This is a genomic window from Streptomyces sp. XM4193 (genome assembly GCF_023072595.1).
In the GTDB taxonomy this organism is placed as follows: Bacteria; Actinomycetota; Actinomycetes; order Streptomycetales; family Streptomycetaceae; genus Streptomyces.
This window is the reverse complement of record NZ_JALLGK010000008.1, coordinates 1-56,843: the sequence shown is the minus strand read 5'-3', so window position 1 is coordinate 56,843 and position 56,843 is coordinate 1. Positions and strand designations below refer to the sequence as shown.

General features: G+C 71.7%; 50 protein-coding genes, 1 pseudogene and 1 riboswitch. Of the genes and pseudogenes, 24 read left to right on the top strand and 27 right to left on the bottom strand.

Going from position 1 to position 56,843, the window contains the following annotated elements; genetic code table 11:
• Positions 1-179 precede the first annotated feature (179 nt).
• Positions 180-353, bottom strand: coding sequence for a hypothetical protein (locus MTQ01_RS19815; protein ID WP_247492039.1), 174 nt, complete (start codon positions 351-353; stop codon positions 180-182).
• Between the two features lie 105 nt (positions 354-458).
• Here MTQ01_RS19815 and MTQ01_RS19810 point away from each other — a divergent pair, with 105 nt between their 5' ends.
• On the top strand, positions 459-1,427 hold the full coding sequence (locus tag MTQ01_RS19810; protein WP_247492038.1) for a hypothetical protein: 969 nt from the start codon (positions 459-461) through the stop codon (positions 1,425-1,427).
• A 179-nt stretch (positions 1,428-1,606) separates the two neighbouring features.
• Positions 1,607-1,906, top strand: a complete 300-nt coding sequence (locus MTQ01_RS19805) for a hypothetical protein (RefSeq protein ID WP_247492290.1) — start codon at positions 1,607-1,609, stop codon at positions 1,904-1,906.
• Between the two features lie 258 nt (positions 1,907-2,164).
• Here MTQ01_RS19805 and MTQ01_RS19800 read toward each other — a convergent pair whose 3' ends face one another.
• On the bottom strand, positions 2,165-2,536 hold the full coding sequence (locus MTQ01_RS19800) for a metal-sensitive transcriptional regulator (RefSeq protein ID WP_247492037.1): 372 nt from the start codon (positions 2,534-2,536) through the stop codon (positions 2,165-2,167).
• 203 nt (positions 2,537-2,739) lie between these two features.
• On the opposite strand from MTQ01_RS19800, the gene MTQ01_RS19795 reads away from it, so the two are divergent.
• Both MTQ01_RS19795 and MTQ01_RS19790 read left to right on the top strand, forming a co-directional pair.
• Positions 2,740-3,360, top strand: a complete 621-nt coding sequence (locus tag MTQ01_RS19795) for a DUF47 family protein (protein WP_211040017.1) — start codon at positions 2,740-2,742, stop codon at positions 3,358-3,360.
• Between the two features lie 6 nt (positions 3,361-3,366).
• Positions 3,367-4,365 carry an inorganic phosphate transporter gene (locus MTQ01_RS19790; protein ID WP_247492036.1) on the top strand — a complete coding sequence of 333 codons (999 nt, stop codon included), beginning with the start codon at positions 3,367-3,369 and terminating at the stop codon, positions 4,363-4,365.
• Between the two features lie 180 nt (positions 4,366-4,545).
• On the opposite strand, the gene pstB is transcribed toward MTQ01_RS19790, so the two are convergent.
• The 4 genes from pstB to pstS all read right to left on the bottom strand — a co-directional run bounded on the left by pstB (position 4,546) and on the right by pstS (position 8,737).
• The gene (pstB, locus tag MTQ01_RS19785) at positions 4,546-5,322 is read right to left on the bottom strand and encodes a phosphate ABC transporter ATP-binding protein PstB (protein WP_247492034.1); all 777 of its coding nucleotides are present in this window, start codon (positions 5,320-5,322) and stop codon (positions 4,546-4,548) included.
• A 33-nt stretch (positions 5,323-5,355) separates the two neighbouring features.
• Positions 5,356-6,432, bottom strand: a complete 1,077-nt coding sequence (pstA, locus tag MTQ01_RS19780) for a phosphate ABC transporter permease PstA (protein ID WP_247492032.1) — start codon at positions 6,430-6,432, stop codon at positions 5,356-5,358.
• Entirely contained in the window at positions 6,429-7,427 is a 999-nt protein-coding gene (gene pstC, locus MTQ01_RS19775; RefSeq protein ID WP_211040021.1) for a phosphate ABC transporter permease subunit PstC, read from the bottom strand. Before pstC ends, pstA begins: the two co-directional genes overlap by 4 nt.
• Positions 7,428-7,603: 176 nt before the next feature.
• Positions 7,604-8,737: a phosphate ABC transporter substrate-binding protein PstS gene (pstS, locus tag MTQ01_RS19770; RefSeq protein WP_247492030.1), complete on the bottom strand. Its 1,134-nt coding sequence runs from the start codon at positions 8,735-8,737 to the stop codon at positions 7,604-7,606.
• Between the two features lie 396 nt (positions 8,738-9,133).
• On the opposite strand from pstS, the gene MTQ01_RS19765 reads away from it, so the two are divergent.
• Positions 9,134-10,291 (top strand): C40 family peptidase, encoded by a 1,158-nt coding sequence (locus tag MTQ01_RS19765; protein WP_247492029.1) that lies wholly within the window; start codon positions 9,134-9,136, stop codon positions 10,289-10,291.
• Between the two features lie 441 nt (positions 10,292-10,732).
• Complete coding sequence (locus MTQ01_RS19760) at positions 10,733-12,172, top strand: SpoIIE family protein phosphatase (protein ID WP_308294418.1); 1,440 nt, start codon at positions 10,733-10,735, stop codon at positions 12,170-12,172.
• Between the two features lie 161 nt (positions 12,173-12,333).
• On the opposite strand, the gene MTQ01_RS19755 is transcribed toward MTQ01_RS19760, so the two are convergent.
• The 5 genes from MTQ01_RS19755 to helR form a co-directional block, all read right to left on the bottom strand.
• Positions 12,334-12,672 carry a DUF2516 family protein gene (locus MTQ01_RS19755; RefSeq protein ID WP_247492268.1) on the bottom strand — a complete coding sequence of 113 codons (339 nt, stop codon included), beginning with the start codon at positions 12,670-12,672 and terminating at the stop codon, positions 12,334-12,336.
• A gap of 131 nt (positions 12,673-12,803) precedes the next feature.
• Positions 12,804-13,454 carry a hypothetical protein gene (locus MTQ01_RS19750; RefSeq protein WP_247492027.1) on the bottom strand — a complete coding sequence of 217 codons (651 nt, stop codon included), beginning with the start codon at positions 13,452-13,454 and terminating at the stop codon, positions 12,804-12,806.
• Positions 13,455-13,785: 331 nt separating this feature from the next.
• On the bottom strand, positions 13,786-14,235 hold the full coding sequence (locus MTQ01_RS19745; RefSeq protein ID WP_247492026.1) for a helix-turn-helix domain-containing protein: 450 nt from the start codon (positions 14,233-14,235) through the stop codon (positions 13,786-13,788).
• Between the two features lie 188 nt (positions 14,236-14,423).
• Positions 14,424-15,305, bottom strand: a complete 882-nt coding sequence (locus tag MTQ01_RS19740; RefSeq protein ID WP_247492025.1) for a hypothetical protein — start codon at positions 15,303-15,305, stop codon at positions 14,424-14,426.
• A gap of 401 nt (positions 15,306-15,706) precedes the next feature.
• Entirely contained in the window at positions 15,707-17,869 is a 2,163-nt protein-coding gene (gene helR, locus MTQ01_RS19735) for an RNA polymerase recycling motor ATPase HelR (RefSeq protein ID WP_247492024.1), read from the bottom strand.
• A gap of 543 nt (positions 17,870-18,412) precedes the next feature.
• Here helR and MTQ01_RS19730 point away from each other — a divergent pair.
• The 6 genes from MTQ01_RS19730 (at position 18,413) to MTQ01_RS19705 (ending at position 24,848) form a co-directional block, all read left to right on the top strand.
• Positions 18,413-18,856 (top strand): helix-turn-helix transcriptional regulator, encoded by a 444-nt coding sequence (locus MTQ01_RS19730; RefSeq protein WP_247492023.1) that lies wholly within the window; start codon positions 18,413-18,415, stop codon positions 18,854-18,856.
• Positions 18,857-18,866: 10 nt separating this feature from the next.
• Positions 18,867-19,277 carry a VOC family protein gene (locus MTQ01_RS19725; protein WP_247492022.1) on the top strand — a complete coding sequence of 137 codons (411 nt, stop codon included), beginning with the start codon at positions 18,867-18,869 and terminating at the stop codon, positions 19,275-19,277.
• A gap of 107 nt (positions 19,278-19,384) precedes the next feature.
• Positions 19,385-21,775, top strand: coding sequence for an excinuclease ABC subunit UvrA (locus MTQ01_RS19720; RefSeq protein ID WP_247492021.1), 2,391 nt, complete (start codon positions 19,385-19,387; stop codon positions 21,773-21,775).
• A gap of 130 nt (positions 21,776-21,905) precedes the next feature.
• Positions 21,906-22,562: a DUF2867 domain-containing protein gene (locus MTQ01_RS19715; RefSeq protein WP_247492020.1), complete on the top strand. Its 657-nt coding sequence runs from the start codon at positions 21,906-21,908 to the stop codon at positions 22,560-22,562.
• A gap of 176 nt (positions 22,563-22,738) precedes the next feature.
• Positions 22,739-23,092: a YciI family protein gene (locus tag MTQ01_RS19710; protein ID WP_247492018.1), complete on the top strand. Its 354-nt coding sequence runs from the start codon at positions 22,739-22,741 to the stop codon at positions 23,090-23,092.
• Between the two features lie 268 nt (positions 23,093-23,360).
• On the top strand, positions 23,361-24,848 hold the full coding sequence (locus tag MTQ01_RS19705; RefSeq protein WP_308294417.1) for a sigma-70 family RNA polymerase sigma factor: 1,488 nt from the start codon (positions 23,361-23,363) through the stop codon (positions 24,846-24,848).
• 285 nt (positions 24,849-25,133) lie between these two features.
• On the opposite strand, the gene MTQ01_RS19700 is transcribed toward MTQ01_RS19705, so the two are convergent.
• Both MTQ01_RS19700 and MTQ01_RS19695 read right to left on the bottom strand, forming a co-directional pair.
• The gene (locus tag MTQ01_RS19700; RefSeq protein WP_247492016.1) at positions 25,134-25,580 is read right to left on the bottom strand and encodes an RNHCP domain-containing protein; all 447 of its coding nucleotides are present in this window, start codon (positions 25,578-25,580) and stop codon (positions 25,134-25,136) included.
• A gap of 14 nt (positions 25,581-25,594) precedes the next feature.
• Entirely contained in the window at positions 25,595-25,969 is a 375-nt protein-coding gene (locus MTQ01_RS19695) for an RNHCP domain-containing protein (protein WP_247492015.1), read from the bottom strand.
• A 503-nt stretch (positions 25,970-26,472) separates the two neighbouring features.
• Here MTQ01_RS19695 and MTQ01_RS19690 point away from each other — a divergent pair.
• The gene (locus MTQ01_RS19690) at positions 26,473-28,209 is read left to right on the top strand and encodes an MFS transporter (protein WP_247492014.1); all 1,737 of its coding nucleotides are present in this window, start codon (positions 26,473-26,475) and stop codon (positions 28,207-28,209) included.
• 182 nt (positions 28,210-28,391) lie between these two features.
• On the opposite strand, the gene MTQ01_RS19685 is transcribed toward MTQ01_RS19690, so the two are convergent.
• The 5 genes from MTQ01_RS19685 to MTQ01_RS19665 all read right to left on the bottom strand — a co-directional run bounded on the left by MTQ01_RS19685 (position 28,392) and on the right by MTQ01_RS19665 (position 33,252).
• Positions 28,392-28,790, bottom strand: a complete 399-nt coding sequence (locus tag MTQ01_RS19685) for an ankyrin repeat domain-containing protein (protein WP_211042520.1) — start codon at positions 28,788-28,790, stop codon at positions 28,392-28,394.
• A 109-nt stretch (positions 28,791-28,899) separates the two neighbouring features.
• The gene (locus tag MTQ01_RS19680; RefSeq protein ID WP_247492013.1) at positions 28,900-29,634 is read right to left on the bottom strand and encodes an HAD family hydrolase; all 735 of its coding nucleotides are present in this window, start codon (positions 29,632-29,634) and stop codon (positions 28,900-28,902) included.
• 399 nt (positions 29,635-30,033) lie between these two features.
• A complete protein-coding gene (locus MTQ01_RS19675) occupies positions 30,034-31,293 on the bottom strand; it encodes a GNAT family N-acetyltransferase (protein ID WP_247492012.1) in 1,260 nt (419 codons plus the stop codon).
• A 166-nt stretch (positions 31,294-31,459) separates the two neighbouring features.
• Positions 31,460-32,476: an asparaginase gene (locus MTQ01_RS19670; protein ID WP_247492011.1), complete on the bottom strand. Its 1,017-nt coding sequence runs from the start codon at positions 32,474-32,476 to the stop codon at positions 31,460-31,462.
• 50 nt (positions 32,477-32,526) lie between these two features.
• Complete coding sequence (locus MTQ01_RS19665) at positions 32,527-33,252, bottom strand: hypothetical protein (protein WP_247492010.1); 726 nt, start codon at positions 33,250-33,252, stop codon at positions 32,527-32,529.
• 135 nt (positions 33,253-33,387) lie between these two features.
• Between MTQ01_RS19665 and dtd the strand changes: the two genes are divergently transcribed.
• The gene (dtd, locus tag MTQ01_RS19660; RefSeq protein WP_247492009.1) at positions 33,388-33,813 is read left to right on the top strand and encodes a D-aminoacyl-tRNA deacylase; all 426 of its coding nucleotides are present in this window, start codon (positions 33,388-33,390) and stop codon (positions 33,811-33,813) included.
• An 81-nt stretch (positions 33,814-33,894) separates the two neighbouring features.
• Here dtd and MTQ01_RS19655 read toward each other — a convergent pair whose 3' ends face one another.
• The 5 genes from MTQ01_RS19655 to MTQ01_RS19635 form a co-directional block, all read right to left on the bottom strand.
• Positions 33,895-34,833, bottom strand: a complete 939-nt coding sequence (locus MTQ01_RS19655; protein WP_247492008.1) for a carbohydrate ABC transporter permease — start codon at positions 34,831-34,833, stop codon at positions 33,895-33,897.
• Entirely contained in the window at positions 34,830-36,170 is a 1,341-nt protein-coding gene (locus tag MTQ01_RS19650; RefSeq protein WP_247492006.1) for an ABC transporter permease subunit, read from the bottom strand. Before MTQ01_RS19650 ends, MTQ01_RS19655 begins: the two co-directional genes overlap by 4 nt.
• A gap of 37 nt (positions 36,171-36,207) precedes the next feature.
• Positions 36,208-37,494, bottom strand: a complete 1,287-nt coding sequence (locus MTQ01_RS19645) for an ABC transporter substrate-binding protein (protein ID WP_247492266.1) — start codon at positions 37,492-37,494, stop codon at positions 36,208-36,210.
• Between the two features lie 231 nt (positions 37,495-37,725).
• Positions 37,726-39,396, bottom strand: coding sequence for a glycoside hydrolase family 13 protein (locus MTQ01_RS19640; protein WP_247492004.1), 1,671 nt, complete (start codon positions 39,394-39,396; stop codon positions 37,726-37,728).
• A gap of 477 nt (positions 39,397-39,873) precedes the next feature.
• The gene (locus tag MTQ01_RS19635; protein ID WP_247492002.1) at positions 39,874-41,136 is read right to left on the bottom strand and encodes an ABC transporter substrate-binding protein; all 1,263 of its coding nucleotides are present in this window, start codon (positions 41,134-41,136) and stop codon (positions 39,874-39,876) included.
• Between the two features lie 286 nt (positions 41,137-41,422).
• Between MTQ01_RS19635 and MTQ01_RS19630 the strand changes: the two genes are divergently transcribed.
• From MTQ01_RS19630 to MTQ01_RS19615, 3 genes and pseudogenes are all read left to right on the top strand, one after another.
• The gene (locus MTQ01_RS19630; RefSeq protein WP_247492001.1) at positions 41,423-41,929 is read left to right on the top strand and encodes a PadR family transcriptional regulator; all 507 of its coding nucleotides are present in this window, start codon (positions 41,423-41,425) and stop codon (positions 41,927-41,929) included.
• Between the two features lie 191 nt (positions 41,930-42,120).
• Positions 42,121-42,795 (top strand): annotated as a pseudogene (locus tag MTQ01_RS19625) (ABC transporter ATP-binding protein); the annotation flags it as partial.
• A 232-nt stretch (positions 42,796-43,027) separates the two neighbouring features.
• A complete protein-coding gene (locus MTQ01_RS19615) occupies positions 43,028-45,343 on the top strand; it encodes an FtsX-like permease family protein (protein ID WP_247492000.1) in 2,316 nt (771 codons plus the stop codon).
• 87 nt (positions 45,344-45,430) lie between these two features.
• Here MTQ01_RS19615 and MTQ01_RS19610 read toward each other — a convergent pair whose 3' ends face one another.
• The 4 genes from MTQ01_RS19610 to MTQ01_RS19595 form a co-directional block, all read right to left on the bottom strand.
• Positions 45,431-46,411 carry a folate-binding protein YgfZ gene (locus tag MTQ01_RS19610; protein WP_247491999.1) on the bottom strand — a complete coding sequence of 327 codons (981 nt, stop codon included), beginning with the start codon at positions 46,409-46,411 and terminating at the stop codon, positions 45,431-45,433.
• Positions 46,412-46,497: 86 nt separating this feature from the next.
• On the bottom strand, positions 46,498-47,547 hold the full coding sequence (locus MTQ01_RS19605; protein WP_247491998.1) for an ABC transporter substrate-binding protein: 1,050 nt from the start codon (positions 47,545-47,547) through the stop codon (positions 46,498-46,500).
• Between the two features lie 12 nt (positions 47,548-47,559).
• Positions 47,560-48,513, bottom strand: coding sequence for an ABC transporter ATP-binding protein (locus MTQ01_RS19600; RefSeq protein WP_247491997.1), 954 nt, complete (start codon positions 48,511-48,513; stop codon positions 47,560-47,562).
• Entirely contained in the window at positions 48,510-49,619 is a 1,110-nt protein-coding gene (locus MTQ01_RS19595) for an iron ABC transporter permease (protein WP_247491996.1), read from the bottom strand. The genes MTQ01_RS19600 and MTQ01_RS19595 overlap by 4 nt, the downstream gene beginning before the upstream one ends.
• Before the next feature lie 112 nt (positions 49,620-49,731).
• A riboswitch (cobalamin riboswitch) is annotated at positions 49,732-49,804 on the bottom strand.
• Positions 49,805-50,003: 199 nt separating this feature from the next.
• On the opposite strand from MTQ01_RS19595, the gene MTQ01_RS19590 reads away from it, so the two are divergent.
• The 7 genes from MTQ01_RS19590 to proC all read left to right on the top strand — a co-directional run bounded on the left by MTQ01_RS19590 (position 50,004) and on the right by proC (position 56,644).
• Positions 50,004-50,537, top strand: coding sequence for a hypothetical protein (locus MTQ01_RS19590; protein WP_247491995.1), 534 nt, complete (start codon positions 50,004-50,006; stop codon positions 50,535-50,537).
• A gap of 244 nt (positions 50,538-50,781) precedes the next feature.
• The gene (locus MTQ01_RS19585; protein WP_374207805.1) at positions 50,782-51,336 is read left to right on the top strand and encodes an ArsR/SmtB family transcription factor; all 555 of its coding nucleotides are present in this window, start codon (positions 50,782-50,784) and stop codon (positions 51,334-51,336) included.
• Complete coding sequence (locus MTQ01_RS19580; protein WP_247491993.1) at positions 51,333-51,620, top strand: hypothetical protein; 288 nt, start codon at positions 51,333-51,335, stop codon at positions 51,618-51,620. Before MTQ01_RS19585 ends, MTQ01_RS19580 begins: the two co-directional genes overlap by 4 nt.
• Before the next feature lie 402 nt (positions 51,621-52,022).
• Positions 52,023-54,071 (top strand): MMPL family transporter, encoded by a 2,049-nt coding sequence (locus tag MTQ01_RS19575; RefSeq protein WP_247492264.1) that lies wholly within the window; start codon positions 52,023-52,025, stop codon positions 54,069-54,071.
• A 97-nt stretch (positions 54,072-54,168) separates the two neighbouring features.
• Positions 54,169-54,963, top strand: coding sequence for an ABC transporter ATP-binding protein (locus tag MTQ01_RS19570; protein WP_247491992.1), 795 nt, complete (start codon positions 54,169-54,171; stop codon positions 54,961-54,963).
• A complete protein-coding gene (locus MTQ01_RS19565; protein WP_247491991.1) occupies positions 54,960-55,751 on the top strand; it encodes an ABC transporter permease in 792 nt (263 codons plus the stop codon). The genes MTQ01_RS19570 and MTQ01_RS19565 overlap by 4 nt, the downstream gene beginning before the upstream one ends.
• 83 nt (positions 55,752-55,834) lie before the next feature.
• The gene (proC, locus tag MTQ01_RS19560) at positions 55,835-56,644 is read left to right on the top strand and encodes a pyrroline-5-carboxylate reductase (protein ID WP_247491990.1); all 810 of its coding nucleotides are present in this window, start codon (positions 55,835-55,837) and stop codon (positions 56,642-56,644) included.
• The last annotated feature ends 199 nt before the right edge of the window (positions 56,645-56,843 follow it).

Here is a 56,843-nt window from a genome sequence, read left to right as displayed (position 1 = left end):
CCCGGTCGAGACGCGCCGCCGGGCCGTCGCGCGGTGTCGAACCCGGGGAGGCCCGTGCTCCCGGACAGCGACGCGTGCCTTCCGTGCGCGAGGGAGTACCGGAACGTACCGGGGCCTGCGGCGGCGCGGTCGGGTGCGGCCGGCCGTGCGCGGCGGACCGACGGGAGGTGCGTGGCGGGTCAGACGGTGCCGACGTGCTCCTGTGCGTCGTCCCGGGCCTTGGACCGGGCGCGCCGGGCGGGGCCGCGCCAGCCGCAGCTGCAGCAGGCGTGGGTGAACGGGCCGTTCTCCGCGGTGGCGAGCTGATGCTCGGAGGGCACAGTCAACTCCGACCGGTCGGGCTCCTGGGGCACGTCACCACGGTACCGGGCGGCGCGTCGGCCGGAACGTGACGGTCCGCCCGACCCCTCGTTAGGCCGCTCGTGAGGTGCGTACGGTCGGCTGGGGGGACTTCTGAGATGGTCGGACGGGCTGATACGAGCCGGACGGCCGGCCCCCGGTCGCGCCCGTGGGCGGTCGCGACCGCCGTACCGGCCGCGGTGCTGGCCGCCGTGCTGACGGTGACGGCGTGCACCGCGCGGGACGGAGGGGGCCCGCGCGACGACGCGGCACCGGTCACCGCCCCGTCGCCGCAGCCGTCGGGCGGCACCGGCGCCTCGGGCGGCGCGGAGACCTCCGAGGCGACGGACGCGATCCGCTCCGCCGCGGACGTGCTCGTCCGCACCGGGAGTTCCAGGGCGCGTACGGCGATGGAGATGGACAGCGGCGGCACCCGGCTGACGATCCGCGCCACCGGCGGCTTCGACTACCGCGCCGGAGTGGGGGAGTTGACGGTCGTCCTGCCGGACGCGGGTCGCCTTCCGGTGACCGAGGTGATCAAGCCCGGTCTGCTGTACATGAAGAACCGCGGCGCCGGCGTTCCCTCCGACAAGTGGGTACGGGTGGACACCTCGGAGCTGAGCGACGGCAATCTGGTCACCGGCGGCGTCACCGATCCGCTGAGCGCCACCGAGCTGCTGCGCGGGGCCGGAGGGGTGAGCTATGTCGGAAGCCTGGATCTCGACGGCGTCGGAGTGCGGCACTACCGCGGCACCACGGACCTCGTCGCCGCGGCCAGGCGAGCGACCGCGCCGATGCGGGCCCAGCTCACCGCCGCGGCCAAGGGCTTCTCGACCACCCTCGTCCCCTTCGACGCCTATCTGGACAGCGAGGGGCGACCGAGGAAGGTCCGGCACGAGTTCGTCTTCGACAACAGCGAGGGGCGCGGGGTGCGGGTCGACTCGACCACCGTGCTGTACGGCTTCGGTTCGCCGGTGCGGGTGGACATGCCGCGCCGCGCGGACATCTACACCGGGCGGATCGTGGCCTCCGAGGCGGACGGACAGGCCGTCGAAACCGGACAGGGCGGGCAACGCGGGCGTCAATAACCCCGAAAGCCGTGCGGGCGGGTATCGGACCTTCCTACTCTGATGGTTGGGAAACCGGCATGCCTGCCAGGGGAGGCGTCGCTCGCGTCCCGGCGCCGCTCGTCGCGCCGCCCGGGGGCGTACGCCGGTGCACGGGACGTGTGCGGTTGCGCCGAGCGCAGAGGTCGAGGGGGTACAGGGTGGGACAACACGGGCCGCCGACAAGGGTGTTCACCCCCTTCGGGCCGGGTGCGCCGACCGGCCTCGCCGCCGCGGGGGAGGCGGCGGGAACGGAGGGGACTACCTCGTCGGCCGGGACGGCCGCCTCGACGTCGTCGGCCGAGGAGTACAACCCGTACGAGCACGAGGCGCTCGCCGAGATAGAGCTGTACGGGGAGTTGATCATCGCTGCCGCCGCCGAGCCGGAGGACCGGCTGAGCCGGGACCGGATAGACGAGGTGCTGCTCGCCGGGGAGCCCGCCGGCGGTGCCGACCGCTGACGCGGTCTCCCGCGGGCGGTCCCGAGGGGCGGTTTTCGGCCGACTTCGGGCTCGGTGGACGGAAGGTGCCCGGCACCCCTTCGCCTGTCCCCACCTCGGGTTCGCCGTGCCCGCGGTGGGCGGTGGCCACGGGGTTGGTGCGGGCTTGGGGTGAATGCCGGGTGGCCAGGATTCGGTGATTGTGTGCCCCAACTCACGCTCGACGACCCTCTGTTGGTGATCGCGTGCGGAGAGTTGCGAAACGGCCCCGGTGGGTGGTCAGGTGCGCAGGAGGCGGGCGATCGCCGCTGTGGCTTCCGCCACCTTGGCGTCCATCTCCTCGCCACCCTTGGTGGCCGCGTCGGCGACGCAGTGTCGCAGGTGCTCCTCCAGGAGTTGGAGCGCGAAGGACTGGAGCGCCTTGGTCGAGGCGGAGACCTGGGTCAGCACGTCGATGCAGTACTCGTCCTCGTCGACCATCCGCTGCAGGCCGCGGACCTGGCCCTCGATCCGGCGCAACCTCTTGAGGTGCGCGTCCTTGTTCGCGGTGTACCCATGTGGCCCTGCGGGGGCGGTGGTTGGGGCCTGGTGGCAGGCGGCCGGTGCGTCGCTCCCCGCGTTCGCGGCGCTCTCGGGCTCGGTGGTCGTCATGGGGTACTCCTGGAGTCAACTCCTGGGGATATACCCCAGCTGGGTATATGGTACCGATTCGCCGTCCGTCGCCGATCCGGTACGTCGGGGCCCGTGGTCCGCCGCGGATTCGATGGGTGACACTGGGGAACGCCACTTCGCAGTGGCTGGATGATGCGCCTAGCATCAACGAGACCAACGCCCATGCACCCCGAGGAAATCCAGTGCGCTTTCGTCTGACCCCCAGGGAGACGAGCTTCTACGACATGTTCGCGGCCTCCGCGGACAACATCGTGACAGGCTCCAAGCTCCTGATGGAACTGCTCGGGGCGGACGTCTCCGCGCGCGCCGAGATCGCCGAACGGATGCGGGCGGCGGAGCACGCGGGGGACGACGCGACCCACGCGATCTTCCACCAGCTCAACTCCTCCTTCATCACGCCCTTCGACCGCGAGGACATCTACCGGCTGGCCTCGTCGCTCGACGACATCATGGACTTCATGGAGGAGGCCGTCGACCTGGTCGTGCTGTACCAGATCGACAAGCTCCCTAAGGGAGTCGAGCAGCAGATCGAGGTGCTCTCCCGAGCCGCCGAGCTGACCGCGAACGCGATGCCGCAGCTGCGCACCATGGAGAACCTCACCGAGTACTGGATCGAGGTCAACCGCCTGGAGAACCAGGCCGACCAGATCCACCGCAAGCTGCTCGCGTACCTCTTCAACGGCAAGTACGACGCCATGGAGGTGCTGAAGCTCAAGCAGATCGTGGACGTCCTCGAGGAGGCCGCCGACGCGTTCGAGCACGTGGCGAACACGGTGGAGACCATCGCCGTCAAGGAGTCCTGACCCGCTGTGGACACCCTCGCTCTCGTCGTCGTCATCGGCGTCGCGCTCTTCTTCACGTACACCAACGGCTTTCACGACTCCGCGAACGCCATCGCCACCTCCATCTCCACCCGCGCCCTGACTCCCAGGGCGGCGCTGGCGATGGCCGCGGTGATGAACCTCGCGGGCGCGTTCATGGGCAGCGGCATCGCCAAGACGGTCAGTGAGGGCCTGATCGCGACGCCGACGGGTTCCACGGGCATGATGATCCTCTTCGCCGCGCTGGCGGGGGCGATCACCTGGAACATGATCACGTGGTACTTCGGCCTGCCGTCCTCCTCCTCGCACGCGCTCTTCGGCGGCATGGTCGGTGCGGCGCTGGCCGGTTCGAGCACCGTGTACTGGTCCGGCGTGCTGGAGAAGATCGTCATTCCGATGTTCCTCTCCCCGCTGGTCGGTCTGCTGATCGGCTATCTGGTGATGACGGCGATCATGTGGATCTTCCGTCGCGCCAACCCGCACAAGGCCCAGCGCGGATTCCGCATCGCCCAGACCGTCTCGGCCGCCGGCATGGCGCTGGGTCACGGTCTCCAGGACGCCCAGAAGACGATGGGCATCGTGGTGATGGCGCTGGTCATCGCCGGCGTCGAGGAGGAGGGCGACGCGATCCCGGTGTGGGTGAAGATCGCCTGCGCGCTGATGCTCTCGGCCGGTACGTACGCGGGCGGTTGGCGCATCATGCGCACCCTGGGCCGGCGGATCATCGAGCTGGACCCGCCGCAGGGCTTCGCCGCGGAGACGACGGCGGCCTCGGTGATGTACACCAGCGCCTTCATGTTCCACGCGCCCATCTCGACCACGCATGTGATCACTTCGGCGATCATGGGTGTCGGCGCCACGAAGCGGGTGAAGGCGGTCCGCTGGGGCGTCGCCAAGAACATCGTCGCCGGCTGGTTCATCACCATGCCCGCCGCCGCTGCGGTCGCCGCCGTCAGCTTCTGGATCGTCAACCTCGCCTTCGGCTGACGTAGCCTTCCGCGCACATCGCGTCTCGGGCACCGCGTCACGCCACACCACAGGCACCGCGCCGCGTGTCGGTGAACACGAGGGCCCGCCCCCGGATCGAACGGGGGCGGGCCCTCTGCCTGCGGTGGCACCGCCATGCAGCACCGCAGACGTGTGCGCGACCGGCGGTCGCGGAACCACTCAGCCGAAGCGGCCGGAGATGTAGTCCTCGGTGGCCTGGACGGACGGGTTGGAGAAGATCCGCTCCGTGTCGTCGATCTCGATCAGCTTGCCGGGCTGGCCGATGGCCGCGAGGTTGAAGAACGCCGTGCGGTCGGAGACACGCGCGGCCTGTTGCATGTTGTGCGTCACGATGACGATCGTGAACTGGTCCTTCAGCTCACCGATCAGGTCCTCGATCGCCAGGGTGGAGATCGGGTCGAGCGCCGAGCAGGGCTCGTCCATCAGCAGCACCTGCGGTTCGACCGCGATGGCGCGGGCGATGCACAGCCGCTGCTGCTGACCGCCGGAGAGACCCGAACCGGGCTTGTTGAGCCGGTCCTTGACCTCGTTCCAGAGGTTGGCGCCCTTGAGGGACTTCTCCACGACCGTGTCCAGCTCGGACTTCTTCGTCAGACCGTTGAGCTTCAGCCCGGCGGCGACGTTGTCGTAGATGGACATCGTGGGGAAGGGGTTCGGCCGCTGGAAGACCATGCCGATGGTGCGCCGCACGGCCACCGGGTCGACCCCGGGCCCGTAGAGGCTCTCGCCGTCCAGCATCACCTTGCCCTCGACGCGGCCGCCGGGGGTGACCTCGTGCATCCGGTTCAGGGTGCGCAGGTAGGTGGACTTGCCGCAGCCGGACGGGCCGATGAAGGCCGTCACGGAGCGGGGTTCGACGGTCATCGAGATGTCCTCGATGGCCTTGTGGCTGCCGTAGAAGGCGGTCAGGCCGCTGACGTCGATGCGCTTGGCCATGTCAATCACTCACTTCTGCTTCTTCGTGGCCGGTCAGCGGCCGGTCTTGGGTGCCTTCCAGCGGGCGATCCCGCGGGCGGCCAGGTTCAGGATCATCACCAGGGCGATCAGCACGAGAGCCGCACCCCAGGCGCGGTCGTAGCTGGGGTCGTTGCCCGCGCCCCACTGCTCGAAGATGAAGTACGGCAGCGAGGACTGCTCGCCCTCGAAGGGGTTGGTGTTGATCGACGGGGAGCCGAAGACCAGCAGCATGACCGGGGCGGTCTCACCGGCGATACGGGCCACCGCCAGCATCACACCCGTGGTGATGCCGCCGATCGCGGTCGGCAGCACGACCTTGAGGATGGTGCGCCACTTGGGCACACCGAGCGCGTACGACGCCTCGCGAAGCTCGTTCGGTACGAGCTTGAGCATCTCCTCGGTGGACCGCACGACGATCGGCATCATCAGGATCGACAGCGCCATCGCACCGGCGAACCCGCTGTAGCCGAAGTCCAGGATGATGATCCAGAAGCTGAGGACGAACAGACCGGCGACGATCGAGGGGATGCCCGTCATCACGTCGACGAAGAAGGTCACGGCCTTGGCGAGCTTGCCGGTGCCGTACTCGACCAGGTAGATCGCGGTCAGCAGACCGATCGGTGCCGAGATGACCGTGGCGATCCCGACCTGCTGGAGGGTGCCGACCAGGGCGTGGTAGATGCCGCCGCCCTCGGACATGTTCGGCACGCCGAACATGGAGTGGGTCAGGAAGTACCCGTCGACCACCTTGGAACCGCGGGCGACGGTCTCCCAGATCAGCGAGGCCAGCGGGACGATGGCGATGAGGAAGGACGTCCACACCAGGCTGGTGGCGAACCGGTCCTTGGCCTGCCGCTTGCCCTCGATGGTGGTGGTGAGGACGTAGGTGATCAGCAGGTAGAGCAGCGCGGCGATCAGGCCCCACTGCACCTGGCTCTCCCAGCCGGCCACCAGGCCGAGGCCCGTGCCCAGACCGAGCGAGACCAGCGCGATCCCGACGGGTGCCCAGCGCGGCAGCCTCGGCTGCTTGAGCGTGGTGGGCGGCAGCGACGAGTTCACGGGGGGCTTGTCCATAACGGTGTTGCTCATGCGTTGGCCCCCGAGTACTCCTTGCGGCGGGCGATGATCAGTCGGGCCGCGCCGTTGACCACCAGGGTGATGACGAACAGGACGAGGCCGGAGGCGATCAGGGCGTTGCGGCCCATGTCACCGGCCTCCTTGAACGCCGCGGCGATGTTCTGCGCGAAGGTGCCGCCGCCCGGGTCGAGCAGCGAGGCGTGGATGACGAAGCTCGGCGAGAGCACGGTGGCGACCGCCATCGTCTCGCCGAGCGCACGGCCCAGGCCGAGCATCGCGGCGCTGATGACGCCGGAGCGGCCGAAGGGCAGCACCGACATCCGGATGACCTCCCAGCGGGTGGCACCGAGTGCGAGCGCGGCCTCCTCGTGCATCTTGGGGGCCTGCTTGAAGACCTCGCGGGAGACGTTGGTGACGATCGGCAGAATCATGATCGCCAGCAGGATGCCCACGGTGAACAGCGAGCGCGGGGCGCCGCCGCCGTACTCGAAGATCCCGGTCCAGCCGAGGTAGTCGTCCAGCCACTCGTAGAGGCCGGCCAGGTGCGGGACCAGGAAGAGCGCGCCCCACAGGCCGTACACGATCGAGGGAACGGCGGCGAGCAGGTCGATCACGTACGCCAGCGGGCCGGCCAGCCTGCGCGGGGCGTAGTGCGAGATGAACAGGGCGATGCCGACGGCGACGGGTACGGCCAGGAGCATCGCGATGATCGAGCTCACGATGGTGCCGAAGGCCAGCACCGCGATGCCGAACACGGGCGGATCGCTGTTGGCGCTCCACTCGAAGGTGGTGAGGAAGTTGCCCTCGTTCTCGCCGAGGGCGATCACGGCGCGCCAGGTCAGGAAGACGGCGATCGCGGCCATGATCGCGAGCAGGACGATTCCGGATCCCTTGGACAGACCGAGGAAGATCCGGTCGCCGGGACGTTTGGCGGACTTGGGACCGCCCTCGGCCGCCGGATCCTGCGAGCCCGGCGGCGGGGTGGTCTTTGTGGAGCCAGTTTCCATGGTTTCTCCGGTCTGGTGCGAGCCTCGCCGACGGGGAAGTGCGGCGGACTCTGGCGGCGGTGCACCGGATGGGTGGTGGGGGTTGTGCGTGGCGGGCGCGGAGGCCGCGGGCTGCCGCGCGGCGTGGCGCGGGGGCCGTCAGCGGGCTGTGGGCTGACGGCCCCCGACCGGCCGGGTCAGGCCAGGCTGTCGACGGCCTTGCGGACCTGGGTGATGATCTCCTCCGGCATCGGCGCGTAGTCGATGTCGGCGAGGAGCTTCTGGCCGTCCTCGCTGGCCGCGTACTTCAGGAAGGACTTCGTGGCGGGCAGGGTCTCCGCCTTGTTGCCCTTGTCGCAGGCGATCTCGTAGGTGACCAGGATGATCGGGTACGCGCCCTCTTCCTTGGTCGCGTAGTCCAGCTCCATGGCGAGGTCGCCGTCCTTGCCGACGACCTTGCCGGCGGAGACGGCGGCGGAGGAGTTCTCCACCGTGGCCTCGACCGGGTCGCCGGCGCCGGTGTCCAGCTGGACGGCCGGGATGTTGTTGCCGGTGGCGTAGGAGAGCTCGAAGTAGCCGATGGCGCCTTCGGTCTGCTTGACGTTGCTGGCGACGCCGGCGGAACCGTCGGCGGACTGGCCGCCCTTGGCGGCCCACGCCTTGCCGGGCTCGTGCTTCCAGTCGCTCGACGCCGCGGCGGCGAGGTAGCTGGTGAAGTTGTCGGTGGTGCCCGACTCGTCCGAGCGGTGGAACGCCTGGATCTTGGTCGAGGGCAGGTCGGCGTCGGGGTTCAGCTTCTTGATGGCCGCGTCGTCCCACTTGGTGATCTTCGAGTCGAAGATCTTGGCGAGGGTCGAGGCGTCCAGGACGAGGTCGTCCACACCGGAGAGGTTGTAGCCGATGGCGACCGGTCCGGCCAGCAGCGGCAGGTTGACGGCCTTGCCGGACTTGCAGACCTTGGCCGACTGCGCGACCTCGTCCTCCTTGAGGACCGAGTCCGAACCGGCGAACGCGGTCTTGCCCTGGAGGAACTCCTGGATGCCCGCGCCGGATCCGGTGGCCTTGTAGTTGATCTTCGTGCCGGAGCACGCCTGCTGGTAGGCCTGGACCCAGGCGTCCACCGCGTTCTTCTGCGCGCTGGAGCCGGAGGCGATGAGGTTGCCGTCGCCGTCACACTTGATGTCCGCGGCCCCGGCGTCCTTCTGGCCGCCCTCGGAGCCGCCGCCCCCGGTGTTGTCGTCCGAACCGCAGGCGGACAGCACCAGGGCGCTGGTGACCGCGAGAGCGCTGACAGACAGGGCGCGAAGCCGGTTCTTGCGCTGGAGCTTCACTTGGTTCAGTTCCTTCCTGAGCCCGCCGAGTGGGGACGGCAAGCGGACGATATTGAGTGGGTTCGGACCTCGCGGTCCTGGGTGCTCATTCATCAGCTAGGGGGCGTGAACGTCGCTGAAAGCGCGAGACGCGCACTCCGTACTGCCGAAATTAGGCAGATCAAGTGAAGCCGCCGACCGTCGAGAGTGAACGCGAGGTGAACCTCGGCGGACGGTGCAGTTGCCTCGGTTGCGGTACTGCATCGGGCCTCCGGGCGGTGGTGTACGACGCTGCGTGCCTTTGTCCCGGAACTGTCGCGGTCCACGGCCGTCCCTGTCGGATTCTCCTGCGACATGACACGATCCGCGCGGGGGTTGTCGCGCCGTCGCCCCCGTCGCGGGGGAGGGGAGCCGTCGGTGATCCGCAAGGGGACAGTCCTGGTCTGCGCTCTGGCCGTACTGCTGGTTCCGGCGGGACCGTCGGGAGGGGTCGCACACGCGGAGCCCTCGCCGCCCCCCGGCACCCGCGACCCGAGCCCTCCGGCCGACGACCCGAAGAACGGCGCCGGAGAGTCCGGGCCCGGCTCCGACGCCGACGCCGACGACGCCGACGAACCGGTGGAGATCGACCCCGAGTTGGCGAAGCGGCTCCAGAAGGTCCGCAAGGAGATCGACAAGCTCCACGACCAGGCCGGCTCGGCGACCGACGCGTACAACGCCGCCGCGGTGAAGGTGAAGAAGCAGGAGAAGGCGATCGCCGATCTGGCCCGGAAGATCGAGAACAACGAGGGCCGACTGCAGAACCTCAGCAACCGTGCGGGCGCCATGGCCAGGGCCCAGTACCGCGGTGTCGGCCTGCCGGTGAGCAGCCGCTTCACCCTCGAACGCGACCCCGAGAAGTTCCTGCGCTCGGTCGGCCTGCTCTACAAGGGCCAGCAGGCGACCAAGGGCGTCATCAACCGGCTGGACAGCACCCAGAAGTCGCTCCGGGGCTCCGCGAAGAAGGCCGCAGAGCACTGGGAGAAGCTGGAGGCGGGACGCAAGAAGCGCGCCTCGGCGAAGAAGGAGATCCAGGCCAAGCTGAAGAAGGCCGAGAAGCTGGAGGCGGACCTCGCCGAGGAGGAGCGCGAGCTGCTGCTCGACCTGGAGGACGACGCGGCCCACCGTCGCCAGCTGGAGTGGCTGCGCAGCGGCGTGCTGGAGGAGATCACCGCCAAGGCGTCCAAGAAGGGCAAGCGGGCGCTGGCCTTCGCGCTCGACCAGATCGGCAAGGACTACAAGTGGGGGGCGACGGGCCCCGGGACCTTCGACTGCTCCGGTCTCACCCTGCGCGCCTGGGAGTCGGCGGGCCTGCGGATACCCCGCACCTCGCAGGCGCAGTGGGCCGGCCTGGACCGGGTGAAGCTGACCTCGATGCGGCCCGGCGACCTCATCATCTACAAGGGCGACGCCAGCCACGTCGGGATGTACGTCGGCGAGGGCACCATGGTGCACGCGCCCCGCACCGGCCGTCAGATACGCATAGAGGGCGTGGGGGTGCTGCCGATCAAGGGCGTCGTCCGACCCGACGCGTAACCCCGGCCCGCCTCGGCGGCCCGGTGGTTCGGGTTCGGTGACCCGGCTGTCGACGCCGGTTCGGTGACCAGTGGACGGTGGGCGGTCGCTGGTCGGTGGCCAGTGGGCGGCCGTCGACGGTCGGTGGTCGGGGCCCGAACGGGCAGTCGGGGCACGGGGGTTGCCGCAGGTGGTGCGCGGACCGGCCGTTCCCGCGCCGGGAGCCCGCAGCGGCGCCCCTCCCGGCCGGTACGTCCCCGAACGGTCGGGCCGGGCCTGTCGCCGCGGCTGCGGAACGACTCGGGGCGACCTGCCCGCATATGCCCCCGCTGTGTGCCGCAAACGATGCGCGCGACCGTTCCACCGGCGGCGCCCCGGCCGGTATGGTCCCCCAGGATGAACGAGGCACCCGCGACGAGCCGGGTGCCGGTGCCCCTCGGGGGAGGGAAAGAGGACAACGCGATGCCCCTGCCAGCGGGCGGCGACGTGCCGGGTGCCCACGGCACGCGCGAGGACCGGACCGCGCACACCGCGCCCGGCGGAGCCCCCGGCTCGGCCGCGGCGACGGACGCCGACGCCTCGGGTGCTCCCCGGGCGGACGGCGCTCCGGGCACGGCCACCGCTGCCCTCGTCCCCGCCCCCACCCGCGGCCGTACGCCCGGCCCGTGGCCCGACGGGGCCGAGGACCGGCCGGCGACCGCCTCCGGCCTGCTGCCCCGCCAGGCGGAGACGCTGCTGGTGATCGAGGGCGACCCCTCGGGCGCCGCCTCGCTGCCCGATCTGCTGCACACCGAGGGGGAGGGCGGCGGCCGGGTGCGGGTCCGTACCGCGCGCAACCTCACCGAGGCCGAACGCCTGCTCACCGACGACGTCCACTGCATCCTGCTCGACCTCGCCACCGGCGATCTCGACGTGCTGCGCGAGGTGTTGCGGATGGCGCCGCGACAGGCCGTACTCGTGCTGACCGGCGAGGACGACGCGGACCGCGCCGCCGAGGCGGTACGGATCGGGGCACAGGACCAGCTCTTCCGGCACGAGCTGGACGCCCGACTGCTCACCCGTGCCATCCGCTACGCCGTCGAACGCAAACGGGCCGACCTCGCCCAGCGCCAGCTCTCCGAGTCCCGGCTGCGGGCCCAGGAGAACGCGCGGCTCGAACGCGGGCTGCTGCCCACCCCGTTGCTGGACGGCAGCGGGCTGGACTTCGCCTCCCGCTACCGGCCGGGCCGCTCCAGGGCCCTGCTCGGCGGCGACTTCTACGACACCGTCCGCACCGCCGACGGCACGGTCCACGTGGTCATCGGCGACGTCTGCGGCCACGGCCCGGACGAGGCGGCGCTCGGCGTCGAACTCCGCATCGCCTGGCGCGCGTTGGTCTTCGCGGGCATCCTCGGGGCGGAGCTGCTCGGCACCCTCCAGCGGGTGCTGGAGCACGAGCGCGCCAGCGAGGAGATCTTCGCGACCCTGTGCATGGTCGACATCGCGCCGCAGGAAACGGAGGCCACCGTCTGGCTCGCCGGACACCCGGCGCCCGTACTCGCCAACGCCGAGGGCGGGCCGCGGCTGCTGCGCGAGGACCTCGCCGGACCGGCGCTCGGCCTGCTGCCGCAGGCGCAGTGGCCGCACACCCGGGTACGGCTCGGCGAGGGGTGGAGCCTGCTGCTCTACACCGACGGGCTGATCGAGGGCCGTACCGGGCCGGAGGGCGAACGCCTCGGCCAGGACGGGATGTTGGGGCTCGTCGGGCGGGGAGTCGCCGAGGGCCGGTGCGGTCAGGAACTCCTCGACGGACTGGTCGGCGACGTCTGCCGCCTCAACGGCGGGGAGCAGTCCGACGACCTCGCGGTACTGCTGCTGGGCCGTGCCCCCGCCCGTCGAACCGACGACGGCGCGACCGCCTGACCGGACCGGCCGACCGGCTGACTCGCTGACCGGACCGGCTGACGCGTTGACCGGCCGTAGCGCTCGGCGGTGCCGGGCGCTGAAACGCAGGGGCCCGGCTGCCGTGCGAGCTGCCGTCCCCGGCTGCCGCACGGGCCGGGCCCGGGCTCGGAACTGCCGTGTCAGCGACCGCCGTTGTACGGACCGTACGGGCCGTCGCTGCTGCTGCCCCTGCGCCCGCCGGCGGGGCCGCCGCCGACCTGGATGAGCGCGGGGCGCACGTCGACGATGTAGACGATGCTGGCGATCAGGCCGATGATCTTGAGGAAGAAGAACGGGATGAACAGGTGCACGGCCACCGTCACGCCCATGATGATCAGCCAGAAGCTCTTGGTCTTCTTGTCCGCGGCGACGAAGGCGTCATCCCGCCGCAGCAGGGCGTCCACCAGGCAGAAGATGGCCATGACCAGCATCGCCAGATAGACGAAAAACAACAGGTCGTTGAAACCCTGCAACAGCACTCCGGCCACCACCCTGCTCACAGAAACGTGCGTACGTTACGTCCACGCTACTCGCAGACGGGGCCGGGCAAACACCTGCTTGCCCGGCCCCGCTGCTGCTCTTCGGTTGTCGGCTTCGCGCCGCGGCTCCGTCAGGAGTCGGACTTCGGGGCCGCGGACTTGCGGGGTGCCGACTTCTTCGCGGTGGTCTTCCGGCTCCCGCCGGCGCCGGTCGCGGAGGTGCTCGCCGACACACCGTTCGAGGAGGTGGCGGAGGACGCGGCCGAGGTCTTGGCGGTGCTCTTCGGCGCGGCCTTCGAGGTGCTCTTGGCGGTGGTGCTCTTGGACGCGGTGCCGGCGGTGCTGCTCTTGGGCGCGGTCTTCGTCTCGCCGCGGTCCTGCGACGCGGTGCCCTTGTCGGCGACCGTGACCGGCTCGCGCTCGATGGTCGTCTCGTAGGTGACGGAGTCGGCGGTGCCGCCCTGGTCGCGCCAGTTCTCCACCGCGTTCTTGCCCTGCTCGGCGAGGGAGTCGTAGCCCTCCTTGGCCTTCACCGCGTACTCGGCGGCGTACCCGACGCCCTGGAGCGCGAAGTGCTGAGCCTGGTCGCGCAGCTTCCTGAGGTCGGCGTCCAGGTTGGCCAGAACGCCCTGGACGCGCTCCTGCACGGCCTTCGGGTCGGTCGCCCGCACCTGTGCGATGCGCTCGGGGGCCTCGGCGCGGACCTTCTCGATCACACCGGCGGCGAAGTAGAGCGGGGTCGGGTCGGTGAGGGTCTTGCGGAAGTCGGTGGTGCTGGGCATCTGTGGTTCCTCCCGGACAGCTCGCTGGCTGTGTTGCCGTGGTGTGCCGTGTGACCGTGTCTTGCCGTGCGCCGTGTGGTGCTCGGTCCTGCTGAAGTGCTCGGTCGTACCTGTCGTGCTCTGTTCCTGCCGACGTACCTGTCGTGCTCGGTCTGTCGACGTGCCTGCCGTGTCTGCCGTGCCTGCCGTGTCGACGTCTTCGGCAGCGCCGCCGGTGCGGTCGTACCGCCGTGGCCGCGCCGGCTCGGCCGGTTCGCCGCACGCCGTGTGCAGTTGTCCGCCCCGCGCCGCCCCGCGCCTGTGCCCGTGCCGCTGTCGTTCTCCGGCCGGGCTAGCCGGCGTCCGGCCCGGACGTCGGGCCGGAACCGCCCGCCGCGGTGGGCGACTTCGCGGCACGGTCCTGCGGCGCCGGCCCGTCGGCCGACTCCGCACCGCCGGCCTCGTTCTGTGCGCGGAACGAGGCGTAGATCTGGAGCAGCGCCTGCTTCTGCTGCTCGTTGATCGAGGGGTCGGCGAGGATCGCGGCCGTGACCTCGACCTCGTCCCGGTCGCGCTCGTCGAGCATCCCGGCCCTGATGTACAGGGTCTCGGCGGATATCCGCAGCGCCTTGGCGAGTTGCTGGAGGATGTCCGCGCTCGGCTTGCGCAGACCCCGCTCGATCTGACTGAGGTAGGGGTTCGACACCCCGGCCGCGTCGGCGAGCTGCCGCAGCGAGAGCTGGGCGTTGCGCCGCTGCTCCCGCAGGAACTCGCCGATGTCTCCGGGGTGAAGTGAAGCCATGTCCCTACCGTGCCCCAACCTTGCTAGCTTTTGCAAGCGCCTGCTTGCAAAAGTGTCCCCGCTCACGTCGAGGGCTCGTTGGGAGGCAGGGCTGGGTGATGGTTGGCGTGGTGGACCCTGCGGAAGGGGGTGCGTTCACGGGTGCGCCGGTTCGAGAAGCTGTACGACGGGCAACCTCGTCTCGCCGCCTACCAGGCGCAGAGCGACTTCGGCGCGCGCGGCCAGGTCGTCAGTACATCGGCGCCCCTGGCCGGCGGGGTGACGGGGGTCGGTCGTGGGTGTCCCGCTACCCAGATGTGCGGCAGGGGGAGGATGCCCCCACGATTCCGGCGCAGAAACGAGGATCGGGCGACCATGCGCTCGATCATCTGGCGAGCCTGCTCGGCGGCTCCATAGGCATCCAGTGCGGTGAACCGGTACAGGAATCCACCGCCGGACCGAATGCCGGCGGTGTCGTATCCGTGTTCGCGAAGCCAGGCGGTCACTTTCCCCTTCGGCATCCAGTTCGCCAATGGTTCAGCAAGATCTCGCTGTGGAACGCTGTGCAGGGCGACCAGGACGTTGAACGAGCGGGGCGAGGATCGCGCGAGGGCGGCGGCGCTTTCGGCGATGCCGACTGTGTCCGCTCGCTCTGCGTACAGACCTTGTGCCCACGTCAGTAGGTGACTCGCGCTGTACCCCAGGTCCAGTAGATGCGCGACAATGGTGCGTGAGAACCGCTCGGGTCCGGGGTGACTGCAGTCGGTGACGGCGGCGGTCCAGCGCTCCAGATAGCCAGCGCGCGAGTGGTCGACGATCTCCCGCAGGCGGCGTCTGGCTGGACTCGGGTCGGGCAGAGGGGCGCTCAGCAGCACGGTGATCTCCTTGCGGAGTTCACGCTCGCCCAGTCCTCGGTCCGGGCCGATGAGGGTGCGCAGTTCGGCACGCTGCCAGGCGCAGGCCGCAGGTGACAGAACGCCCTGGGCTTCCCAGGCGCCGGCTTCCCACAGTTCCTCCAGCGCCAACACTGACCCGATGTCCCACAATCTGCGGGCCCAAGGAGTGCCTTCGTCGGTGAAGTAGTCGATCATGCGTGCCAGCGTGTGCCGCGCATAGACACTGGATGCATGGTGTGATGATGCGTTCACGCCGAGTACCGTAGTGGAGCTCTCTGCCGGCGTGTTAATCTCCTGAAAGACTTAAAGGGGCACTCGCCAGTTCTGGCCACTGCCCCTTTCTTCTTGCCCTCCTTCGACGGGTCGCGTCGAGAGTCGAGCGTCACGGCTGCTGCCCCCCGCCGTGCCTTCGTGGCCCCAATCCCTGCATGTGCACGGGCCGAGTGAGGAATCCGGACGCCCTCCCGGGAGAGGGGGTCCGACTCCTTCTGGGAGAGGCGATTTCGGCACGGACTTTGCGCGCGGAACTCAAGAAGGTCCGGGCCGGGAGGGCAGGTTGCCGACTTCCCGCTCACGTCGAGGACGCTCGGGGGTTGTTACGGCTGGGGCTGGGGTGGGGTGGTGAGGAGGGCGAGGTGGTGGGTGGCGCGGGTCATGGCGACGTAGCGGTCCACGGCGCCCTCGGTGCCCGGGCCGAAGCGCTCCGGTGCGACCAGTACGACGAGGTCGAACTCCAGCCCCTTGGCGGACTCCGGTGTCAGCGACCGTACGCGTGGACTGTCCGGGTGGGTCGGATCGCCGATGACGCAGGCGGTGCCCTCTTCGTGCTCCGCGAGCCAGTTGGACACGATCGTGTGGAGTTCGTCGACCGTGCCGTGCCGCACGGGGACGCCGCCGGCGCGGACCGAGACCGGCACGTTGGCGTCCGGGAGGGCGGCGCGGATGACCGGTTCGGCCTCCGCCATGATCTCCTTCGGCGTGCGGTAGTTGATGGTCAGCGATGTCTGCCGCACCCGGTCGAGGCCGACGCGGCCCAGCCGTTCCTGCCAGGACTCGGTGAAGCCGCGCCGGGCCTGGGCGCGGTCGCCGACGACGGTGAGACTGCCCGAGGGGCAGCGCTGGAGCAGCATCTGCCACTGCGCGTCGGTGAGTTCCTGCGCCTCGTCCACCACGATGTGGGCGAACGGACCGGCGAGCGGGTCCCGTTCGGCGTCCGGGACGGCTGCGTCGTCGACCAGGGAGTCGCGCAGGTCCTGGCCGTGCAGCATCGTCACCGCGCCCTCCCCGTCGGCGTCGGCCTCGACGATGCTGTCGATCACCTCGGCCATCCGCGCCCGTTCGGCACCGGCCGCGGCCCGCTGTGCGCTTCGGCGCCGGGAGGCGGCCGGGTCGCCGAGGCGTCGGCGGGCCGCGTCCAGCAGCGGCAGGTCGGACTCCGTCCAGGCGTGGGCGTCCGGCCGCTGCAACTTCCGTACGTCTTCGGGCGAGAGGCCCGGAGCGCACATCCGGAGGTAGGCCGGCACGGTCCACAGGTCGCCGACCAGGTCGGTGTGGACGAGCAGCGGCCAGGCGCGGGCGAGCGCGCCGCGCAGTTCACGGTTGCGGGTCAGTGAGGCGCGCAGTGCCTCGGGCGGCGCGTCGCTCCCGTCCTTCTCGACGAGCAGCGCGACCAGTTCCTCGAGGATCGGCTCGCGCGCCTCGTTGTGCGGGACGCCCTGCCCGCCGGCCTCGAACGCCACCGCCCAGTCCGCTGGCTCGACCCACAGCTCGGACCATTCGGTCTCGATCTCCAGTCCCTCCTTCGGTGGCTCCTCGTAGAGGCGGACGGCGGGTTCGACGGCCCGCACCAGTTCCGCCGAGGACTTCAACCGGGCCACTTCCGGGTCGCGTTCGGGCGCCGCCGCGCCGCCCTCCGGCACCAGATCGCGCAGGGTGCAGACCTGCACGCCCTCCTCGCCGAGGCTCGGCAGCACATCGGCGACGTAGTCCAGATACGGCTGGTGCGGCCCCACGAACAGCACTCCGCCGCGCCGGTGTCCCAGCCGTGGGTCGGAGTACAGGAGGTAGGCGGCGCGGTGCAGCGCCACCACGGTCTTGCCGGTGCCGGGTCCGCCGTCGACGACCAGCGCGCCGCGCGAACCGGCGCGGATGACGGAGTCCTGGTCGGCCTGGATGGTGCCCAGCACATCGCGCATCCGCGGCGAACGCGCCTCGCCGAGGCTCGCGACGAAGGCGGACTGGTCGTCCAGGGCGGCGTGGCCCTCGAACCCGTCCGCGGCGAAGACCTCGTCCCAGTAGTCGCTGATCCGGCCGTGGGTCCAGCGGTAGCGGCGACGGCTGTGCAGGCCCATCGGCTGTGCGTGGGTGGCGCCGAAGAACGGTTCGGCTGCCGGCGACCGCCAGTCGACCAGCAGCCGGCGGCCGTCGCCGTCGGTCAGTCCGAGCCGTCCGACGTACACGGGTTCCTCGTCGTCCGCGCCGACCATCCGACCGAGGCAGAGATCGAGCCCGAAGCGTTGCAGCGTGCGCAGCCGGGCGGTCAGCCGGTACACCTCGATGTCGCGGTCCATCGCAGAACGGCCCGCGCCGCCCGGCGCCCGGCGGACGGTGTCCAGTTGTTCGTTCAACTCGGCGACGGAGCGCCGCAGCGTGGCCGCGACAGCCTCGAAGTGGCGTTCGTCCCCGCCGATCAGGGCGGGGTCGGACTTGGCGGCCCGGCGGGCCGGGAGGTCGAAAGCGCTGGTGGTGCGGGAGTTCACGGGGCGGTCTCCGGGAGTGGACGCGGCGGGCGGAACGGCGGTGTGGTGCAGGCGGCAGGCGGCAGGCGGCAGGCGGCAGGCGGCAGGAGGGGGAAGGGCGGGGAGAAGGAAGAGCAGGGGCGGGGGCGGGCAGGGCAGAGCAGGGGCAGGGGAGGAGTGGGGTGAACGGGATGAAGCGGAAGGAACGGCGTACCGCGGTGATTTCGCTCAGGTCGGCGATTTTGCGGCATGAGGGGGGTCTTGCCGCAAGCCCCCCTGTGCGCTATACGTTGAGAGTGGCAAGGAGGCGGTGAGCCCCTTGCCTCTTCGTTTTCCGGGGCCCGCGTTTTCCGGGGCCCGCGTGTGTGCTGGCCTGCGTGTGTCCGGGCCCGTTCTCGGTCTCCCCGTGCCGGTGCCGTGTGCGGCCGTCTGCCCGTACCGGCCCTTGTGTGCCCGGCCGCCGGTGATCTCCTCGCGTCCGTCTCCCCGGGGCCGTCCCGTCCCGCCCCGCAGCGTGGGCGGTGGGCGGTGGGCGGTGTCGGTGGTGGGTGGCACGATTTCCGGATGACTGCCTCACCCGCCGACGAAGCCCGGCTGCGCGAGCTGGTGCTGCTGCGGCGCGTGCGCGACCGGATGGACCGGGAGTACGCCCGCCCGTTGAACGTCGAGGCGTTGGCCCGGGGCGTGCACATGTCGTCCGGCCACCTCAGTCGCAGGTTCCGCGAGGCGTACGGGGAGTCGCCGTACTCGTATCTGATGACCCGCCGCATCGAGCGGGCGATGGCGCTGTTGCGGCGGGGGGATCGCAGTGTCACCGAGGTGTGCTTCGAGGTCGGGTGTTCCTCGCTCGGTACGTTCAGTACGCGCTTCACCGAGCTGGTCGGGATGTCGCCGAGCAGCTATCGGCGGGAGGCGGGCGGGGAGGCCGCGGGCATTCCGGCGTGCGTCGCGAAGCAGGTCACCAGACCGATCAGGAATCGAGAAGCGCGGCCGACGGAGCGCTCATAGCCTGACAGGCATGGACATCAACATTCATTCCTGCTTCATGCCGCACAACGACCCGGAGGCGGCGCTCGGCTTCTACCGCGACGTCCTCGGCTTCGAGGTGCGCAACGACGTCGGCTACGAGGGGATGCGCTGGATCACCGTCGGCCCCGTCGGGCGGCCCGAGATCAACGTCGTCCTCGACCCGCCCGGTGCGAACCCGGGCATCACCGAGGAGGAGAAGCGGGTCATCGGCGAGATGATGGCGAAGGGCACGTACGCGAGTCTCCTTCTCTCCACCAAGGATCTGAACGGCACGTTCGACCGGCTCCAGGCGAAGGACGTCGACATCGTCCAGGAGCCGACCGACCAGCCGTGGGGAGTGCGGGACTGCGCGCTCCGCGACCCGGCCGGGAACATGATCCGCATCCAGGAAGTGGAGTGACCCGACGAGTGCCGGTGTGAGGCCGGCCCCGACACACTGCCCGTCGGCGGGCCGGGCCCCGGCGGCTCGGCCCGCGAGGGCCACGCCGCGCACCACATGGAGAGACGATGAGCAAGACCCCGAGAGAGGGCGGCAAGCCGTCCGAGCCGCACGAGGCGGACAGCCACGACCTGATCCGTGTGCACGGCGCGCGGGAGAACAACCTCAGGGACATCAGCGTCGAGCTGCCCAAACGACGGCTGACCGCGTTCACCGGGGTCTCCGGCTCGGGGAAGAGCTCGCTGGTGTTCGCCACCATCGCCGCCGAGTCGCAGCGCATGATCAACGAGACGTACAGCACCTTCGTCCAGGGCTTCATGCCCTCGGTGGCCCGCCCCGAGGTCGACGTGCTGGACGGGCTGACGACGGCGATCATCGTCGACCAGGAGCGGATGGGCGCCAACCCGCGCTCGACGGTGGGCACCGTCACCGACGCCCACGCGATGCTGCGCATCCTCTTCAGTCGGATCGGGAAGCCGCACGTGGGCCCGCCGACCGCCTTCTCGTTCAACACCGCGACGGTGCGGGCGGCGGGGGCGATCACCGTGGAGCGCGGCGACTCCGCGAAGGCGGTGAAGACGAAGTTCACCCGGGCCGGCGGGATGTGCCAGCACTGCGAGGGACGCGGCACCGTTTCGGACTTCGACCTCACCCAGCTCTACGACGACACCCTGAGCCTGCACGAGGGCGCCATCACCATCCCCGGTTTCAAGGGCGGCGGCTGGTCGATGCGGGTGATCACGGAGTCGGGCCTGGTGGACCCGGACAAGCCGATCCGGAAGTTCACCAAGAAGGAGCTGCACAACTTCCTTCACCTGGAGCCGACCAAGGTCAAGATCAACGGGGTCAACCTCACCTACGAGGGGCTGATTCCGCGAATCCAGAAGTCGTTCCTGGCCAAGGACCGGGAGGCGATGCAGCCGCACATCGGGGCGTTCGTGGACCGGGCGATCACCTTCACCGACTGCCCGGAGTGCGGCGGCACCCGGCTCAACGCCGCCGCGCGTTCGTCGAAGATCCGGAAGCTCAACATCGCCGACGCCTGTGCGATGCAGATCAACGATCTGGCGGAGTGGGTGCGCGGTCTCGACGAGCCCTCGGTCCGGCCGCTGCTCGATTCGATCCTGCACACCCTCGACTCGTTCGTGGCGATCGGGCTCGGCTATCTCTCGCTCGACCGCCCCTCGGGCACCCTCTCCGGCGGCGAGGCCCAGCGGGTCAAGATGATCCGGCACATCGGTTCCAGCCTCACCGATGTCACCTATGTCTTCGACGAGCCCACCATCGGCCTGCACCCGCACGACATCAGGCGGATGAACGATCTGCTGATCCAACTGCGGAACAAGGGCAACACGGTGCTGGTCGTCGAGCACAAGCCCGAGACGATCGCGATCGCCGACCATGTGGTCGACCTCGGTCCCGGTGCCGGTTCGGAGGGCGGCACCGTCTGCTACGAGGGCCCGGTCGAGGGGCTGCGCACCGCCGGCACCGTGACCGGGCGCCATCTGGACGACCGCGCCGCGCTGAAGGACGAAGTGCGGGAGCGGACCGGTGAGTTGGCGATCCGCGGGGCGTCGCGCCACAACCTGCGCGACGTCGACGTGGACATCCCGCTGGGCGTGCTGACGGTGATCACGGGTGTGGCCGGCTCCGGCAAGAGCTCGCTGGTGCACGGGTCGTTGCCGGCGGACGAGGAAGTGGTGGTGGTCGACCAGGGCGCCATCCGCGGTTCGCGGCGCAGCAACCCGGCGACGTACACCGGGCTGCTTGAGCCGATCCGCAAGGCGTTCGCCAAGGCCAACGGGGTGAAGCCGGCGCTGTTCAGCGCCAACTCCGAGGGAGCCTGCCCGGCCTGCAACGGCGCCGGCGTGATCTACACCGATCTGGCGATCATGGCGAGCATGGCCTCGCCCTGCGAGGAGTGCGGCGGCAAGCGCTTCGACTCCTCGGTGCTGGAGTACCGGCTCGGCGGCCGGGACATCAGCGAGGTGCTGGGGATGTCGGTGGCGGCGGCGGTGGAGTTCTTCGGTGCCGGCGAGGCGCGTACGCCTGCCGCTCATCGCGTTCTGCTGCGGCTGGCGGACGTCGGACTCGGCTATCTCACCCTGGGCCAGCCGCTCACGACCCTCTCGGGCGGCGAACGCCAACGGCTCAAGCTCGCGACGCACATGGGGGAGAAGGGCGGCGTCTACGTGCTCGACGAGCCGACCACCGGTCTGCACCTGGCGGACGTCGAGCAACTGCTGGGCCTGCTCGACCGGTTGGTGGACTCGGGCAAGTCGGTGATCGTCATCGAGCACCACCAGGCGGTGATGGCGCACGCGGACTGGATCGTCGACCTCGGCCCCGGAGCCGGTCACGACGGCGGCCGGGTGGTCTTCGAGGGGACTCCGGCGCAGTTGGTCGCGGACCGCTCCACCCTCACCGGCGAACATCTGGCGGAGTACGTGAACGGCTGAGCCGCGCGCACCCGCTCCCCGGCAGGCGGCCGGATCGCTCCCGGGCGATCCGGCCGCCCCATGTGTATACGGGGGCGTATGGATTGCTCTACGCTGACTGTACGCCACCGTATAGATGGGAGGGTTAGCCGTGCGGCTCCCGAGAAGTGCGTTCACCTCCAGACCCTGGCGGGCCCGTGCGCTGGTCCGGGACTTCCGGGTGGAGGACGTCTGGCGTCTGCCGACACCCGGTGGCCCGGACGAACTCGACCGGCTGGTGCGGCAGTTCGCGAACGGCAACGAAGGTCATCTGGCGTCGCGCACCTCCCGGCTGCTCTTCGCGGTGCGGTGGCGGTTGGGGCGGATCCTCGGCTGGGACCGGCCTGGCAGCGGCGTCGGCGGCCGGGTGCCGAGTCTGCGCGACCGCTTGCCGCGGGACCTGCGGGACGGCGAGCGCGGCCCCGACCTGCGTACGCTCCCGATGACGTCGGTCTTCCAGACGCACGACGAGTGGGTCGCGGAGATGGGGAACGCGACCGTCCACGGCGTCATGCACATCGGCTGGGTGCAGGACGGCAGCGGCGGCCACCACGGTGTGATGACGGTGCTGGTCAAGCCGAACGGACGGCTCGGCTCGCTGTACATGGCGCTCATCAAGCCGTTCCGCCACCTCGGGGTCTACCGCGCGCTGGTGCGGGAGATCGGCCGCGAGTGGGAGATCGGCCGCAGCGGGGAGACGGCCCGTGAGGGGGATGCGGTCCGCGAGGGGGATGCGGGGTGCCGGGGGAGGGCGGTCCGCGAGCGGTAGTCGGGCGCCGACGCGGGCCGACGGCGGGTGAGTCGAGTCCGTGTCCGACGGCCTGCCGGGAGAAATTCGCGGAATCCCGAGAAACTTTCGGCAGGACTGTCGAGTTCGCCGCCGCCCGTTCGACGCACGGGTGAGAGGCGGGGACAGCCCCCGCCCGCCGAGACCGAGGAGCCACCGTGCCGCGCTACATGACGATCATCCACGTCGACGAGAACAGCCCCGCCGGGGAGCCGTGCCCGGACTTCGAGGGCCGGATGGGCGCTCTGCTGGAGGAGATCACCAGAGCAGGGGTCATGTTGGACACCGCCGGTCTGATGCCCACTTCCGAGGGCACGAGGCTGACCTGGTCCAAGGGCCGGGTCACCCCCACCGACGGGCCCTTCACCGAGACCAAGGAGGTGGTGGGCGGATACTCGATCATCCAGGCCAAGGACAAGGCCGAGGCGCTGGAGTGGGCCCGGCGCTTTCTGGAGGTCCACCCCGCCGACTGGTCGCTGACCGCGGAGGTCCGGGAGATCGCCGAGGGCTGAGGCGAACGGCGCCTGAGCACAGGCGCGTTCGAGGGGGGACGGGACGGGGCGGGCCCGTCTCGTCCCGTCACCCCGGACCGGGGCGGGGTCCTGCGCGGGCGGGGTCGGCGGTGGGGCTGCGCGGTGGGGCTGCGCACGGGGACGGCGACGCGGGCGGGCCGGGGCCGGAGCGTTCCGTCCGTCCGGGCGCGCCGTCCGCCTGTGCTCCCGCTCGGGGCCGGTCGGCCGTGCTTGCCGGTCGCGGGGCGGAGTGCTGTGATGAGTTTCCGTGAGCCCAGAGAACCCGCCCGCGCCCGTTCCGCCGGAGCCCGGGCCCGTCCCGTCCGGGTCCGTCCCAACCGGGCCAGTCCCAACCGGGCCAGTCCCGGCCGGGTCGGCCGGTGCGCGGCGTGCGGTCGAGGCGGTCTACCGGATCGAGTCGCCGCGGATCATCGCGGGCGTCGCCCGGATCGTGCGCGATGTCGGTATCGCCGAGGAACTGGCCCAGGACGCACTGGTCGCCGCTCTGGAGCGCTGGCCCGAATCGGGCGTACCGGACAGGCCGGGCGCCTGGTTGATGGCCACGGCCCGGCACCGCGCGGTCGACCTGCTGCGCCGTCGGGAGACGTACGTGCGCAAGCTCGCCGAGGTCGGCCGGGAGTTGGAGGAGGTTCCGTCGCCGGAGGACCACCTGCCCGATGAGTCGGACGACATCGACGACGATCTGCTCCGTCTGATCTTCACCGCCTGCCATCCCGTGCTCAGGACCGAGGGCCGGATCGCCCTCACGCTCCGGCTCCTCGGCGGGCTGACCACCGAGGAGATCGCACGCGCCTTCCTGACCTCCACGCCCACCGTCGCCCAGCGGGTGACCCGGGCCAAGCGGACGCTGGCCACGGCCGGGGTGCCGTTCGAAGTGCCGCACGGTGCGGACCGGGTGGAGCGGCTGGGCTCGGTGCTGGAGGTCGTCTACCTGGTCTTCAACGAGGGGTACAGCGCGACCGCGGGCGACGACCTGCTGCGCCCGGGACTGTGCGAGGACGCGCTGCGGCTGGTGCGAGTGCTCGCCGAGTTGATGCCAGAGGAGCCCGAAGTGCACGGCCTCGCCGCGCTGTTGGAGTTCCAGGCGGCCCGGATGCCGGGCCGGGTGGGTCCGGACGGTGAGGTGGTGCTCCTCGCCGACCAGGACCGCACCCGCTGGAACCGGCTGCTGATCGGCAGGGGCGTGGCCGCGCTGGAACGCGCGGGCCGCGGGCCGTACGCGCTCCAGGCCGCGATCGCCGCCTGCCACGCGTACGCGGTGCGCTACGAGGACACCGACTGGCGGGCGATCGCCGCGCTCTACCGGGAACTCGCGGCGCTGACCGGCTCGCCGGTGGTGGAGCTCAACCGCGCGGTGGCCGTATCCATGGCGGACGGTCCGGCGGCGGGTCTGCGCGTGCTCGACGGGTTGGCGGACGAACCGGCCCTGCGCGGCTACCACCTGCTCCCCAGCGTGCGCGGCGATCTGCTGGAGCGGCTCGGCCGATTCGCCGCGGCGCGGGCGGAGTTCGAGCGGGCCGCGGAACTGGCCGGCAACGAACGGGAGCGTGACCTGCTCCGTTCCCGCGCCGACCACTGCGCCGCCCGCGCGGCCGAGGAGGCGGGCGCAGGCGCGGGCGGAAGCCCGGAACGAGGCGCGGCCGACGGGGCGGAGGCCGACGGGACGGAGGCCGCCGCGGACGTAGGCAGCGGCGGCGAGGCGCCCGGCAGCGGCGAGGGCGAGAGGCCCGGCTGAGCGGCGTCGTACGCCTGGCCGGCGGCGCGTGGCGCACCGCGTACGCGTGGCAGGCGGCGGACGGGGCGGCGGCCAGGCGTGCCGGTCGGCGGCAGAGGCGTGTACGGGCCGCGGAGTTCGGGCCGTACCGGCGGTGCTCGTACGAGCGGTGCTAGCACGGGCGGCGCTCGGGCCGTCGGTGCTCGCACGGGCGGAGCTTGCACCGGCGGTGCTCGGGCCGGCGGAGGGTGGGCGCGGGGGTGTGGCCGGTCGGCACGGTGGCCGGCCCGGCCGCACCCCCGCGGGTCAGAGCGCGAGGAGCGCCCGGTCGCGCAACCGGGGGTCGGCGAGGGGACGCAGCGCGAGCCGTATCAGGGCGAGCGCGTTGTCGTCACCGGCGATCCGGTTGGGCTTGAGCGCGCCGCAGACCTCGCAGCTGTGGATGAGCTGCCACTCGCCGTTCTCGTGCACCGAGAGGCCGAGCGCGGTCATCCGGCCGCGGCAGCGGCTCTCCCGGTCGCCTGGAGTGCTCCGGTCGACATGGCGGCTGGCCAGGCAGTGCGGGCAGTGGTTGCGGTGCGCGGTGCCCGGCGCCGTCAGCGGTACGTCGAGGCGGCAGCCCACGCAGCGGAACGCGTCGCCGCGCTCGCCGCCGGGCCGGTGCCGTACGTCCTTGGGCCGCTGTCGGCGTCCGCCTCCGCGTCCGCGTCCGGCGGTGTCCCGGGCGCGGCGGTCGTTGGTGCGTCGTGGCATGTCTTCCCCGCCCCTCAGATGTCGCCGAAGGCTTCGAGCGGGAAGGGTGGTTGGGCCAGTGGACGCACCGCCATCCGCATCAGGATGAGCTGGTTGTCGTCGCCGCGGACCGGGCCGGCGGCCAGTTCCCGGCAGCGGGTGCAGCGGTGGACGACGGTCCAGTCGCCGGTGCGCAGAACCGCGATGGCGATGGGGTTCATCCTGGCCCGGCAGTCCGACGGCCCACCGGCCACCTGGTCGGTGACATGGCGGGAGTGCAGACAGCTCGGGCAGTGGTGCCGACGGCCGCCGTCCGGCGCGTGGGTCGTGACGGTGAGCCCGCAGCGCACACAGTCGAAGGTGTCGGTGCGCAGGACGGAACTCGGTTGGTTGTTGGGGTTGTTGGACACCCGGTACTCCTCGCTGAGGCATGTGTGAGAACAGCAGGAGCAGGCCGAGCGGGCCCCTCGGATCCCCGATCCGCGGGTCGAAAGTCGCCTTGCGGCCGCAGGTGCGTTCACCTGCGGAAACAGCTCAGCCGGCGGCGTTGTCAGTGCCGGGGGTTACGGTGACTTCCGATGGCTGGAGAGGCGCGCTCGGCGCGGTGCGGGTCATAGACATCTGCTTTCCGGGGCTCGTGCGGCCCGTGGGGAGGGGCCCGTCGGGTGGGCGCGTCATCAGGCGTACAGGCCACGCAAGCTAGCAATTCGCTCGGCTGCGGTGCCAAGGGTTTTTCTGCGTTCTCGCGCTGCTGCCGGGGACGTCGGGTCGAGCGCGTCCCCGCGCGGACGGCCCGGTGTGCGGACGTCTCGGCGGAGACGTCCGGCGGGGGCGTTCGACGGGTGCACACCGGCCCGGAGGCCGCAGGAATTCGTTTGACTTCAAGCTGTGTTGAACTTCTAGCGTGAGAGCCATGACTGATACCAAGATCACCGAAGGGCCCGGTTCCGGGCCCGAATCCTCGCCGGTGCGCCGTGCCGGCAAGCGGGAGTGGATCGGCCTCTTCGTCCTGGCCCTGCCCACCCTGCTGATCTCCCTCGACATGACGGTGCTGCACCTCGCGGTGCCGCAGCTCAGCGCCGATCTGAGCCCCAGCAGCACCCAGTTGCTCTGGATCGTCGACATCTACGGCTTCCTGATCGCCGGTTCACTGATCACGATGGGCACGCTCGGCGACCGGATAGGCCGGCGCAGACTGCTGATGCTCGGTGCCGCGGGCTTCGGCGCGGCGTCGGTGCTGGCCGCCTTCGCGGGCAGCGCGGGGGAGTTGATCGCCGCGCGGGCGCTGCTCGGCCTGGCGGGCGCGACCCTGATGCCGTCCACCATGTCGTTGATCCGCAACATGTTCCACGAGCCCCGGCAGCGCACGGTCGCCATCAGCGTGTGGATGTCCAGCTTCATGCTCGGCGCGGGCGCCGGGCCGCTGGTCGGCGGCGCGATGCTGGAGCACTTCTGGTGGGGATCGGTCTTTCTCCTCGGTGTTCCGGTCATGGTGCTGCTGCTGGTCGCCGGGCCGATCCTGCTGCCCGAGTTCAAGGACCCGGGCCGCGGCCGGATCGACCTGCTGAGCGCCGTGCTCTCGCTGGCGACGGTGCTCTCCTTCGTCTACGGAATCAAGAAGACCGCCGAGAACGGCCCGAGCGCGCCGACCCTCGCCGCGATGGCACTGGGCATCGGCATCGGGGTGTTCTTCGTGCGGCGGCAGCGGCAGCAGGCGGAGCCGTTCGTCGACTTCGGGCTCTTCCGCAACCGCGGCTTCGCGGTCTCGATCGGCGCCGTCGGCCTGGCGGTGTTCGCCAGCGGCGGGCTGATGTTCTTCATCGGCCAGTACCTGCAGATGGTTCTCGACCTCTCGCCGTTCAAGGCCGGTCTCTACGGCCTGCCCGGAGTGCTCGCAGGCATGGTGACGATCATGCTGGCGCCGATGCTGTTGAAGTGGTTCCGCGCTGCGTACGTGATGGCGGCCGGCCTGCTGGTCTCGGTGGTGGGCATCGTGATGCTCGCCCGGATCACCGTCGACTCCGAGTCCTGGGTGGTGATCACCGCGCTGGTCGTGATGCATCTGGGCTTCGGGCCGACGATGGCCCTCGGCACCGACCTGATCATCGCGGGAGCCCCGCCCGAGCGGGCGGGCACCGCCTCGGCCCTCTCCGAGACCTCCACGGAGATGGGAATGGCGCTCGGTATCGCGGTGATCGGCAGCGCGGGCACCGCCGTCTACCGCCGGGAGATGGAGGAGACGATGCCGGAGGGCCTGCCCGGCGAGTTCGCCCGTGCCGCCGGGGACACGATCGGTGGCGCCAACGCGGTGGCGGCGCGGCTGCCCGAGCAGCTCGGCTCACCGCTGATGGAGGCCGCGGGCCGGGCGTTCGTCAGCGGTATGGCACTCACCGCGCTGGTCAGCGCCGTGATGATCACCGGTATCGCCGTCATGGTCGCGCTGCTCCTGCGCAACCACAGGCCCGCCGAGGGCGGTCACGGCGCGGAGCCGGTGGCCTCCGGCGGGCCGGCCGCGGACGGCGCGGCGTCCGAGGGCGTGGCAGCGGACGGTGCGGCGGTGGCGGCCGGCGCCGCCGAGCAGCGGGACGGCGTCGGTCTCGCGAAGGAAGCCGGCCCGTCGTTCCGCGAGCTCGACGAGGCGCCGCTCTGACGTGTGCTTCCGGCGGGCCGAGCCCGCCGGAAGCACACGTGTCTTTCGGCGCCTCTGCGTCTGTCCGGCCCGGCCGCCCGTCCCCCGGGCCATCCGTCCGGCCTGCGGATCTGTCGGGCCTGCGGAGCTGAACTGGGCCGCGGGGAGTGGGAGCGTGCGGGCGGGGTGGCCGCGCAGCGGTGTCAGGCGGCGCCGAAGAGCACCAGCAGCTCCTGCTTGCCGAACATCCGCGCGGTCTCGATCGCGCTCGGTGCCCCGGCTGCCGGGTCGGCGCCGCCGTCCAACAGCGCCCGTACGACCTCGTCCTCGCCCTTGAACACCGCGCCGGCCAGCGGCGTCTGGCCCCGGTCGTTCGCCTTGTCCGGCTCGGCCCCGCGTTCCAGCAGGGCTCGTACCGAGGAGGCGTGGCCGTGGTAGGCGGCGAGCATGACCAGCGAGTCGCCGGAGTCGTTCGTCAGGTTCGGCGGGACGCCTGCGTCGACGTAGGCGGCGATGGTGTCCCGGTCCCCGTGGCGGGCGAGATCGAAGATCTTCGCGGCCAGTTGCAGCACCTCGGGGTCGTGCGCGGGCTCGTCGATCATGTCCTGCTCCTCTGTCGCCTGGTGAGCGGTGGTGCGGCTTCTCGTCGCGCCGGCCACAGCCTACGTAGCCGCCGCCTGCCCGGGCGGTGGCCCGGGGTCGCGGCGCGCGTCAGCTGAAATGCGGTACGCGCGCGGCGTCGACCAGCTCCAGCAGCGAGCCGACCACGTGCTCGGCACCCGCCGCCCGCAGTGCGGCGGCGCCTTCCTCGCTCGGCGCGTAGCCGACGAAGCGGACCCCGGCGGCGTCCGCCGTCTCCTTCTCCCGCGCGCAGGTGCCGATCAGGAGCGCCCGCTCGGCCGCCGCACCGGTGGAGGCCAGCGCGCGGTGCACCGCCGCCGGATCGGGCTTCAGGGCTCGGGGGCTGCCGCCGCGGCCGTGGACGCGTCCGGTGAACAGCCGGTCCAGCCCCCGGCTGACCAGATAGCGCTCCACCGCTTCCTCGGAGGTGTCGGTGACGATCGCCGGCCGGCGGTCCGTGGCGTGCAGGGTCTGGAGCAGCTGGTCGGCGTACGGGGTCGGCCAGGCGCTCTCGGCGGCCCGCAGTTCCTCGGCGGTGAGTGCGTCCAGCAGTTCCGTGAGCTCGGCCGACACCTCGCCGCCCTCCGGACCGTGCGCGCTGTCCCGGCCGATGCCGTCGTCGCCGCCGACGGTGCGGCCGATTCCGGCCCGCAGCACGGCGTACGGGTCGTCGGGCTCGGTGAGAGGGTGCGCGGCGGTGCGCAGTGCGGGCAGTGCGCGGAGACGGGCGGCCACATCGGCTGCGCGGTGCCGCACGAACAGCCGGCACACCGGGCCGTCGAAGTCGAAGAGCACGCAGTCCGTCGAGTCCAGAAGCTCACGCATGGCTGCCGTCCAGGGAAGCGGGGCACAGGGCGGGTCCAGACGGACCCGGCCCACTGACCCGACCCACTATCGTCGCCGCGCGGCGGCTCGTACAGGACGCGGCACAGCCCGACCGCCGGTCCCGTCCGGTCGGTGTCGGGGCTGTCCGGCGGTGTCCGGGCGGCTCGCGGCTGCTCGTGGCGGCGGACTTCGCGTCGGACCGCCGTGCCGCCCGGCAGCCGGAGCTCGGGCCACGCCCCGGGGAGGCAGCGCCCGGCCGGGAGTTGCTGTCCCCGGCCGGGGACAGCAACCGACAGCGACTGGCTTGGGACTGCGTCAGTCCGGGGCCGCCTCACTTTCGGGGCCGTGCCCGATGGGGGAGGTGGCCGTGCGGGGCCGTGCCCGGTGGGAGGGGGCGGGTCAGAAGCTGTCCGGGCACCAGGGGCGGCGCGGGGTGTGCAGCAGGGTGTCCGCCAACTGCACGGCGCCGGCGCGGTGTTCGTCGATCCGGCCCAGCCAATGGGCGCGGCTCGCGCTCTCGTCGCCCAGGTAGAGCGCGCCCAACTGCTCGACCGGGAGCGTGAGCTCGGCCGACTCGGTGGTGGGCGTGCAGGTGCTGCCCTCCGGTGAGGCGTCCAGCCGCCAGCGGCCGGCCGCGTACCCCGCCCGGTCCCGCACCTCCAGTACGAGGCTGCCTGCCGTGGGGTACGTGCGCCGGGTCAGCAGTGCGGGTGTGTCGAGCGGGCGCAGCCACAGGAAGTCCGCGCACTCGGTGGTGCGTGCGGCACGTCCGTCGGGCAGCAGCAGCTGGAGCACGTCGTCGGGAGCGCGCTGGGGCGCGCGCAGCGAGGTGGTCCAGTCGACGCGGAACAGGTGGTCCCACAGGGCTCGTTCGGCTTCCGGGGTGGCCGCCTGGAGGCGGGGGACCTCCACGGTGCCGCACGGTGCGCCGTTCTCCCAGCGGCTCTCCACGCGGTAGAGGGCCAGCCCCTGGACCTGCTCCGCGCTGTCCAGGTACAGCGCGTTGAACCGCTCCTGGAAACCGTCGTCCGGGTAGCGCAGCCCGCCGGTCGCCAACTGCCAGTAGTGCGCGGTGCGGTCGATGTGTCCGGCGTGCCGGGGCAGGGCGCGCACGCGGTCGTGCAGCTTCGGGCCGGCCTCGCGCATCTCCTCCGGGGTGACCAGGATGATCCGGCCGTCGCCGGTGTCGGCCGGCCGGTTGCGGTCCAGTCCGGCGCGGGTGAGGTCCACTTCGAAGTCGGCGGACCAGGCCGCCGGTCCGTAGCCGAAGCGGCCGTAGATCGGCTGCTCCGCGGCGATCAGTGTGGAGCACAGCTCGCCGCGCTCCTTGGCGGCGTCCAGCGCGCGCTTCATCATCCCGCCGAGCAGGCCGCGCCGGCGGTGGGTGGGCTGCACCGTCACGCTCGTCGCCGCGCAGGAGGGCACCCGCGCTCCGCCGGGCACGGTCACCTCCTGGGGGAAGGTGCGGAACGTAGCGACGCAGCGGTCGCCGTCGTACGCGCCCTGGAGGCGGTCGAGCACGACCGGGCCGCCGCGGGCCTCGCGCTCCTGCCGGTCCATCGGACGCGGCAGCAGAAAGCCCGCGGCCACCGCGTTGAACCAGTCGGGCAGTTGGGCCGGATCGGACAGGGTGCGCAGGGTGATCTCGTCGCGTGGCATCTTCGTCACCCTAGAAGTGCGCACCGTGCGTCGCACATGATTATTCGGCCGCGTCGCGGGGTGCCGCGGGCGGCGCCCCGCGGGCCGGCGTACGGCTGCGGCGCCGGGCTGCCGTACGGCTGCGGCGCCGGGCCGTGGGCCGGTCCGCGGCGGCCGGGCGCGGCGGTTACCGGACCGCGCGGACCTCGCCCACCGGTCGGCCGCCGCCCAGCAGCGGGAGGGTCTCCGGGAGGCCGGAGTCGACCGCGAGGTGTCTGCGCAGCGCGGCGGCGAGGACCGGGCCCAGCGCCCGGGTGCCGCCGTCCTCGATCTTGAACGCCAGCGCCCTGCCGTCCGCGAGAGCCACGGCCTGCACGGCTTCGGCGCCCATCTTGGCCAGCGCGCCCGGCACCGCGCGCATCAGCGCGGTGTCGTGCCGACGGGTGCCGGCCACGTACTCGGGGTGGGCGCGCATGGCGTCGGCGACCCTGCGCTCGGCGCTGCCGGCGGGGGAGGTGACGAGGGTTCTGAACGCGCGGGCGAGGCCGGTCAGGGAGATCGCCATCAGGGGTGCGCCGCAGCCGTCCACACCGATGTGCGCCACCGGTTCGCCGGCGGCCTGCTCGACCGTCTCGACGGTCGACCGCTGGAGGGGGTGGGCGGGGTCGAGGTAGCTGTCCAGCGGCCAGCCGTTGTGGAGGCAGGCGGCGAGCATCGCGGTGTGCTTGCCGGAGCAGTTCATGGCGACCCGGCTCGCCGAGTGGCCCGCCGCGAGACGGCGGTCGGCCTCCTCCCGGTCCAGCGGCAGGTCCTCCGGACACCGCAACTGCTCGGCGCGCAGGCCGTGTTCGGCCAGCATCCGCTCGACCAGCTCCAGCTGGAACGGTTCACCGGAGTGGCTGGCGGCGGCGAGGGCGAGCCGTTCGCCCCCCAGGTCGAGCCCGGCGCGCAGTACGGCCGCGGCCTGGAGCGGCTTGTTGCAGGAGCGCGGGAAGATCGGCGAGTCGACATCGCCCAGCGCGTAATCCACGCTGCCGTCGGCGGCGGTGACGACCATCGAGCCGCGGTGGTACCCCTCGACGAAACCCGAGCGAACGATCTCGGCCAGTACGGGTGGCGCGGCGGGCGCGTCTGCGGAGGGCGCCCCCGCGGAGGGGGCGGCTGCGGAGGACGCACTCGGCGCCGTGGGTATCGGCGAGGACATCGGCGGTCTTACCTCTGTGTCGGGGACGCCCGCCGGTGCGAGGGATCGCCTCAGGGCAGCAGGTCGTCGACTTGCGCTTCTCCCTCACGGTACCTGCGGGCGATCTCCGCGCCGCAGTCGTCCGCTGTACGTTGCAGCGACTGCCGCTGCCCGGAGATCCGCCGCTCGTTGCGGACCAGGCGACTCATCGCCCCCCGCAGCTCCTCGTCGGTGCGGGCGGTGAGGTCGGAGAGCTCCACCTCGGCGAGCATCGAGCTGGCGAGCTCCCGGTACTGGGCGCGCAGCGGGGTGGTGACCGTCACATGCCGTGCGGAGGCACGGTGCGCGGTCGGGGCGTCGGCGAGGATCTCGGGCAGCCGGTCGACGATCAGCCGGTTGACGAGCCCGGACTCCGTCCCCGCGCCCGCCGCTCCCGTAACCCCGGCCGCTCCCGTACCGCCCGCCGCTCCCGTACCGCCGGCCGCTCCCGCGGCACCGCCGCCGGTACGCGCCCGAGGCGGTCCGGCGGCGGACGGGGACGAGTCCGTACCCGCCCGTCGGTTGAGCTCGGCCCGCAGAATGTCGATGCGCCCCTGCAACAGCCGCCGCAGATAGCTGAGATCGGCCTCCTCCTGCTGGGCGGAGCGGCGCAGGTCGCGCAGCGCGGGCAGCCGCAGCCCGTCGAGCGAGGGCAGCGCGGTACGGGTCAGCACAGTGCTGGTGGTGGCGCCGGTGGCCGCGGCGGGTGCCACGGCTGCCACGGCGTCGCCCGCCGGCTGGATGGAGGCGGTGCTCATCTGATCCCCTTGTCCCCGTCGCGAGTTGCGCAGGAACGCGCACACTCCGTTATCCGCTCGTGATGCCCTGGCATAGTGCCACTCCGTTCCGGCCGCGCGCAGCGGCTTGGCACCCATCCGGCGCATCATGGACGCATGAGAGCAGTAGTTCAGAGGGTGAACGGCGCAAGCGTGACGGTTGACGGCGAGACGGTCGGGGAGATCGTCGGCGAGGGGCTGTGCGTGCTCGTGGGCGTCACTCACGACGACACCCCGGCCAAGGCGGCCCAACTGGCCAGGAAGCTCTGGAGCGTACGCATCCTGGAGGGTGAGAAGTCGTGCTCGGACATCGGTGCGCCGCTGCTGGTGATCAGCCAGTTCACGCTGTACGGCGACGCCCGCAAGGGCCGCAGGCCCACCTGGAACGCGGCCGCTCCCGGCCCGGTCGCCGAACCGCTGGTCAATGAAGTCTGCGCCCAACTCAGGGAGTTGGGCGCAGACGTCGCCGAGGGGAGGTTCGGCGAGAATATGAAGGTTTCACTGCTGAACGACGGGCCGTTCACCGTGCTGCTGGAGGTCTAGGGACTGTCGTTCGAAGAGACAGCCCCGGCGCCGCCGTCGCGGATCCCTTGCGGGTCCGTCGCGGACCCCTTGTGGACCGGTCTACTTCACCGATCCGGCCATCACCCCCTGCACAAAGTGCTTCTGGAAGGCGAAGAACACGATCAGCGGCACGATCAGCGACAGGAACGCGCCCGGTGCGAGCACCGAGATGTTGCTGCCGAACTGCCGCATCTCCTGCTGGAGCGCCACCGTCAGCGGCTGTGCGGAGCTGTCCGCGAACAGCAGCGCGACGAGCATGTCGTTCCACACCCACAGGAACTGGAAGATGCCCAGGCTCGCGATGGCCGGACGGGCGAGCGGCAGGACGAGTTGGGCGAAGATCCGCCACTCGCCGCCGCCGTCCATCCGGGCGGCCTCCAGCATCTCGCGCGGGATCTGCGCGAAGTAGTTCCGCAGCAGGAAGACCGCGAACGGCAGCCCGTACGCGACGTGGAAGAGCACCACGCCGGGGATCGTGCCGAACAGGCCGATCTCGCCGAAGAGCTTGGCCACCGGCAGCAGACCGATCTGGATCGGCACCACCAGCAGGCCCACCACGATCAGGAAGATCGCGTCCCGGCCGGGGAACTCCAGCCAGGCGAAGGCGTATCCGGCCAGTGCCGAGATCACCACGACCAGCACGGTGGTCGGCACCGAGATCATCACCGTGTTCCAGAAGGCGGTGGTGATGCCGCTGTTCTCCAGCAGGGTGGTGTAGTTCTCGAACGACAGCTGGTCGGGACGGACCAGCGAAGTCCACCAGCCGCTCGCCGAGTTGTCCTTGTCGTCGCGCATCGACGAGAAGAACAGACCGGCCAGCGGGGTGATCCAGATCAGACCGACCAGCAGCAGGGAGACCTGTACGAGTCCGTTGCCGAGCCGCTTCGTCAGCCAGTCGACCGGGCCCTTGCGGGCCTTCTCGGGGGTGCTGCGCGCGGGGGTGGAGACCGGTGCGGGCCCGTCCTCGGCCGGACGCGTCGTCGTACCGGGGGCGCTCATGATTCGCTCCTGCGGAAGCGTCGGATGTTGAAGATCATCGCGGGCACCACCAGCACCAGCAGCAGCACGGCGAGCGCGCTGCCCAGGCCCTGATCGTTGCCGCCGCCGAAAGACACCAGCCACATCTGGGTGGCAAGCACGTTGGCGTCCTCCTGCACCGGTCCGGGCGCGATGATGTAGACGAGGTCGAAGACCTTCATCACATTGATCACCAGCGTCACGAACACCACGGTCAGCACCGGTGCGAGCAGCGGAACGGTGATCTTGCGGAAGATCTGCCACTCGTTGGCGCCGTCCATCCGCGCCGCCTCCAGCGTCTCCCTGGGGAGCGCGGCGAGGCCCGCGGCGATCAGGACCATGGCGAAGCCGGTCCAGATCCACAGGTAGGCGCCGATGATCGCCGGAGTGATGAGTGCGGGGCCGAGCCAGGAGACGCCCTGGTAGGGCGCCGCGAAGTTCGACGCCGGGACCTCGACGGTGTACGAGCCGGGGTCGAGCCCGCTGAAGCTGTACGCGCCGTCGTCGCCGGTGGTGGTGGAGGCGACGGTCTCCCCGTCGCGGACGGCCGAGACCTTCATCCCGGGCATCCCGTTCTCCTTGGCGTCGACCTCCCCGGCCGTGCCTCCGCCGCCGGGGGTGAAGTCGAGCCAGACCACGCCGCGCAGCTCGTCCTGGCCGGCGGTGGACTTGGCGGCGTCCGCGGCGGGCTTCGCCTCGCCCGGCATCTCGCCGGGGGGTACGCCGACGAAGCCGAGGTTGACGGTGTCGCCGGGACCGGCCGTGTCCTTGCTGCGGTAGCCGTCGCCGTCCTTGACGAGCGTCTCGCCGTCGCGCGAACGGGCGTTGGGGTACGGCGAGCTCTCGCTGAAGGTGTCGTGGACGCCGACCACCGCGGCGTTGATCACACCGCGCTCGGGGTCCTGCTCGTAGGCCAGCCGGAAGATGATGCCGGCGGCCAGGAAGGACACCGCCATCGGCAGGAAGAGCACCAGCTTGAACGCCGTCGCCCATCTGATCTTCTCGGTCAGCACGGCGAGCACGAGCCCGAGTCCGGTCAGCAGCACCGGCGCGACGACGACCCAGATGGTGCTGTTCCGGATGGCCTTCAGCGTGGCCGGGTCGCGGAACATCTCGGTGTAGTTGTCGGCACCGACGAAGGTGTCGCCGCTCGCGTCGAAGAAGCTTCGACCGATCGAGAAGATCACCGGGTAGAGCACGAGCGCGCCCAGCAACAGCAGTGCGGGGAACACGAATACGGCGGCGACGAGACGCTTTCGCCGCTGGGCGCGGAGCCGGGGGGTGACGGCTCCGCGCGCGGGGGCTTTGACTGACGACATGCCCTTGAATCTCCTTGGGGTCACTGCGTGTTCGCCGTCAGCTCTTGCTGTACGCCTTCTTGGCCGCGGTCTCGATCTTGGCGGCGGTCGCCTTCGGGTCGGACGGGTCGCCGAGGAAGTCCTGGAGCAGCTTCCACAGGCCGGTGCCCTTCGTGCCGCCGAACGACGCGGGCGCCTGGTCGGACAGGTCGAAGCGGACGGTGTCGCCCGCGTCGACGAGCTCCTTGGCCGCGGCCCTGGTGGTGTCGTCGCTGTAGGACTCCAGGTCCAGCTCCTTGTTGGGGGACAGGAAGCCGCCGGCCTCGGCCCAGATGGCCGCGGCCTCCGGGGTCGCCAGGTACTCCAGGAGCTTCATCCCGGCCTTCTGGTTCTTGCCGTCCTTGAGCACCACGGCCGCGTCGCCACCGCTGACCACCGGGGCGTCGCCCTTGCCGACCGCCGGGAACGGGAAGAACTTCGCGTCCTCGCCGAGCGTGCGGTCGAACTGGTCCTTGGCGATACCGCCGACGAAGTCGCCCTCGTAGACCATCGCGGCCTTCGGCTCGGGGCCGAAGACCTGCTCGACGGAGGTGGGGAAGTCGGTGCGCAGCGCGCCGGCCGAGCCGTTGTAGAGCAGGTTCTTGTCGCCGAAGAGCTCACCGAGCGTTTCCAGCGCCTCGACCACGCTCTTGTCGGTCCACGGCATGTCGTGGGAGGCGAGCTTGTCGTACTTGCCGGGGCCGGCCTGGGAGAGGTAGACGTTCTCGAACCAGTCGGTGAGGGTCCAGCCGTCCTCGCCGCCGACCGCGAAGGCGGGAGTGCCGGAGTCGGAGACGGTGCCGGCGGTCTTGAGCATCTCGGCGTACGTCTTCGGCGGCTTCACGCCGGCCTGGTCGAGCGCGTCGGGGCTGTACCAGACGGTCGACTTGTTGGCGGCCTTGAAGTACAGCCCGTAGAACTTGGTGCCGACGGTGCCGTAGTCCTTCCAGACACCCGCGAAGTTCCGGGTGGTCTCCATCTCGGCCTTGGAGGAGAGCGGGACCAGCCAGCCCTTCTGGGCGAACTGCTGCACCACGCCGACCTGCGGGACCATGGCCACGTCGGGTGCCTGGCCGCCCTCGATCTTGCTGCCGACGAAGGTCGAGACGTTGTCACCGGACGCGACGAGCTGCGTCTTGGCGCCGGTCTCCTCGCTGAAGGCGTCCAGCACCTTCTGGAAGTTCTTGGCCTCCACGCCGGTCCACACGGCGGAGACCGTCACGGTCTGGCCGCTCAGCTCGCCGTCGTTGCTCGCGGGGCCGGGGGAGTCCCCGCCGCAGGCGGTGGCGCCCAGGGCGAGCGCCATGGAACCGGCGACCGCCGCCGTTATTCGGGTGGCCTTCGCGGTGCCGCTGCGTCGCGTGCGTCTCATGGTGGTGGTCCCTCTCTCGAAATCCTCGGATGTCCATCGGTGCGTGGGTGCGCCGAGCACGGCGCACCCACGGAGTGCGTGTGGTGCGGGTGTTGCCTGTCGTGCGTGTCTTGCCTGTCGTGCGTGTGTTGCGGGTGGTGCTGGGGTGCGGTGGAGGTGCGGCGGCTACGGAGTGTCGCCGTCGCTCAGCCACCAGGCTGTGGTGGAACCGGGCAGCACGCCCGTGGGGCAGGGGCCGGAGGCGAGCAGCGGCGTACCGGCGACCGGCGAGGTGACCGGCGCGGTGCCGAAGTTGACCGCGCAGACCAGCCCGTCGCCGCGGGCGAAGGCCAGCACCTGCGGCTCGGTCTCCAGCCAGCGCAGATCGCCCTCGCCCAACTGCGGCATGCCCCGGCGCAGTTGGAGCCCGTCCCGGTAGAGGTGCCAGAAGGAGCGGGTGTCGGCCACGGCGCGGTCGGTGGCGTGCTCGGCGAACCACTCGGGCTGCGGCAGCCACGGCCGGGTCGCCTCGGCGGAGGAGCTGAAGCCGAACGGCGAGGCGTGGCCGGACCACGGCAGCGGTACGCGGCAGCCGTCCCGCACGTGCTTGCGGCTGCCGGTGCGGTGGAAGATCGGGTCGGTCAGCACCTCGTCGGGCAGGTCGACGACCTCCGGGAGGCCGAGCTCCTCGCCCTGGTAGATGTACGCGGCGCCGGGCAGCGCCAGCATCAGCAGCGCCGCCGCCCTGGCACGGGCCGAACCGAGGCCCGGGCTGTCCGCGCCGCCCTCCCCGGCGTACCGGGTGACCGTCCGCACCTGGTCGTGGTTGTTGAGCACCCAGGTCACGGTGGAACCGGTGCCGGCGATGTCGCGCATCGCCTCGCTGATGGTCTTGGTGAACGCGTCCGCGTCCCACGGCGCGCTCAACAGGTCGAAGAAGAACGCCTGGTGGAGCTCGTCCTCGCGGACGTAGAGCGCGTGCTCCTTGGCGGTGGGCACCGACACCTCACCGACCAGCAGCCGGTCGTGGCCGTCGCGCGCGGTGTACTCCTCGCAGATCGACCGCCACTGGCGCCAGACCTCGTGGACCTCGGGCTGGTTCCAGGCGAGCGGGTTGACCGAGTCGCGGGAGCGCTCGTCGGCGCCCGGGTCGTCGGAGTCCGGCAGGTCGGGGTGCTTGTACAGGCCGGCGGCGACATCGATGCGGAAGCCGTCGACACCGCGGTCGAGCCAGAAGCGCAGGATGTCGTCGAACTGCTCGGGCACCTCGGGGTGCCGCCAGTTCAGGTCCGGCTGCTCGGGGGTGAACATGTGCAGGTACCACTGGCCGGGGGTGCCGTCCGGCTCGGTCAGCCGGGTCCACGCCGGGCCGCCGAACATCGCACGCCAGTTGTTCGGCGGCTCCTCGCCGAACTCGCCGCGGCCGTCCGCGAAGTGGAAGCGGCTGCGCTCGACGCTGCCGGGGGCCGCCGTCAACGCCTGCTGGAACCAGGGGTGTTCGCCGGAGCAGTGGTTCGGCACGATGTCCAGCAGCACCCGCACGTCCATCCGCCGGGCGTCGGCCATCAGGCGGTCGAACTCGTCGAGGTCGCCGTAAATGGGGTCCACGTCACGGTAGTTGGCCACGTCGTAGCCGTGGTCGTGCTGCGGCGAGGGGTAGAAGGGGCTCAGCCATATGCCGTCCACCCCGAGCTTCTTCAGATAAGGCAGCCCCGCGCGGACACCGGCGAGGTCGCCGATGCCGTCGCCCGTACTGTCCAGAAAACTGCGGACGTACACCTGGTAGATCACCGCATCGCGCCACCAGTTGTCGGTGGAGCGCGGGCTGAGGCCGTCGGGGGCCGGTGCTGTGGACATCGTGGAGACCTGTTCTCACATATTGCGTACGGGCTGGGCGCGGGAAGCCGGTGCGGGTCGTACCGGACGGGTCGACCCGGACCGGGCGGGGTCGCCGCGCGGAGCCGTTGCGATGCGCTGGTGCGTGTGCGGAGTGACGTGGCGACGAGCCGCTGTGCCGCGGCGTAAACGTGATCACCGACACGTCGGTATGACGTACATGCATGTTAAGTAAGCGTGTCGTCCCCGTGTCAATGCACGGGACGGCATGGGCTGGGCTGTTGGCCGGAAAGTGCCAGAAAAAGACAGCCGTCGGTACTTAACGTGCAGGTATCTGCGGCAGCCGGTCATCGCCGGGAGTGCGAAACCGGCCGTGCGCCCGGGCGCACCCGCCCCGCTGCCGCGCGGCTCGCGGCGCACCCGCCCGCGGTGCCTCCCGCGGTGCCGCCCGTGTGCGGGCGCCGAGTGCGCGGCGGTCCTCGGCGGCCCGTCGCACGCTCAGCCGCGGCGGGCGATCGCTTCCAGCTCGCGGTTGAGCCGGGCCACCGCGGAGTCGGGCGACTGGCGGCCGGCCATCGTGTCGCTCACCACCGCCTGCACGGCGAGCGTCACCTGGTCGTAGCGCGGGCTCTTCGGTCTGGGCTCCGCCGCGAGCACACTCTGCCGCAGCGTCGGCAGATACGGGAACTGTCGCACCAGTTCGGGGTCGCTGTAGAGGCCGGCCCGCACCGGCGGCAGCGCACCGAGCGTCAACACCCGCCGCTGGACCGGCTCGCTGGTCAGGAAGGCGATCAGATCCGCCGCCGATTCCGGGTGCCGCGACTGGGTGCTGACCGCGAGGTTGGAGCCGCCGAGCACGCTCGCCCCCGGCCCGTCCGGGCCCGGCAGCGGCACGGTGCCGACCCGGCCGCCGACCGCCGACTCCTCGGCGTTGGCGCCCGCGTACACATACGGCCAGTTCCGCAGGAAGAGCAGCTCGCCGTCCTGGAACGCCTGCCGGGACTCCTCCTCCTTGAAGTCGAGTGCCGCGCGGGGGATCCAGCCCTCGCGCACGCCGCGGGCGAGGAAGCCCAGCCCCTCGCGCGCCGCCGCCGAGTCGACGGTGACCTTCGCGCCGTCGTCCTCCAGGATCGAGCCGCCCGCCGAGTGGACGGCCTCCGTCGCGTTCACCGCCAGCCCCTCGTACGGCAGGAACTGGCCCGCGTAGCCGTCGAGTTCGTGCTTGGGGGCGAGGGTGCGGGCGAGCCGCTCCAGCTCGGCCCAGTCGCGCGGCGGCCGGACCCCCTCCGCCTCCAGGATGTCGGCGCGGTAGTAGAGCAGCCCGGCGTTGGTGACGTAGGGGACCGCGTACAGCCGGTCGGCGAAGGTCGCGGTGTCCTCGACGGGCGGCAGGAAGGAGTCGAAGGGGAAGCGGTCGCGGTCCATCGTCCGGATCCAGCCGGCCGCCGCGAACTCCGAGGTCCACGCGACATCGATGTTGAGCACGTCGAACCGGTCGCTGCCGGACCGCAGTTCGGTGATCATCTGCGCCCTGGTCTCGTCCGCCGAGTCCGGCAGCTCGATCAGGGTGACCCGCTCGTCGGGGTGCTCGCGGTTCCAGTCGGCGAGGACCAGCTCCAGGTAGTCGGTGAGGTCGCCGGCCGTCACCAGGGTGATCGGGCCGCGTCCGCCGTCCTCGGTCCGCGGCGCCGCGCCGGCGTACGCGGTGAGCAGTACGGCGCAGACGAGGAGCACCCTGCCCGCCGTGTGCAGCCAGCGCATCGTTCCTCCCCGCGTCCCCCGAGCCCCGGCCCCGCTGTGTTCCTTCGGCCCTGGCCCATAGTTACCTGTTAGGTATGGGGGATACTAGGCGGTGCCCGCGCTGCCGGATACCGGTGCTGCCGAACCGGCAGCGAGCCGGTCGCCGACGGCCGAGCGGCCGGCCGGGGGGCCGCCGCGAGCGGCAGCCGGGCCCGGGCCGCGGACACCCGGCACCGGACGCCGACGGCCGCGCCGGAAGACGAGCGGACCGGCCGGTCCGGGGAGACGGGGAGAGGGGAGAGCACGCGTGCGACTCGCGCTCCTCGCCCTGTTGGCCAAAGGCCCCGCGCACGGCTACGAGTTGGGGCAGGCGCTGGAGCGCCTGCTCGGCGCCGCGTATCCGCAGCCCAACGTCGGCCAGATATACGTGACGCTCTCCCGGCTGGAGAAGTCCGGACTGATCGAGGGCGAGCAGGTCAGCCAGCACAACCGGCCCAACAAGAAGACCTACCGCCTGACCGCCGCGGGCGAGGAGGCCGCCCTGGCGTGGTTCGAGGAGACCTCGCACGAACCGAGGGTGCGCGACGAGTTCTTCATGAAGCTCGCCCTCGCCCACAGCACCGGCCTCGCCGACCAGATCACACTGATCAACAAACAGCGCCGCCAGTACCTCAACGCCATGCGCGAGCTCTCCCGTCTCGCCGCCGCCGAGGATCCCGACAACCGCGTCTCCCAGCTGCTCATCGAAGGTGCGATGCTGCATCTGCAAGCGGACCTGGACTGGCTCGAGCGCTGCCAGGAGGAGCTGGAATGACAGACGCCCCCGACCCCGCACCCGATCCCCGTACGCCCGAACCCGCGCGGGGCTCCGAACCCGCGCCGGGTTCCGAACCCGCGCGGGGTTCCGGCCGCACGCGGCAGACCGCCGACACCGACACCGACACCGGCACCGACACCGCAGCGCAGGGCAACGGCCCCAAGGCCGCACCGCGGTCCGAGGAGACCGTGCGGGCCACCGGGCTGGTCAAGACCCACCGCGGCGAGGGCGGCGCGGCCCGAGCGGTGCGCGGTGTCGATCTGACGGTCCGCCGCGGCGAGTTCGTGGCGATCACCGGTCCGTCCGGCGCCGGCAAGTCCACGCTGCTGCACCTGGTCGGGGGGCTCCAGCGGCCCGACGCGGGCAGCGTCTGGCTGGACGGCGAGTGCGTCGACGACTACAGCGAGGCGCGCTGGGCGGTGCTGCGCCGGCGGCGAATAGGCATCGTCTTCCAGTTCTTCAACCTCGTCTCCAACCTCACCGTCGCCGACAACGTCGAGCTCCCCGCCCTGCTGGCCGGCACCTCCCCGCGCAAGGCCCGCCGGGAGAGCGCCGACCTCCTGGAGGAGCTGGGCCTGGGCGACCGGGCCCGCAGCATGCCCGGCGAGCTGTCCGGCGGCGAACAGCAACGCGTCGCACTCGCCCGCGCGTTGGTCAACCACCCCGCACTGCTCCTGGCCGACGAACCGGCCGGCAGCCTGGACAGCAGGGGCACCCGCGAGGTCATGCGGCTGCTCAACCGCTTCCACCGGCGCGGCCAGACCATCCTCCTGGTCACCCACGACGCCCGGCTGGCCTCCGCGGCCGACCGCGTCGTCAGCTTCTTCGACGGACGCGTCGTCGACGACGCCGACCTCGCCGGGGACCGTACGGGCGTCCGCCCCGAGGACCGTACGGCCCGCACCGCAGCCGGCCGCCCCGGCCGCCGCCCGACCACCGACGGCGACGAGCGGCCCGAGAACAACGAGCACCCCGACGCCGACGAGAGCCCCGACGCCGACGAGCGCTCCGACGCCGGCGCGCGACCCGGCCGCGGCGGGCGCGGGGCCGGCGACGGCGGCGGGGTCTCCTCACTCCTGGAACTGAAGGAGTGACATGCGCGCCACCCTGCGCTGGGCCCACGCCGACCTGCGGACGCACCGCGGCGAGGCGCTGTTCAGCGTCCTCGCCACGGCCGGCATCATCACCGCCCTGCTGCTGGCCACCGCGCTGTTCAGCTACGCCGCCAACCCCTGGCAGCGGGTCTTCACCCAGTCCACCGGCGCCCATGTGTGGATGCACACCGGTACGCACACCGACGCCGAGGAGCTGGACCGGCTCACCGGCATGGACGGCATCACCGCCGTGGCCGGCCCGTACCGCACGCTGCGCGTCAACGCCAAGCTGCGCGGCCGGGCAGCCGTGGAGCTGCGCGGCGTCACGGCCGAACCACCGCGCACCGCACGGCCGTTGCTCACCGAGGGACGCTGGCTGACGGACTCCTCGCGCGACGGGGTCGTCCTCCAGAGCAGCCTCGCCGACGCGCTGTGGGCGGAGACCGGCGACACCCTCACGCTCGGCGGCCAGGGGCGTACGGCCCGTACCCTCACCGTCGTCGGGATCGCCGACACCGCCGAACCCCGCTACCAGGAGGGTGAACGGCCGGGCCTGGGCTGGGTGCTGCCCGCCACCCTCGACCGTGTCGCCACCGACACCGACCAGCGCGGTCAGGTGGTCGGCCTGCGGCTGGCCGACCCCGGCGACACCAACTTCGCCGTCCAGCGGGCCGTCACACTGCTCGGCGCGGACGGCGTCACCCAGGTCTCGCACTGGCAGCAGGCCCGCAACGACGCCCAGAGCGACGACCGGCTGCTCGGCACGCTCCTCGCGGTGTTCGGGGTGGGCGCGCTCCTCGCCGCCTCGGTCGCGGTGGCGGGCGCGATCAGCGGACGCGTCCGCGGCCAGCTCCGGGACATCTCGATTCTGAAGGCCATCGGCTTCACGCCGGGCCAGGTGGTGCGGATCTTCCTCGTCCAGCACGTGGCGTTCGCGCTGCTCGGCGCGGTGCTGGGGGTCGCGGCGCTCCAGCTCTTCGGCGCCGCCCTGCCCGGACGGCTCGGCGACGTTGTCGAGGTCTGGCGGGAGCTGCCGGGACACACGGCGGCGATGGTGCTGGTGCCGGGCGCTGCGGTGCTCTTCATCGCAGCCGCCACCTCGCTCGCCGCCTGGCGTGCGGGCCGGGTGCCGCCGGTGCCCGCCGCGCGCGCGGCCGTGCCGCCGGCCGTGCGGATGTCGAGGGTCGCGCGCACCGCGCTCGGTATGCGACTGCCGCCCGCGCTGGTGCTCGGCTGGCGCGCCGCCTTCCACCACCGGGGGCGCTCGTTCGCCACCCTCGCCCGGCTGACCCTGCCGCTGCTGCTGATCACCGCGGCGCTCAGCGCCTGGTCGACGATCGACCGGGTCGAGACCCGCCCCAGCGAGCTGCTCGCCACCGCACTGACCGCCCGGGCCACCGACGATCTCGGCGAACGGGCCGCCGCCGCGATGCTCGCCGACGACCCGGACGTACTCGCCGTCCACCCCGGCGCACAGGTCGCGGCGCTCGCACCGGGCCAGACCAGCACGCTGACCCTGCGCGGTCTGGGCACGGACCGCGAGCCCTACCCCTTCCGGGTCGCAGAGGGGCGCGCGCCGGACGGCCCGGACGAGGCGGTGGCCGGACAGGGGCTGCTCGACCTGCTGGACCTCGGGGTCGGCGACTGGGTGCGGTTGACCGTCGAGGGCAATCCGCAGGTGCTGCACGTGGTGGGCCGCACGGTCGAGCCCGAACGCGGCGGCCGGGTCATCGCCACCTCGCTGGACACCCTGCGCGAGCGCGACCCCACCGTCGTCGCGGACTCCCACCACCTCCAACTGCGCGACGGCGCCCGCCCCTCGGAGGTGAGCGAACGCCTGGCGGACGGCTCCGACAACCGGCTGGAGTTGCGCGAGGCGGGGGCGCCGGTCGAGGGGATGCAGTCGATGCGCGGCGTTCTCCTCGGGCTCATCGGGGTCCTCGCGCTCATCGGGCTGACCGAGCTGCTCACCGCGGTCGCCACCCGCATCAAGGAGCGCGAACGCGATCTGCTGGCCTGGAAGGCCATCGGCCTGACGCCCCGTCAGGTGACGGCGGTCATCCTGTCCGCCGTCGGACTCACCGCGCTCGCCGCGGCGTTGGCCGGTACGGCGCTGGGCACCGTGGTCGGGCAGTGGCTGATCGACATGCAGGGCCGCACCAGCGGCATCGGCGCCGGGCTGGCCGTCGGCCCACCGCTGTGGATGCTGGCCGCGGTGGTCTCGTCGGTCGTCGGCGGCGCGCTGCTCGCGGCGCTGCCACCGGCCGTACGGGTGGGCAGGCGCCGTCTCGCCGACACGCTGAGCGCGGTGGCCTGAGCGGTGCGGCCGGGCCTCGCGCCCTGAGCGGCGGGGCCGGGCGGGCGCCGCTCGCGGAACGCGCCGCGGGTGCGGACGCGGGCGCGGTCAGGGCTGGACGATGGGCTCCTGCGCCGCCGCAGTGCCGCCGCCGACCAGCAGATCCGCCTCCACGGCGACGTTGCGCTTGACCAACGCCATGGCGACCGGGCCGAGTTCGTAGTGCCGGGCGGCGCTGGTGACAAAGCCGAGCTGGCGTCCCTCCGGCCCGTCCGAGGCCAGCCGCACCGGGTCGCCGTGGGCGGGCAGGGTGACCTCGCTGCCGTCCAGGTGCAGAAAGACCAGCCGACGCGGCGGCTTGCCCAGGTTGTGCACCCGGGCGACGGTCTCCTGGCCCCGGTAGCAGCCCTTCTGCAGGTGCACGGCCGAACCGATCAGCCCCACCTCGTGCGGGATCGTGCGGTGGTCGGTCTCCATGCCGACCCGCGGCCGGTGAGCCTCGATCCGCAGCGCCTCCAGCGCCAACGCCCCGATGGGCGGGCCGTGTTCGCCGCGCTCGGCGAGGTCGCGCAGCTGCTCGCGGGGCAGGAAGAGCTCCCGGCCGTAGGAGGTCTCACGCGTCATGACGCCGTCCGGGACCGTCGCGATGGAGCCGGCCGGCAGCAGCACCAGCGCGTAGTCCTCGGTGCGGTCGGCGGTCTCCACCCGGTAGAAGAACTTCATGCTCTCCAGATAGCCGAGCAGCGCCTGCTGCCCGCCGGGCTCGGTGTGCAGCCACACCGTCTCGCCGTCGTCGACGACCGAGAGACCGTGCTCGATGTGGCCGTTGGCCGTGAGCACCAGCGCCTCGGTCGCGTGCCGCGGCTCCAACTCACTCACGTGCTGGGTGACCAGCAGGTGCAGCCAGGTCAGCCGGTCCGGCCCGCTGACGGTGAGCACACCGCGGTGGGAGAGGTCGACGAAACCGGTGCCGTCGGCCAGGGCGCGCTGTTCCTTGAAGAGATCGCCGTAGTGGGCGGCGACACCCTCGTCGGGTCCCTCGGACGGCACGGCGCCGGGAAGCGAAAGCAGCGGACTCACATACGACATGCGTCCAGCCTACGTCCCGCCGCCCGGCCCGCGTCGACTCGCTCACCGAACCGGTCGGGCGGGCCCGCCGCGCCGGACGGCGGGCGTCAGTCGCGTTCCGCGCGCCTGTCCACGGTCTCCCGGATGTACGCGCCGAGCTCGGTGATCGCCTGCGGGTTGCGCGGGCTCTCCACCAGATCGACGTAGTCCAGGGTGAAGATCCTGTCGTTGCGCACCGCCGAGACGTTCCGCAGCGGTGGGAAGGACTTGAGGAAGCGCTCCTTCTGCCCGGCCGAGACCTCGCCGTAGTCGTTGATCACGATGATCTCCGGATCGCGCTCGACCACGGTCTCCCAGCCGACGCTGACCCAGGAGTCCGCCAGATCCTTCATGACGTGGTCGCCGCCGGCCCTGGTGATGATGTCGTGCGGTCCCGCGAACTTCCCCGAGGTGAACGGCTTGTCCTCGTTGGCGTCGTAGAGGAAGACCCGTGGCCGGTCCTTGCCGGTCGGCGCCCGTTCCTCGGTCGCGGCGACCTGTTCGCGGAAGTCCTCGACCAGTTTCGCCGCCCGGTCCCGCACGTCGAAGAGGGCGCCGAGCGTCTTCAGGTCGGTGTAGAGCGCCTCCAGCGGCGACATCACCCCGCGCGCCTTTCCGCTGCCGTTGCGGCAGGACTCGGTCAGGAGGTACGAGTCGATGCCGAGCTTGTCGAGCGTGGCCGGGGTGAAACCGTCCGCCTCGCTGAAGCCGTAGTTCCAGCCGGCGAAGACCAGATCGGCCCGGTGGTCGACGGCGAGCTCCTTGTTCACCTTCTTCTTCGAGAGCCACTCGGTCTTCCGGTACCCGTCCCGCCACGGCACGTCCCGGTCGCCGCTCTTGCGCTCGGGCGTCACATAGCCGGCCATGTGGTCCTCCAGCCCGAGCGCGAACATGATCTCGGTGATCCCGATGTCGTTGGTGATCACCCGCTGCGGTGCCCGGTCGAAGGTCTTGCGCTCACCGCAATTGGTGATCGTCACCGGGTAGTTGCCGCCCGCTCGGGCGTCGTCCCGTCCGGACTCGTCGATCTCGGCGCCGCAGCCGGTGAGCGTGGCGAGCGCCGCGAACGCGGCGAGCAGCGCGCCGGCCCGCAGCGCGCGGGGAGCAGAAGTACGCATGGGTAGAGCCCTTCAGAGGGAACGGAGCGGATTCTCCGACGCGGGCACCGGGCCGGCGGCGGTCGGGAGGCTCGCCGCCGGTGCCGCGGCGCGGCTGGGCAGCCGGTCGAAGAGCAGCTGTACGGCGCCCGACGCGGGGTGGGTGACCCGGTGCGCCCGCACCCCGAACACCCCGGCCAGCAGCTCGGCGTCGAGCACCTCGGCGGGCGGTCCGTGCGCGGCGATGCGACCGGCGGAGATGACGTACAGCTCGTCGCAGTACCGCAGCGCGAGGTTCAGATCGTGCAGCGCGGCCAGCACCGTCGGCCGTCCGTGGCCGGCCCTGTCGCCGTCCGCGTCCCCGCCCCCGGCGCCTTCCGAGGTGCCTTCCGCGGCGTCGGGGCCGGCCGCCCGGTCCCCGTCGTTCCCGTCGCTCCAGTGCCGCACGAGGTGCAGCACCTCCAACTGCTGGGCGACGTCGAGGTGGTTGGTCGGCTCGTCCAGCACCAGCACCCGGGGACGCTGGGCCAACGCACGGGCGATCAGCACCCGTTGCTTCTCGCCGCCGGACAGCGTCAGAAAGCTGCGGCGGCGCAGCGCCGCAGCGCCGACCCGCTCCAGGGCGAGCGCGCACAACCGCTCGTCCTCCGCGCTCGTCCGGGCAACGGACCGCTGGTGCGGAATCCGTCCCATCGCGACGATCTCCTCGACGCTGAAGTCGAACTCCGAGCCGGACTCCTGCGGGAGCGCCGCCACCAGCCGCGCGCCCTGCTTCTCGGGAATCGAGCCCAGGTCCGCGCCGTCCAGCCGTACGACTCCGGAGCTCGGCCGGTCGGCCCGGTACACGCAGCGCAGCAGCGTCGACTTGCCGCTCCCGTTCGGCCCGACCAGGCCGACGACGGTCCCGCTGCGGGCCTCCATCGTCACCTCGTGCACCAGACGGGCGCCGGAGCGCTCGACCGTCAACGCGTCGATGCCGACTCTCATCCGGTGCCTCCGAAGGTGTAGCCGCGACGTCGCATGAGCAGCAGGAAGCAGGGGACGCCGATCACCGCGGTGAGCACCCCGACGGGAAGTTCGACGGGGGCCAGCAGCACCCGGGAGAGGGCGTCGACCCAGACCAGCAGCACGGCGCCGACCAGCGGGGCGACCAGGAGCACCCGGCGGTGGTCCGCGCCGACCAGCATCCGTACCGCGTGCGGCACCATCAGCCCGACGAACCCGATCGCGCCGCTCACCGCGACCGCGCAGCCCACCACCAGCGCGGTGAGGACGAACAGCTCCCGCCGCAGCCGCTCCGCCCGCACCCCCAGCGCCGCGGCGGTCTCGTCGCCCATGGCCAGCGCGTTCAACCGGCGGGCGGAGACGAGGAGATGGCCGATGCCGAAGAGCACCGCGGCGGCGACCACGGGCAGCGACTGCCAGGTGGCACCGCCGAGGCTCCCGAGCATCCACATCATCGCCGAGCGGGCGGCCTCGCCGTGCTCGGCGTGGAAGACCATGAGGGTCGTGAGCGCGGAGAAGCCGTAGTACATGGCCGTACCGGTCAGCACCAGCCGCAGCGGCGTCAGCCGGCCCCCGGAGGCGGCGACGGCGTAGACCAGCGCCATGGCGAGCATCGCGGCGACGAACGCCGCGGTGGACATCGCCCACACACCCAGCGCGCCGAACGCCCCGAAGATCAGCACCGAGTTGGCGCCGACCGCCGCTCCGGAGGAGATGCCGAGCACGAACGGATCGGCGAGGGCGTTGCGCACCATCGCCTGGATCGCCACCCCGATCGCGGCCAGGCCGGCTCCGACCACAGCGGCCAGCAGCGCCCTCGGCAGCCGTATCTCCCACACGATCGTGTAGGCCGCGACCTCCTCCGGTGCGATGCCGCCGCCGGACAGACCGGCCCACAGATACCCCGTCGCCCGCGCCGCACCCAGTTCGGAGGAGCCCAGCGAGACCGCCGCCCCGAGGGAGAGGGGCAGCAGGACGGCGAGCGCGCAGAGCAGCGGTGTCAGCGGGACACGGCGCCGACCCGGTGCCGGACGTTCGTGCTGCGGCGGCGGGGCGCTCGGCGCGGCCGTGGAGGACGTGGCGGACATGGCGTTTCGCCTTGGGCTCCGGCCGGTTCGTGCGCGACGGTGCGGGCCACGGCCGGGCCGCACCCCCTCGCAGTCCGCGGCGAGTTGACAGGGCATCTGGGCCGCCGCGGGCGATCGGGCTCGCGGCGACCGGGACGGCCGCCGCCCACCGTTGCGGGTCAGCGCCGGACTTCGACCGGCTTCTCCCACGGGGCGAGTGCAGCGTAGTCGGTGCGGTACGCAGGCACCACGGGCGGTCGCCCGCCGCCGGCCGACGGCACGGCGTACCCCGAGGACCGCCGCAGGTCCGCGACCCGGGCCCGGTGGCGCGCCGCCGCCGACCAACCGCACCGTGACCAACACCACATATTCCCGGGCAGGTTGGGTCGAGCGATAATCGGTCGCATGGACGTACGCACCTCTCCGCCGCAGCAGGACCGTCGACCGCCGAAGGACGGTCCGCAGCCGGAGCCGATCCTCTTCTACGGCACCCGCTGGGTCGACCGCGCCGACGGGTACGTGCCGCGCCGGATCGTGCTCGGCCTCGGCGCCTTCCTCGCGACCTTCGCGGGGGCCTGCCTCTATCTGCTCGCCTGGCAGGGCCTCGCGTTCTCCGAGGCTCCGGGCTGGGTGAACTGGCTGGTCATCGGGGCCGTGGGGATCTGCACCGCGATCGCCTTCGTGAAGTCCTGGAACGGCTATGTGAGCCCCGCCGAGGGCCGGGACGAGAGCGTGGAGAGCTCGATGCGCAGCCTGCGCATGATCGGGTTCGTCGGCGGCCTGTTCGCCTATGCGCTGCGCAGCCTGGTCGAGGCGCCCGGCGAGAAGCTGCGCCGGACCGCGTACGACGCCGAGCGCCGCGCGTACGAGCGGCGTCGGGTGACGCGTACCGGCAATCCGGCGCTCCGGGCCGGGTCGAGGGCCAGAAGGCGCCGCTGACCGCTCATCGCAGCCAACACCTCCGGGGTGCCGCTTCAAGCGGCACCCCGGAGGTGTTTTCCGGCCGGCCCTCTCCCGGCCCGCCTCCTCTTCCGGGCATCCCCTCTCCCGGCCGCCGCCGCTCGGACGGCCCGCCACGGGGTTGTCCCTCCCGCGCTTGTGCGGGTCGCCCCTCGTTCCTGTCGGGGCCAACCCCGAGACGCCCCGGAGATGTGTCAGATTTCTTTGACGCACCCTCCCCGGTGTGTCAACTTCTTCTTACGCACAGAAGAAGAACGAAGGGGAGCAGAACATGGCCGAAGGCCGGCCCCCGACCGGTGACGAACTGCTGAAGGCCCTCGCCGCGCTCGCCAATCCGCACCGGATGCGGATCATCGGCGCACTGTTCCAGGGCCGCAACTACGTCAGCAGGCTCGCGCGCGAGATCGGGATGAGCCGACCGCTGCTGCACATGCACCTCCAGCGACTGGAGGCGGCGGGCCTGATCGTCGGCTCACTGGAGCTGTCCGCCGGCGGCAAGGCGACGCGCTACTTCGAAGTGGCGCCGTTCGCCTACGAGTTGACGCCCGAGACCCTCGCCCGGGCGGCATCGACCCTGACGCACGACACCGACCGCAGATCGGCTGAGCCCTCCGGGCCCACCGACCCGTCCGGCGTCCGACCCGACCCGCAGCGCACCGCGGCCCGCGGTCGCCGCACCACCACCCCGGACCCCGAACACCCCGGACCCACCCGCTCCACCGAGCACACCGAGCACACCCAAACCACCGAGCACACCGAGAAAGAGGACCTGCTGTGAACGACTCACTGGTGACGGCGGCGGCCGATCCCGCCGGCGTCTGGGCGGCGGCTCTCGGCACTGGCGGAGTCTTCCTCCTGATGATCGTCCTCGTCTGGCAGATCGCCGCGACCTGGCGCGCCCGGATGCTCGCGGCACGCGAGGACGAGTACAGGGCGCTCGCCCGCAAGTACGCGCAGCTGCTGGAGGACAACCAGCTGATGCAGAACCGGCTCCTGGAGGAGCTGGGGGAGACCCGCAAGTCCGTCAGCTCGATGGAACGCATGATGCGCGAGATCGAGTGAACCCGCTGTCGCGAAGGCGGCACCGCACTCGTAACGGCCACGGCCGGGAGCGGCAACTCCCGGCCGTGGCAACCCGGAAGCACTGACAAGTCCACAACACCCGTACACCGCGACCAGGTCGGCAAACCTCGTGCGCCGCGGTGCGGGCACCGCTCTGCCACGACTGCCCCGGCCCCGCGCACAAGGCGCCGCCGGCGGCAGCGTGCGCTCCCGCCCGAAGGAGAACACCCCATGGCCGCCCCGAGCAAGAGAACCCAGCGGCATGAGCCGCCCGCGCCGCCTCCCCGCCCCGCACACCCCTCGCCGCCCGCGCCGCCTCCCGGACCGCGCTCCGGCCCGCTCGCCTTCCTGGCCGGTCGGCGCGGCAAGTGGATCGTGCTCGCCGTCTGGCTCCTGGCGGTGATGGCGCTCGGCCCGCTGGCCGGCAAGCTCGGCGAGGTGCAGGACGCCGGCTCCAACGCCTTCCTCCCGCGCTCCTCCGAATCCGCCGCCGTCAACACGGAGTTGGAGAAGTTCCGCAGCGAGGGCGAGCTGATCCCGGCGCTGGTCGTCTACACCGGGGGCGAGAGCGACGAGCGCCGGGCCAAGGCCGCCGCCGACCGTCGCGCCTTCCAGGAGTACGCCGCAACCGGTCAGCGGATCGCACCTCCCGCGCAGTCCCGCGACGGCGAGGCGCAGATGACGGTCGTACCGCTCTCCTACGACGACGACCCCTTCGGCGCGCTCGACGAGATCCGCGAGATCGCCGCCGCCAACGCCCCGCCGGGGGTGGAGGCCCACATCGGCGGGCCGGCCGGCTCCCTGCAGGACTCCGTCGCCGTCTTCGACGACATCGACGGCACGCTCATGGCGGCCTCCGCCCTCGTCGTCACGCTGCTGCTCCTGCTCATCTACCGCAGCCCGGTCCTGTGGCTGGTCCCGCTCGTGGCGGTCGCCTTCGCCGCGGTGCTGACCCAGGTCGGCACATATCTGCTCGCCCGCTACGGAGGGCTGCCGGTCGACCCGCAGTCCGCGGGCATCCTCATGGTGCTCGTCTTCGGCATCGGCACGGACTACGCGCTGCTGCTCATCGCCCGCTACCGCGAGGAGCTGCATCGGCACGAGGACCGCCACGAGGCGATGCAACTCGCCCTGCACCGCTGCCTCCCCGCGCTGCTGGCCTCCGTCGGCACCATCGCCGCCGGGATGTGCGCTCTGGCGCTGGCGGACATCAACTCCTCCCGGTCGCTCGGCCTGGTCGCCGCGGTCGGCGCCGCCTGCGCGTTCCTCGCACTGGTGACGGTGCTGCCCGCGCTGCTGGTCGTCGCCGGACGGTGGGTCTTCTGGCCGCTGATCCCGCGCTGCGGCGCGCCGGTTCGGGGCGGTCGGTCCGGCTGGGCGCGGATCGCGGATCTGGTGGCGGCGCGTCCGCGCAGGTCGTGGCTGCTCTCGGTCGGCCTCACCGCCGTGCTGGCGCTCGGCGCGGTCGGAATGTCCTTCGGCCTGAACCAGTCCGAGCAGTTCCAGACCGAGCCCGAATCGGTCGTGGCCCAGGAGCGGGTCTCCGCGCACTACGCCTCGGGCGCCTCCGACCCCGCCGTCGTGGTCGCGCGGGCGGACGCCGAAGGCGCGGTGACCTCCGCCGTCGAGCGGGTGGACGGAGTCGACGAGGTCTCCGGCAGCCGCCGGACCGCCGACGGTGCGCTCGTCTCGCTGGACGTCGTGCTGGAGGACGCCCCGGACAGCGAGGCCGCCAAGGAGACCGTCGCCGAACTGCGCACCGCCGTGCACGCGGTGGACGGCGCGGACGCGCTGGTCGGCGGTGTGACGGCCGAGACCGTCGACACCCAGCGGGCGGCCGCCCGCGACCTGGTGGTCGTCATCCCGGTGGTGCTGCTGGTCGTGCTCGGCGTGCTGATCTGGCTGCTGCGCTCGCTGGTGGCGCCCGTACTGCTGCTGGCCTGCACGGTGGCCTCCAACCTCGCGGCCCTCGGTGCCTCGTACTTCCTCTTCGTCCACGTTCTCGGCTTCGCGGGCATCGACTGGTCCATCCCCCTGATGGGTTTCGTCTTCCTCACCGCGCTGGGCATCGACTACACGATCTTCCTGATGACCCGGGTGCGGGAGGAGGCCGCGCTCCACGGCCACGAACGAGGTGTGCGCAACGGACTGGTCTCCACCGGCGGTGTGATCACCAGCGCCGGCATCGTGCTGGCCGCCACGTTCGCGGTGATCGGCTCGATGCCGCTGGTGACGATGGCCCAGCTCGGTGTGCTGGCCGGGGTCGGCGTCCTGCTGGACACCTTCCTGGTGCGCACGGTCATGGTCCCGGCGCTGGCCCTGGACCTGGGCGACCGCACCTGGTGGCCCGGTCGGCTCTCCCGCCCTCGCCGCACCGCCGAGTCCGCGTCCGAGCCCGTGTCCGAGTACGCGCCGGACGGCTTCCCCCGCCACCACCCCGAACGCGTCTGATCCCACCAGCCCCGCCTGTGCCCGGCCCGCGACGCGGAGCCGGGCACAGGCGTGTCCGCACTTGACGCGGAACCACCGCCGGAGGAGTATTCATCACATGATGAATAACCATCCTCCTCCCGCCGTCCGCGCCGACGGACTCCACGTCGTGCGCGGCGGCCGGCAGGTGCTCACCGACCTCGCGTTCACCGTCCCCCGCGGCTCCGTCACCGGACTCCTCGGCCCGAGCGGCTGCGGCAAGACCACACTGATGCGGGCCATTGCAGGCACCCAGGCCAAGGTCACCGGCACCCTGGAAGTCCTCGGCCGACCCGCCGGCAGCGCCGACCTGCGGCCCCGGCTCGGCTACGTCACCCAGGCACCCTCCGTCTACGCCGACCTCACCGCGCGCCAGAACCTCGACTACTTCGCCGCCGTGCTCGGCATCCCCGGCGCCGAACGCGGCCGACAGGTCGAAGCCGCACTCGACGACGTCGACCTCACCGGCCACGCCGACTCCCTCACGGGCCGGATGTCCGGCGGCCAGCGCTCCCGCGTCTCCCTGGCCGTGGCACTCCTCGGCACCCCCGAACTCCTGGTGCTCGACGAGCCGACCGTCGGCCTCGACCCCGTGCTCCGCCGAGACCTCTGGCAGCTCTTCCACCGCCTCGCCGAAGAGCGCGGCACCACCCTGCTCATCTCCAGCCACGTCATGGACGAGGCCGACCGCTGCGAACGCCTTCTGCTGATGCGCGCCGGCCGACTCCTCGCCGAGGACACCCCCGAGGCGCTGCGCCGCACCACCGCCGAGGGCACCGTCGAATCGGCCTTCCTCCACCTCGTCGACCGGGACCGCGCAGCCGACGAACCACGGCCCGCGCACACCGGCCAGAAAGGCCGAACCACACCATGAGCACCCGAACCCGCACCCCGAACCGCACCGCCGAGCCCGCCACCCGCGCGATCGGCCCGCACCGCACTCTCGCGACAGCCCGCCGCGTGCTGCGCCAGCTCAGCCACGACCGCCGCACGATCGCGCTCCTGCTGCTGCTCCCCGTACTGCTGCTGGTGCTCCTCTACTACGTCTTCGACGCCGACCGCCGGTCCTTCGACTCCATCGGCGCCTCACTGCTCGGCATCTTCCCGATGATCACGATGTTCCTGGTCACCTCGATCGCGACCCTGCGCGAACGCACCACCGGCACCCTGGAGCGACTGCTCGCCATGCCGCTGGGCAAGGCCGACCTCGTCCTCGGGTACGCGCTCGCCTTCGGTGTGCTCGCCGTCGTACAGGCGTCGCTGGCCACCGGCGTCGCCGTCTGGGCGCTGGACCTCGACTTCGCCGGATCCCCCTGGCTGCTGCTGCTCATCGCCCTGCTCGACGCCCTCCTCGGCACCGCGCTCGGGCTCTTCGTCTCCGCCTTCGCCACCTCCGAGTTCCAGGCGGTGCAGTTCATGCCGGCGGTGATCTTCCCGCAGCTGCTGCTCTGCGGCCTCTTCGCACCGCGCGACTCCATGCAGCCCGTGCTGGAGGCCGTCTCCCACGCACTGCCGATGTCGTACGCGGTCGACGGGATGACCGAAGTGCTGCACCACCCGGACGTCACCGGCGACTTCGTCCGCGACGCCCTCGTCGTCGCCGGCAGCGCACTGCTCGTCCTGGTCGTCGGCGCCGCGACGCTCCGGCGCCGCACGACCTGACACCCCGCGGCCCCTGCCCCGCCGGGTGTACCACGCACCGGACACGCCCCCTCCGCGCCCGGGACACCTGCCAGGATGGGGCCATGGCTCAGAAAGTCGCCGTGCTCGGCACCGGAAAGATCGGCGAGGCGCTGCTCAGCGGAATGATCCGCGGTGGCCGCTCCACAGACGACCTGATGGTCACCGCGCGCCGCCCGGAGCGCGCCGCCGAGCTCAGCAGACGCCACGGAGTGGCGGCGGTCGGCAACGCCGAGGCGGCACAGCAGGCCGACATCCTCATCCTCACGGTCAAACCGCAGGACATGGGTGCCCTCCTCGACCAGCTCGCCCCGCACACACCCGCCGACAAACTGATCATCAGCGGTGCGGCCGGCATCCCCACCACGTTCTTCGAGGAACGGCTCGCGCCCGGCACCCCCGTCATCCGCGTCATGACGAACACCCCCGCGCTCGTCGACGAGGCGATGTCCGTCATCTCCGCCGGGACGCACGCCACCGAGACCCACCTGGCGCACGCCGAGGAGATCTTCAACGGCGTCGGCAAGTCGCTCCGCGTACCGGAGTCCCAGCAGGACGCCACGACCGCGCTCTCCGGATCCGGTCCCGCGTACTTCTACTTCCTCGTCGAGGCGATGACCGATGCGGGCATCCTCCTCGGGCTGCCCCGCGACAAGGCGCACGACCTGATCGTCCAGGCGGCGATCGGTGCCGCGGTGATGCTGCGCGACAGCGGCGAACACCCGGTCACCCTCCGGGAGAACGTCACCTCTCCCGCGGGAACGACGATCAACGCCATCCGTGAGCTGGAGAACCACGGCGTGCGTGCCGCCCTCATCGCAGCCCTCGAAGCCGCCCGCGACCGCAGCCGCGAGCTCGCCTCGGGCCAGGGCTGACACCGGGACGAGAAGCGGCCCGACCGACCTCTCGGGCCGCGTTTGATGACCGTCCGGGCCTCGTGTAGTGTCCTCCGAGTTGCCACGGACCTGCGCGGTTTTGTGTGCGGCGCTTCTGCCACCTCTCCGGTGGCGTCACCTCTTGCAGCAGTTCCTCTTTCGAGGCTCTGTTCGGTATGCCTGTTCTGGTGTGTCCGAA

Coding starts and splice junctions, on each gene's coding strand:
- MTQ01_RS19645 (WP_247492266.1), bottom strand. CDS start 37,494: ATGGCGCTCGCCCTGGGCGCCACCGCCTGCGGCGGGGACTCCCCCGGC.
- MTQ01_RS19810 (WP_247492038.1), top strand. CDS start 459: ATGGTCGGACGGGCTGATACGAGCCGGACGGCCGGCCCCCGGTCGCGC.
- MTQ01_RS19610 (WP_247491999.1), bottom strand. CDS start 46,411: ATGTCGTATGTGAGTCCGCTGCTTTCGCTTCCCGGCGCCGTGCCGTCC.
- MTQ01_RS19800 (WP_247492037.1), bottom strand. CDS start 2,536: ATGACGACCACCGAGCCCGAGAGCGCCGCGAACGCGGGGAGCGACGCA.
- MTQ01_RS19655 (WP_247492008.1), bottom strand. CDS start 34,833: ATGAGCGCCCCCGGTACGACGACGCGTCCGGCCGAGGACGGGCCCGCA.
- MTQ01_RS19740 (WP_247492025.1), bottom strand. CDS start 15,305: ATGATCGACTACTTCACCGACGAAGGCACTCCTTGGGCCCGCAGATTG.
- MTQ01_RS19615 (WP_247492000.1), top strand. CDS start 43,028: ATGCGCGCCACCCTGCGCTGGGCCCACGCCGACCTGCGGACGCACCGC.
- MTQ01_RS19720 (WP_247492021.1), top strand. CDS start 19,385: ATGAGCAAGACCCCGAGAGAGGGCGGCAAGCCGTCCGAGCCGCACGAG.
- MTQ01_RS19570 (WP_247491992.1), top strand. CDS start 54,169: ATGATGAATAACCATCCTCCTCCCGCCGTCCGCGCCGACGGACTCCAC.
- MTQ01_RS19600 (WP_247491997.1), bottom strand. CDS start 48,513: ATGAGAGTCGGCATCGACGCGTTGACGGTCGAGCGCTCCGGCGCCCGT.
- MTQ01_RS19635 (WP_247492002.1), bottom strand. CDS start 41,136: ATGCGCTGGCTGCACACGGCGGGCAGGGTGCTCCTCGTCTGCGCCGTA.
- MTQ01_RS19685 (WP_211042520.1), bottom strand. CDS start 28,790: ATGATCGACGAGCCCGCGCACGACCCCGAGGTGCTGCAACTGGCCGCG.
- MTQ01_RS19605 (WP_247491998.1), bottom strand. CDS start 47,547: ATGCGTACTTCTGCTCCCCGCGCGCTGCGGGCCGGCGCGCTGCTCGCC.
- MTQ01_RS19730 (WP_247492023.1), top strand. CDS start 18,413: ATGACTGCCTCACCCGCCGACGAAGCCCGGCTGCGCGAGCTGGTGCTG.
- MTQ01_RS19595 (WP_247491996.1), bottom strand. CDS start 49,619: ATGTCCGCCACGTCCTCCACGGCCGCGCCGAGCGCCCCGCCGCCGCAG.
- MTQ01_RS19675 (WP_247492012.1), bottom strand. CDS start 31,293: ATGCCACGCGACGAGATCACCCTGCGCACCCTGTCCGATCCGGCCCAA.
- MTQ01_RS19760 (WP_308294418.1), top strand. CDS start 10,733: ATGCCCCTGCCAGCGGGCGGCGACGTGCCGGGTGCCCACGGCACGCGC.
- MTQ01_RS19640 (WP_247492004.1), bottom strand. CDS start 39,396: ATGTCCACAGCACCGGCCCCCGACGGCCTCAGCCCGCGCTCCACCGAC.
- MTQ01_RS19680 (WP_247492013.1), bottom strand. CDS start 29,634: ATGCGTGAGCTTCTGGACTCGACGGACTGCGTGCTCTTCGACTTCGAC.
- MTQ01_RS19725 (WP_247492022.1), top strand. CDS start 18,867: ATGGACATCAACATTCATTCCTGCTTCATGCCGCACAACGACCCGGAG.
- MTQ01_RS19670 (WP_247492011.1), bottom strand. CDS start 32,476: ATGTCCTCGCCGATACCCACGGCGCCGAGTGCGTCCTCCGCAGCCGCC.
- pstA (WP_247492032.1), bottom strand. CDS start 6,432: ATGAGCAACACCGTTATGGACAAGCCCCCCGTGAACTCGTCGCTGCCG.
- pstC (WP_211040021.1), bottom strand. CDS start 7,427: ATGGAAACTGGCTCCACAAAGACCACCCCGCCGCCGGGCTCGCAGGAT.
- MTQ01_RS19590 (WP_247491995.1), top strand. CDS start 50,004: ATGGACGTACGCACCTCTCCGCCGCAGCAGGACCGTCGACCGCCGAAG.
- MTQ01_RS19745 (WP_247492026.1), bottom strand. CDS start 14,235: ATGGCTTCACTTCACCCCGGAGACATCGGCGAGTTCCTGCGGGAGCAG.
- MTQ01_RS19700 (WP_247492016.1), bottom strand. CDS start 25,580: ATGCCACGACGCACCAACGACCGCCGCGCCCGGGACACCGCCGGACGC.
- MTQ01_RS19565 (WP_247491991.1), top strand. CDS start 54,960: ATGAGCACCCGAACCCGCACCCCGAACCGCACCGCCGAGCCCGCCACC.
- MTQ01_RS19665 (WP_247492010.1), bottom strand. CDS start 33,252: ATGAGCACCGCCTCCATCCAGCCGGCGGGCGACGCCGTGGCAGCCGTG.
- dtd (WP_247492009.1), top strand. CDS start 33,388: ATGAGAGCAGTAGTTCAGAGGGTGAACGGCGCAAGCGTGACGGTTGAC.
- MTQ01_RS19650 (WP_247492006.1), bottom strand. CDS start 36,170: ATGTCGTCAGTCAAAGCCCCCGCGCGCGGAGCCGTCACCCCCCGGCTC.
- MTQ01_RS19750 (WP_247492027.1), bottom strand. CDS start 13,454: ATGCCCAGCACCACCGACTTCCGCAAGACCCTCACCGACCCGACCCCG.
- MTQ01_RS19690 (WP_247492014.1), top strand. CDS start 26,473: ATGACTGATACCAAGATCACCGAAGGGCCCGGTTCCGGGCCCGAATCC.
- pstB (WP_247492034.1), bottom strand. CDS start 5,322: ATGGCCAAGCGCATCGACGTCAGCGGCCTGACCGCCTTCTACGGCAGC.
- MTQ01_RS19575 (WP_247492264.1), top strand. CDS start 52,023: ATGGCGCTCGGCCCGCTGGCCGGCAAGCTCGGCGAGGTGCAGGACGCC.
- proC (WP_247491990.1), top strand. CDS start 55,835: ATGGCTCAGAAAGTCGCCGTGCTCGGCACCGGAAAGATCGGCGAGGCG.